Genomic DNA, 51,558 nt, shown 5'->3' with positions numbered 1-51,558 from the left:
CGACGGCAGCATCTGTTCGAGGCTGCGGATTCCGGTTTCGATCTCGGCCAGGTCGTCCCACGGCGTTTCACCGGGGTAGAGCGCCCGGTACAGGCTGCGCAGGCTGGCATCGAGGTTGCGCAGACGACCGATCTTCTCATCGATGGACAGGTCGGGGTTGTCGATGATTTCGGGCGGCAACATGGCGCTCACCTTTGCATGCACGTGTCGTGCCGGCCTCGGCCGGCAGGCATTTTCTCAGTAGCCGCCGATGATCGGCAGGATCTCGCCGGTGATGTAGCTGGAGCAGTGCGACGAGGCGAGGAACACATAGGCGGGGGCGATTTCCTCGGGCTGGGCCGGACGCTTCATCGCAGTCTTTGCGCCGAACTGCGCCACGTCCTGCGCCTGCTTGTCGGACGGGTTCAGCGGCGTCCACACCGGTCCGGGCGCGATGGCGTTGACGCGGATGCCGCGATCGACAAGGTTGGCGGCAAGCGCCCTGGTGAAGGCATGGATGCCGCCCTTGGTCATCGAATAGTCGACCAGCTCCTTGCTGCCCCTGATGCCGGTCACCGAGCCGGTGTTCAGGATGACGGCGCCTGGCCCCATATGCGCGAGCGCTGCCTTGGCCATGTGGAAATAGCCGTAGAGATTGACCTTGAGCGTGGTGTCGAAATGCGCCTCGGTGAGGTCGGCGATATCGGCCGAATGCACCTGGAAGGCGGCATTGTTGACGAGGATGTCGAGCTTGCCGAATTGCTTGACTGTCCTCGCCACCGCCTTGCGGCATGCGGCGGGCGAACTGACATCGCCGCGAAGCAGGATGCAGCTGCGGCCTTCCGCTTCGACGGCGAGCTTTGTCTGCTTCGCATCGACGTCTTCGCTGAGATAGCCGATGGCGATGTCGGCGCCCTCCCGCGCAAACAGCACCGCAACCGCTCGACCTATGCCTGAATCGCCGCCGGTGATCAGCGCGACCTTGCCGGCGAGCTTTTGTGAGCCGAGATAATAGGGCGCGTCATACATCGGCGCCGGCTCGACCGCGGTTTCGTGGCCGGGTTTCGGCAGATGCTGCTTCGGGAAGGGCGGCGCAGGATAACGTCTGGCGCCGGCCTGCATCGCCTTGGCGGGCCTGGCTTTGCGCGGCGCCTTGCGCCCGTCGTCCTTGTCTATCTTTGCCTGTATTGCCCGTTGCCTGCCTGCGGCGGCGGCTGGCTGCAAGGAAGCCACCGGTTAACCCTCCGCCTTGAATATCTTGGCCATCTGCTCGAGCTTTTGACGGTCCCGGCCATGCAGCCTGACAAGTTCTGCGGCCTGGAGCGGCGACAGATCGCTGGTTTCCACGAGGTGTCTGACGAGTTCGTCATCGGTTGGGAGAGGTGGGGTCGTCGATTTCATGGTCGCGCCTGCGGTTGCTCTTGAGGGGTCCCGCGGCTCTGCCGGTTTGTTCGGCAGAGCTGCAGGACGGTTGATCATGCGGCCAAGGCCTGGCGGTTGGCCTTGCTGTCTGCCAGCATGGTCAAATCCTTGTCGGTGGTCTCTTCCTCGGCCAGGGTGGCAGCGAAAAGCTCGGCCGCCTCCGGCATCTTCATGATTTCAGCCCAGCGGCGCAGCGTGCCGTAGCGGGTGATTTCATAATGTTCGACCGCCTGGGCAGCCGAGATCAGGCCGGCATCGCCGGCAGCCGTACCCTTGAAGTCCGCGAGAATTTCCTCGCCCTCTTCAAGAATGCCGTCGATGGCGGGGCAGGTCTTGCCCTTGGCCGGCTTGTCCATCAGTGCGAAGACCTGCTGCAGGCGCTCGACATGGCCTTCGGTCTGGTCGCGGTGTTTCTCGAACGCCGCCTTCAATTCCATGGAACTGGCGCCGCGGGCCATCTTGGGCAGCGCCTTCAGGATTTTGCGCTCCGCATAGTAGATGTCGCGAAGGGTGTCGTGGAAGAGGTCTTCAAGGCCCTTTTCTTTGGTCGGCATGGTTGGCTCCTTTGGTTGAGATCCCTCGGGGCCAGAACGACTGATGGCGCTTACAGTTCCAGAGGATCGAGGAGATCCGGACATCGCCGCCGCTGCTGCATCGGCAACAGCGTGCGCGCCAGTTATCTCGGCCAGCCCCCGTTATCTCGCCAGCCCCTGTGATCTCGGCCAGCCCCTGTTATCTCGGTCAGCCCCTGTTATCTCGGTAAGCCAGGGCAACCATAGTGGCGCGAGAAGGTTGAGTGAGTGGCCTGGAGGCAAACACGCCTGAAAGGCCAGGAGAAATCAAAAAATGAAAAAGCTCATTCTGGCGCTTGGCGCCACGCTGTTCCTTGCCGGCACGGCTTTCGCAGGAACTGCTGAAGGCGTGATCAAGGAATACAACAAGGAGACCAAGGTCATCATGCTGGAGGACGGCAAGAGCTTCACGGTCGGCGCCGACGTTGCCGTTCCCGCTGAGCTTGCGGTCGGCAAGAAGGTGGTGGTCACCATGGACGGCGACGACATCACAAAGGTCACGCAGGTGACGCTGTCGCCGCCGATGTGATCTGGTTCTCCAGCATGTAATCTGGTTCTCCAGATCGAGCCCCGCTGCCTTGAGGTGGCGGGGCTTTTTGCAATCATGAATACATCAAGGAGACGAAGTCAGCACTCTGGAGGGCGGCAAGAGCTTGCTGCCAGAGGTGGCCACTGCGGCCAATGCACGCCGAGTCCAGAAGGTCGATTATTGGGATGCCCGCGAAGGCTACATGCGAGGGCATTGTGCAGCGGAGTGTTCTGAAGAGCTTGTCCCTTCCGGGTGAGTGCGCGCTATTGACCAAGTATCTGTCACCGTCCCGTTCCGAACACGCCGACGGATTACAAGACGCCGTCGCTGATCCACGTTGGTGCGCTGTAAGCGCTTTATGGGCGCCCCCGTTGCCTGGCTGGCAGACGTTGTCGACATTTGCGGTTGATGTCGGGGTCCGCCATCAGCGAGAAGCGGGTTTCAGCGGTCTCATCTCAGAGCCATGATCCACGGCTATTCAAGTCAGTCGATTTCTGCTTTTCTTGGTCTATGGGGGAATACAGGCTACCTATACAGATAACCTACGACACAAAGGGCACGACACCTTTGGTCGACGTAATTGCGGCTCTGCAAGCTGCGGACATTGCCATCCAAGACGCAATTTCTTTACTTCCGAGCCTGATCGACGGTGTTCATATCGAGCGCAGTCAAATAAATGTTCGCTCTTTGTCCCAAGAAAGCCCCCTTCGGGAGCTATTCATGGTGGCGCTGATCGTCGCTTTCCAAGACGATTTGAAGACAGAGATTCCGCCCATGCTTGAGGACCTCTTTAAGGTTGATATTCCGGATTCGTACGACTCGCTTGTCACAGTCGTGACGATGATCGTCCTGTTTTACGGCGCTTCATTTTTGAAGGACGCCGCATTGAAGGCCGTGGAAAATGGTTCCCTTGAGCGCAAGTTCCAAAACATGGTCGCCCAGCTCTCCTCGAACACGGGAAAAACCGAGGATGAAATTCGCAAAATTCTGGACGCCAAGTACGGCAGGCATGGTCCCGTCAAGCGCTTGGTAAAGGCTGTCCAGGGGTTCTTTATTCCCAGCCAGCGCGAGGGTGGGGCACCGATCTTGTTTGATCGTGAACGGATTGAGCCAGAAGTAATCAGGGAAATTCCTTACTCCGAGGAGTTTAGCGCAAAGGAGGATTTTGAACGCTATGAGAGCCACAGCGACGTAACCATAGAAATCCACGCTCAGGACAAGGACAAGATCAACACCGGTTGGGCTGCCGTGCCAAAAGGGATTTCGGACGCACGTTTGCGTATGAAACTTGTTGAACCGGTTACAGCCCAAGACATTTGGACCAAGGACACTATCAAGGGCGACATTACCGTCGTCTCCAAGCTGACGGCCAATGGTTATGTGGCCGCCGAAATCCACCTCACCCGGGTTCATGGCTTGGACTGACCGCCCATTCCGGCCCGCGCGGTACAACCTTATGTCGAATCCGCTGAAGTCCAAAAGCTGGAGTTGACAACGCGACAGGGCTGCCCTACATGTCCATCATCGATATTTGCTTGCTGAGCTTTGGTTACCGCGCGTTTGGCACCGCGCCCTGAACGAACCTTTTCTTTCAAAAATCGCTATCACCATCCGCAGCGATTCGGCGTTGTGGTCCACTTTTTGCTATGAAAGGGTTCATCATGACCACTGGCACCGTTAAATGGTTTAATTCCACCAAAGGCTTCGGCTTCATCCAGCCCGACAATGGCGGCGCGGATGCGTTCGTTCACATCTCTGCCGTCGAGCGCGCCGGAATGCGCGAACTCGTCGAGGGCCAGAAGATCGGCTTCGAGATGGAGCGCGACAACAAGTCCGGCAAGATGTCTGCCTGCAATCTGCAGGCCGCCTAAGCCATACAGTATCTGTCTCTCCGTTGACCACGGATGTACTGGCACTGTGAGAGCATGATAACGATCAAGGTCAGGCAGTCCGCCTGACCTTTTTTATTGCCGCGCACCCTATGCGGCCTCCCAATCGGAAAACCCATTGTTTCAGACACACAGCAAATCTCGCCAACAGGCCGAGATTGCCTTCAGCCGTGCGCAATCGCAATTTTTCGCACGCAACACCCCCCTCGATGCGGTGGACGTGCTCGTTCGCTCGCGCGCGGAAAAGACGCTCCGGCTTCGTCAAGCGCGCCTTGCAAAGGAACTGCACGATCGTGCAGGGGCGACCGCGATCGCTCCTGGCCCAGCGATCCGAGACCAACGGACGGCAGCTGTTACGAGACAGGTCTGACGCGGACGCCCCTTCATCCGCGCGCCATCAGGCGGCTGCTCAAACCCAGGGTGAACATTGTCCAGGGGCAAGCCACCCAAAGGAACCTCGATGTCAGAAGACACGAATGAAATCAACGCGATCAATACCGCCTGGCAAATAGCGATTCAGGAGGTCTTGCGCATGGTCATCCGTGACATGTATCGCGCGGACGGGGAGGTTGCCTTCATGGCGCATATCAAGCGCATCGAAGAGGCGGCTGTCGACAGCATCTACACCGACCTGAGGCTGCGCGGCACGGACGACTGGACGAATATGCTGGTCAAGGAAAAGGCCAGCAATTTCGTGACCACCTTGCTCACATCGTTCACATTCGACCGGGCCTGATCTGGCAACCGGGCCTGATCTGGCAACCGGGCCTGATCTGGCGACCGGGCCTGATCTGGCGACCGGGCCTGATCTGGCGACCGGGCCTGATCTGGCGACCGGGCTTGATCTGGCGACCGGGCTTGATCTGGCTGCGACGACCCCAACCGTCGGGCGTTCGACAGCGAGGTTTGTCGCGAGGCCCACCGATATCAGTGCCTGAGCGTTTCTTTCCGCGCAGTGCGAGAAAACCCTCCGGCAGGCCTTCGCCCAGGGAACTTATCGGGACGACAGGCGTTGTAGTCGCGAGCATGGCCTCCCCCCTCCGGTCATGCTCACACCAGGCCTGCCGGATGTGCCCCATCCGGCAGGCCTTTTCCATGGAACCTGTGATGATCTCGGCTATTGAGCTTACGAGCGGGCGCTTGTCCGTTGTGCAGGCTGCCGATGACGTGGCGCCTGCTTTCTTCGCCAGCCAACAGGGCCGCACCTCCCCGACAGGCAGAATTCAATGAAGACCACCAGCAATCACCTGAGTGACGCTGAAGCCATCCGTGACGACCTCAGGCTGCTCAGGAAACGGATCGCCGATCTGCATGATCGCAGAAGTTTCGACGACGTCGACATTCTATTGTCGGTGGCGGAATCGCATGCCGACCAGCGCCTGGCTACCCTGCGTCGTACCGGCGGATAGGGTGAGGTTCGCTTGCCGCAGCTTGCACCAACGCCTCTATGAGGGCGTCGGGATAGGCCTTGTCGGGACATAGTTCGGCGATCAGGCCTCGTGCCAGCGCATCAAGGTCGGACCGGTCGGTCGGCAAGGGGGATATGCGGCGCAACGCGCCCAGGGCTATTTCGAAATCCAGTGCCGAGATGTTCGAGGAGCTGTTCATAGCTTCCTCCCGTAAGTGGGGCGGAAGCCTGATCTTCGCTCGCAGCCGACGATGCCCGTTCCAGTTATCGTCGATGTCTCGACTATACACCCTCATAACGGGAACAGCCACAGCTGCGCGGTTGCATCCGGAAATTGAGCAGCTTTGCCGTCGTCTTCGTCAGCGACTATCTTTGACGGTATTTGAGGGGGCTGACGTGCCAATGTGCGCGCATAAAGAGCATCGCTATCGCCGCCGCTTGGGCGCAAAGCGCATGCGGAAATTCCGTCGGGCTTCATCGTCATGAATCGTCTGGCACTGGTCCGCGGCGACCAGATTGGCCTCGGGCACGATGCGATCGAAGGCCTCTTCCATGCTGCGGATGCGATAGTGACGGTGGCCGTTGTCGCTGGGCAGTATCGTCTTGACGGTGAAGCTGTTGGGCGTGCCCAGCGGCACGCCGGCACGGGACCTGAGACTGACCGTCTCGTCGACGCTGAATGCGGCGGGCTGGCTCTGTTCAGGCATCTGTCCTGACCATCTACCCGCGCGGGCGCTGCGTGATGATGGCGTCAAGTTTGCGGCGCGATGGGCCATAGCGCCTGATCATCGCCGCGGCTTCGCCGCGCATCAGATCATATTTGCGCGCAAATTCCTCGATCTCATACTCCTGCCTCGAGACGAGCTTGCGGTCCTCAGCGGTTTTCTTCGGATCGTCCGGCATGTCGGCCTCCTGTATAAGAGCCTGTATTAGAGAGTGATGAAACGCGCATGCGGGCGAATCGATCCCTCGGCCGGCAGCTATGTGCCGTGCTAGCCAAGCGGCCCGATCGGGAGATCGGGCCGCCAGCATCTCACCCTCGGCATCTCGCCCCTCGGCATTTCAAGGTTTTGCCGCCGCGTCGTAGACAAGACAGCGGCGGCTCACCGGTTCAGACTATGGGGGCCAGACTATGCGGGCCAGACTACGGGGGGCCAGACTACGGCGCGATCAGACCACCGGAGGGATGCGGGTGGCGTAGCGCCGGCGTTCTTCTTCGATGTCCTTGGGCGAGTACGGGTCGGCCGTTTCGTCGAAGGCCGTCCAGCCGCCATCGGCATAGGCTGCCCGGCGCTCGCTGACATCGACTGGATTGGCGTTGTGCAGGATGGACCTTGCGGTGTCTTCTTCAGCGCCTTCGGTGACGCGTGCGGTCACCAGCGTGCCACCCCGTCGCACGCCTTCGGCGTAGACATGGGCGTCTTCGGCGGGGACGCCGGAATCGGTCAATGCCCCGATGAGACCGCCAGTCGCACCGCCTGCGAGTGCACCGGCCGCAGCACCTGCGGCGGTCGCCGCCAGCCAGCCGGCTGCCACCACCGGGCCAACCCCGGGGATTGCCATGACGCCGAGGCCGGCGAGCAGGCCGCCTGTGCCGCCAACAAGGGCGCCGATGCCCGCGCCGGTGCCGGCAGCGTCTGCCGTATCCGACGAACGGGCGTCATATGAGCCGTCGACATTGCTCGCCACGACACTGATGTCGTCATGCGAAATGCCGGCTCGGTGCAGCTCTTCGACCGCTGCCTGTGCGTCGGAATAATGGTCGAACAATCCTGTCACACTTACCATGGTGATCTTCCTTCTACGTCCTGAAATGGGGTGAAAATGTTGGGCCCGGATTACTGGGCGACGACGTTGCCCTGGTAGTCGAGCGAAACGGCTGTTTCCTTGCCGTCCTTGGTCGCCTTGCCCTGCCAGATGCCGCTCTCGGCCTTGACCAGCGCCGTCACGTTCTGAAAGCCCGCCTCTTCGATCTTGGCCTTGGCTTGCGCTTCGGTGAAGCTGTTGGCGCCGGCTACCGGAGCTGTCGGATTGACAGTATCAGGCGTGGCGATGGCCGGCGTCTGAGGGTCTGTCGACGGCTGGGTCTGCGCCTGGGCATGGAAAGCCGTGGCAGCCAGAATGGCCGCGCTAAGTATAAGATTTTTCATTATTTTCTCCTGACTTGCGACAATAAAACCGTTGGCAGGACGATTGGTTCCCAAAAAGTGCCGGCACAATTTCGGCGCGCCGGCTCAGTCGGCCGCCTGGCATCCATGGCCGCTCGGACATATCAGCGGGGCGGCTCGGCGGGGCGGCCGGGATGTGGCCAATGCCGGCTCAGCCGGCGGGCGGCAGTGCCCACGCCAATTTCATATGTTGCGGCCAGACTTCATTTCGCGAGCCCCCGTTTCATTTCGTGAGCCCCAACTTCATTTCGAGAACCAAGGGAACCGCACCGGCGTCGCGGCATTGAGGGTGATGTGCGCACCCGCACCCCCTCTCCAAGGAATGAGCAATGGCCAAGTCAACGAACCGCGGCAAGATTGCCACGATCCATGACCAGAAACTCCAGCGCGGCGAAGGCGGCGAGCTGCACCAGCTGGCCGAAGGCGCAACCCCTGTGCTCACCACCGCCCAGGGTGGCCCGGTCTCAGATGACCAGAACTCGCTGAAGATCGGCGCACGCGGACCGACCGCGCTGGAAGATTTCCATCTGCGCGAGAAGATCTTCCATTTCGACCATGAGCGCATTCCCGAGCGCGTGGTGCATGCCCGCGGCTATGGCGCGCATGGCTATTTCGAGACCTACAAGTCGCTGGCAAAATACACCCGCGCCGACATCTTCCAGCGTGCCGGGGAGAAGACCCCGGCCTTTGTCCGCTTCTCCACCGTCGCCGGCAGCAAGGGCTCGGTCGACCTGGCGCGCGACGTCCGCGGCTTTGCCGTCAAGCTCTACACCCAGGAGGGCAACTGGGACATCGTCGGCAACAACATCCCGGTGTTCTTCATCCAGGATGCGATCAAGTTTCCCGACATCATCCATGCGGTGAAGCCCGAGCCGGACAGCGGCTTTCCACAGGCGCAATCGGCCCACGACAATTTCTGGGACTTCATTTCGCTGACGCCCGAGAGCATGCACATGATCATGTGGGTGATGTCCGACCGGGCGATCCCGCGTTCGTTCAGGTTCATGGAGGGTTTCGGCGTCCATACCTTCCGGATGGTCAACGCCAGGGATGAATCGACCTTCGTCAAGTTCCACTGGAAGCCGAAGCTCGGCCTCCAGTCCGTGGTCTGGAACGAGGCGGTGAAGATCAACGGCGCCGATCCCGATTTCCATCGCCGCGACCTCTGGGACGCGATCAAGGCCGGCAATTTCCCGGAGTGGGAACTGCAGGTCCAGCTGTTCGACCAGGAGTTCGCCGACAGCTTCGACTTCGACGTGCTCGACGCCACCAAGCTCATTCCCGAAGAGCTGTTGCCGCCTGTCCCGGTCGGCCGCCTGGTGCTCGATCGCATGCCCGACAACTTCTTTGCCGAGACCGAGCAGGTGGCGTTCATGACGCAGAATGTGCCGCCCGGCATCGACTTCTCCAACGATCCGCTGCTGCAGGGCCGCAACTTCTCCTATCTCGACACCCAGATCAAAAGGCTGGGCAGCACCAACTTCACCCACATTCCGATCAACGCGCCCAAATGCCCGTTCCATCACTTCCAGCAGGACGGTCACATGGCCATGCGCAACCCGGTCGGCCGCGCCAACTACCAGCCGAATTCCTGGGGCGAGGGGCCGCGCGAATCCCCGCAGGCCGGGTTCCGCTCCTTTGCCGATGTCGAGGCCGGCCCCAAGCAGCGGCTACGTGCTGAAAGCTTCGCCGATCACTACAGCCAGGCCAGACAATTCTACCTGAGCCAGACCCCGCCGGAGCAGGCCCATATCGCAGCGGCGCTGACCTTCGAACTCGCCAAGGTCAAGACGCCGGTCATCCGCGAGCGCATGGTGTCGCATCTGGTCAATGTCGATCGCGGCCTGGCCAATGGCGTCGCCGCCAATCTGGGCCTGCAGTCCATGCCCAAGGCGGCCGACGCTGCAATGCCAACGCGCCAGGATCTCGAGCCGGCAGCCTCGCTCAGCATTCTCGCCAAGGGACCCGAGCGCTTCGAAGGACGAAAACTCGGCATTCTCGTCACCGACGGCACCGATGCCGCCCTGCTTTCGGCGCTCAAGGACGCGATCGCCAAGGCTGGGGCCAGCTGCGAGATCATCGCGCCGAAGGTCGGCGGGGCCAAGTTGAGCGACGGCAGCCTGGTGCCGGCGGACCAGATGATCGCCGGGGCGCCCTCGGTGCTCTATGACGCGGTCGCGCTGCTGCCGGACGAGAAGACGATGCCAGCCTTGTCGGACAATCCCGATGTTCGTGACTTTGTCTCCGATGCTTTCGCGCACTGCAAGTTCATCGGCCATGTCACGGCTGCCAAGGGGCTGGTTGAGAAGGTTTGCGGCAACGGCGCACTGGAAGATGAGGGCGTCATCCGCCTTGCCACGCCGCGGGACATGCCGGCTTTCGTCGAGGCTCTGGGCAGATTGCGGGTGTGGAAGAGAGAAGCGCGCTGACGCATGTCAGACGCAGGCGAGCGGGTCCGGTGGCCCGCTCGCCTTGGCCGGAGCCGGCGCGTATCCTCTAGAGCGTTTCCGCTTTTCTTCGAATCGCGGAATCTCTCTATCTTCTTGTTTTTGCGCAATTCCTGACGGAAAACCGCTGCACACTTTTCCTGGAATTGCTCTAGCGCAGAAGCCCGGCCGATCGCAGCGCATCCTCGATTGTCCTGGTGATCCCCTCGGCGCGGGCCGGCTTGTCGGGAGCCGCTGCTCTTTCTCGTTTTTGCGGCAGCAGGATCTCGACCTGCGGATCTGCGATTTGCCAGAATTGCGCGATGCGCTGCGTCGACGAGATGCCGGCGTCGATCATGAACGGGCCGGGGGTCCCGATGCCGTTTGCAGCCAGCGGCGTGCCGTGCCCCATGCCTTTGATGCGATACTGTTCGATCACCTCCCGTCCCGAGCCGTCTTTCCAGACGCGACGGCTGTGGCCGTCGACCATGGTCGTCGACGGCGGCGCTTCATCGTCGATGCCGTGAATGGTCCGCCATTGGCCGATGATGTCGTCGGCGTTTGATCCGACGACGATCTGGTCGGCCGAGCCGTGCCAGACGGAAAGTGTCGGCCATGGGCCCGTGTGGGGCGAGGCGGCGCGCAGCAGCTGCTGAAGCCGCGCCTCCGAGGGGCCGCCATGGCCGCGCATGCGGTCGAAGGCCGTCGGGATCGAATTGGCCGTGCCAAAGGGCAATCCGGCGATGATGGCGCCGCCGGCAAACACCTCGGGATAGGTCGCCAGCATCACCGACGTCATCGCGCCGCCGGCCGAAAGCCCGGTGATGAAGATCCGGCCGCGATCAAGCCGATGCGCCAGAACCATCGCCTCGATCATCTGGCGGATCGACAGAGCTTCGCCGCCGTTGCGCATCATGTCGCCCGGCTCGAACCAGTTGAAGCAGAGATTGGCATTGTTGGACCGCTGCTGTTCTGGAAACAGCAGCGCAAATCCCTGGCTGTCGGCAAGGGCGGACCAGCCGGCGCCATGGTCGTAGCCCGACGCGGTCTGGGTGCAGCCATGAAGCACGACGACCAGCGGCGCTGAGCCAGGCAGGTTCTCCGGAACATAGCGTCTGGCTCGCAGGGCACCGGGGTTCGAGCCGAAGTTCACCAGATCCCTGAGCGGGTCGTCATGCCGCTCCGGCGAGACCGTTTGCGCACGGCGTGCTGCCAGGCGCGAGATCGTATCAGATAGGTTTCTCATGGCGGTGTCCTGTTTCCGCAGCCCTGACCGGACCGCGCGCCCTCCACAACGCCGATGAGCGTCTATCGTTGCTGCACTGCACAATAAATCGCGCGGCGCAGTTTCCAGCCGCGCAGGCGCGACAAAGGCCTGCTGAGGCTGCCGCCTCAACAGGCCTTGGCCGGGCAGGCTGGCTGGTGCTGATCTGGGTGGCGGGCAGGGCTGTTCGCGACCTCTGTCTCCCCGAACGCGCCCCGCACGATCCGGAATCCGAAGACCTTGTGGGCCTGGCCGCTGGTGGCAGCGGCCAGACGGCTTGGCGGTTTCTCAGGGTCTGGTGTTGTCGGCGCCTGCGCCACCTTCCGCTCGCGCTGGCCACGTCCACAGGTGGAAGTCGCCAGAAGACCTGTCCTGCGCGATGCGCTGCCAGAGCCGGTCGACCGCCCGCTGGATGCGCGCTTGGGTCAGGCCGAGATGTTGTGCCGCCTGCGCCGGCGATGCCGGGTCCCAGGCAAGGCGGTCTTGCGTGTTCGACATCAGGACGTCGACGAGCGCGTCCCTGACTTTGTGCATCGGTCATCCCAAGGCTTTGGTGACAAGCACCTGGGGCCAAGGCGCAGCCTCAGACCTGGGCCGACGCCCGGCCTCGCAGCCATGTGCGGCAACAGCTCCAACACAAGTCCGATTGCTCCGGCATCGGCAAAGACCAGGCCGATGTTCTCCACGATCCCAAAACCGCCGTCGAACGGCCGAGGGCGAAACAACGGTCGTTGCCCCCGGGGGCGCCGCCAGGCGGATCATGTCTCCGGCACCATTTCAGTTTCACGGCGGCGCCAGCCGATGCTGGCAAAGGCGATGGCCGCGGCGATGCCCAGCACGATGGCGATGGCCAGCGCAGGCCAGGTGCCGAAACGCGCCATCAGCACTGAAAAGACAAACGGAGCCAGTGCCGATACGATCAACCGGATCGACGATATCTTGCCCAGCAACGCGCCATAGCCCTCGGAGCCGAACAGGGCCAGGGGCAGGGACCCCTGGACGATGCTGGTCAATCCCGACCCGAGGCCGAAAAGGATGGCGAAAGCCGCCGCACCCCAGATCCAGGGAGCCGACACCAGCAAGGTCGACAAGCCGGCGACGAGGAAAGCGGCGGAGATCACCGCCAGCACCAGCTGCGACAGCCCGCGGCCGGCCAGCATGTTGATGAAGCGGCTGAACACCTGGGCAGGGCCGAACAGCGTGCCCACCAGCACAGCACTCGCCCCAAGCCCGACGGCGCTGAGCAGCGGAACCATGTGGACGAGCAGCGCCGACAGGACGAAGCCTTCGAGCGCGAATCCCAGGCCCATGAGGGCAAACGCCCGGCGCCGATCCCAGGAGGCGACGCTTCCTGCGATCGCTGCCACGGCTCTGGCCCTGTCCTTGCCGCCGCGGCGATCGGCGTTCATCGCGCGTGCCAGCCAGCAGTGAAACGGCAGGCACGCCACCAGATGCAGGACGGCGAAGGCGAGATAGACCTGCCGCCATGTCAGATGCGCGTGCAGTTCGGTGGTGATCGGCCAGAACAGGGTCGAGGCAAAACCGGCAATCAATGTCAGATGGGTGATGCTCTTCTGGCCGCTTTGCGGCGTGATCTGCACCAGGGCGGCAAAGGCCGCGTTGTAGAGGACGAAGGCCGAGGCGATCTCCATGACGATCATGCCGGCGACGAAGGTCAGGCGATCGGGTGCGAGCCCGCACAGGACCAGCGACAAGGCCGCGACCAGCGAGCCCAGGGCCATCATCGCACCCGCGCCATGGCGATCGATGCGGCGGCCGATGGACGGCGCGGCGAGACCGCCGATCAGCAAGGCGGCGGAAAAGACTGCGAACACCCATTCCTGCGTCCAGCCGAAATCCCTGGCCATCCCGGGCGCGAGGATGCTGAAGCTGTAATAGAGCGTGCCGTAGCCGATGATCTGGGTCAGGCCGAGGCCCCAGATGACGGTGCTGCGGCGCTGTTCAGTTGAAACGGGCGGTGCCATTTTCCATCTTTCCGGGATTATCGAAATAGCTGTCAAAAAATTATGCCGCGTTGTCTTTCGTCTGCGGGGAGCGAACGTCGGCGCAGCATTCGTCGGAGAGGAAACCGAGAAGGTCGTTCATTGCGGCGTAATTGGCACGGCAGATCAGTGTTGTTGCCTGGCGCTCCTGCCCAACGAGACCAGTGGCGATCAGTCGATGCAGATGATGGGAGAGGGTCGATGCGGCGATGCCGATCCTCTCCTGCAGATGGCCGACGGCGAGCCCCTGTTCGCCGGCGCGAACGAGGGCTCGGTAAATCCGTAGTCGCGTCGGGTTGCCGAGCGCTTCGAGCTGGGTAGCTGCTGTTTCGAGTTTCATGGAAATAGCTAGCGCCCACCGCGTGGCAACGTCAATGGGTATTTCGAGAATGATAGAAATATGCCGTTCGGACGACGACCTTGCCGACGACCCCAACGGCGGGACCAGATGCTCTAGATCGCCTTGAGCTTCATGCGCGCCTCGAGCTTTTCGGCATCTTCCTTGCGTTCGCTGTAGCGGCTGGTCAGGTAGTCCGAGACATCGCGGGTGATGAGCGTGAACTTGACCAGCTCTTCCATCACGTCGACGACGCGGTCGTAGTAGGATGACGGCTTCATGCGGCCAGCCTCATCGAACTCCTGGTAGGCCTTGGCCACGGAAGACTGGTTCGGGATGGTGATCATCCGCATCCAGCGGCCGAGGATGCGCATCTGGCTGACCGCGTTGAACGACTGCGAGCCGCCCGAGACCTGCATCACCGCCAATGTGCGCCCTTGCGTCGGCCGGATCGAACCTGTGGCCAGCGGGATCCAGTCGATCTGCGATTTCATCACCCCGCTCATCGCCCCGTGTCGTTCCGGGCTGGTCCAGACCTGGCCTTCCGACCAAAGCGACAGCTCGCGCAGTTCCTTGACCTTCGGGTGATCGGTTGGCGCGCCGTCGGGCAGGGGAAGGCCGGAGGGATCGAAGATGCGGGTCTCGGCGCCGAAGTGCTCCAGCAGGCGCGCAGCTTCCTGGGTCAGGAAGCGACTGTATGAGCGTCCACGAAGCGATCCGTAGAGAAGCAGGATCCGCGGCTTGTGGGTCGACAATTCGACGGACAGCTTGCTGCGGTCAGGCAGTTCCAGCGCGTTGCTGGCGATGTTGGGCAGGTCAGGCAACGCGGTTTCCCCAGGCATCGATCAGCACCTCGCCGTCTTCCTTGTGAAACGGCCCTTTTTGCGGAAGCGGCAGGATGTCGAGCACGATCTCGGAAGGTCGGCTGAGCCGCACGCCCCAGGGCGTGACGACGAATGGCCGGTTGATCAGGATCGGATGCGCCAGCATGGCGTCCAGCAACTGGTCGTCGGTCAGATTCGGATCGTCCAGGCCCAGTTCCGCATAGGGCGTGCCCTTCTGCCTGATGGCTTCGCGCACGCTGAGGCCGGCCTTGGCGATCATGTCCTGCAGCACGGCGCGCGCGGGCGGCGTTTGCAGATAGTCGATCACAGTGGGCTCGACCCCGGCATTGCGGATGAGCGCAAGCGTGTTGCGCGACGTGCCGCAGGCGGGGTTGTGGTAGATGGTGACGTCCATCAGGCGGACCTTTCAGCTTCGTTGGAGGATTTGACGGCCACGCCGCGCTCGTACCAGCCCTTGCTGCGGTTCACGATCCAGACGACCGACAGCATCACCGGAACCTCGACAAGCACGCCGACGACGGTTGCAAGTGCTGCACCCGAGCTGAAGCCGAACAGGCTGATGGCGGCGGCGACCGCCAGCTCGAAGAAATTGGAAGCGCCGATCAGCGCCGACGGACCGGCGACGCAATGCTGCTCGCCCGAGATGCGGTTGAGCAGATAGGCCAGGCCCGAGTTCAGATAGACCTGGATCAGGATCGGCACCGCCAGAAGCGCGATGATCGCCGGCTGGGCGATGATCTGCTCGCCCTGGAAGCCGAACAGAAGCACAAGCGTCGCCAGCAGAGCCACCAGCGAGAGCGGCTGCAAGGTGTGCAGCAGTCGGTCGAGCGCGGCCTGGCCGCCTGCGGCGAGCAGCCGGCGTCTGATCAGCTGGGCGATGACGACGGGAATGACGATGTAGAGAACCACCGACAGGACCAGCGTGCCCCAGGGAACGGTGATCGCGGACAGGCCGAGCAGCAGGCCGACGATCGGCGCAAAGGCAACCACCATGATGGCATCGTTGAGCGCCACCTGCGACAGGGTGAAATGCGGTTCACCCCCGGTCAGGTTCGACCAGACGAACACCATGGCCGTGCAAGGGGCGGCTGCCAGGATGATCAGACCCGCGATGTAGGAATCGATCTGGTCGGCGGGCAGATGCGGGCGGAAGAGCCAGCCGATGAACAGCCAGCCGAGCAGCGCCATCGAGAACGGCTTGACCGCCCAGTTGATGAACAGCGTGACGCCGATGCCGCGCCAATGCCTGCCGACCTCGCCCATGGCGGCGAAATCGATCTTCAGCAGCATCGGGATGATCATCAGCCAGATCAGCACGGCGACCGCAATGTTCACCCTGGCGATCTCGGCGCCGCCGATGGCCTGGAAGACAGCTGGCAGCAGATGGCCAAGCGCGATGCCCACGACGATGCACAGCGCGACCCAGAGGGTCAGATAGCGTTCGAATGTCGACATGATTTCTGGCCGTCCCTTAACAGCAGGCGGGCGCAAGGGCCGGCTGGCAGATGGCCGGATTGCCGGCGCAGCAGTCCTCCATCAGAAACCGGATCAGGCCGCTCAGGGCCTGGTAGTCGGCCGAGTAGACGATGGAGCGCGCGTCGCGGCGGGCGGTGACCAGCCCGCCACGCTCCAGCTCCTTGAGGTGGAACGACACATTCGATGCCGTAACCCCTGCGGCCTCGGCAATGCTGCCTGCGGCCATGCCGTCCGGCCCGGCCTTGACCAAGAGCCGGACGATCTTCAGCCGCGTTTCCTGGGACATCGCCCCCAAGGCGATCAGCGCTTGACGTTCATCCATATTTCAACAATCCTAGAAATGTCAAAATGAGGAATAACCGAGATGCCGACCCCTGACAACCACGATTTTGCCGGCTCGACCGATTTCGCAGATGACGGCATTTCGATCGGCGCGCTGTTGTCCGTCCTTGCCGGGCACAAGGACAAGCCGTTGCTGTTCAGCTATGGCGGCCGCACGGTGAAGCCGGGCTACCACGTCACCGAAGTGAAGGCCGGAGCCTTTGCAGCACTTGATTGCGGCGCAAACCCCGAGGCCTGGACCGAGCTCTTCATCCAGCTCTGGGATGTCGACGAAGACGGACGGACCCATATGCCGGCGGGAAAATTCGCGGCCATCATCGGCAAGGTCGGCGCGCATGTGGCTCTTGATCCCGGGGCCAGGCTGACCTTCGAGGTCAGCGACGGCATCGCCGCGATACAGCTCCACAAGGCATCCATGCCGCTTGTCCAGGGCGGCGAGGTCCATGTCCAGCTCTCCGCCCGGGCGTCGAGCTGCAAGCCGCGCGACCGCTGGCTTGTCGAGCAGGCGAAGGCGACCACTGCCTGCTGCGGCCCCGCCAAAGGCGATGGCCAGCCCTGCTGCGGCTAGAGCGGTTGCCTCTGTGCGGCTGAGCTCAGACCTTGCCCTCTTTTTGCGCCTTTTCGAGCTTTTCGTGGGTCTTCTCGAACAGCGTCTTTTCGACAGGCTCCGGCCGGAACTGCTTGTCCATCTCCTTGACCTGTTCCATCGCCTTCTGATGCGCTTCGGCTGCACCGACGATCTTTCCTTCGTTGGGCATGGTTATTCCCCCTCTTCTCCGGTTGATGACATCGACGCGTCTAGCGAACGTTCCAGTTCGTGATGGCAAAATCCACGATCATCCATCCCATGGTCAAAACCAGCGCAGCGCCCAAAGCCGCATCGACATAGTCGCCATATTTGCCGGGCAGGATTTCATCGAGAAAAACGGCAACGAAAAAGCCGAGTATCGCCCCGAGCGCGCCCAGGGCAGCAGCGCCGCCTTGCCCCCAAAGAACATGTCCGGTCACGACCAGCAGTAAGAAAATCAGTATTCCAACGGCGCCGGCAGCGTGGTTCATTGTCTTTCGACCCGCGATCTCCCGTATAATACGGCACGAAATCTCGATTGCTGCAAGTTGTCGACAGTGTTGAGTGCGGCTAAGCTTTGCCACATGCTATCTCGTTTCAGATTCGCCTCGAGCCTTGGATTTGCGCTGGCCGTTCTCGCCTCCAGCGCGGCCGTCGCGACGGGCGCCTGTCCGCCCGTCAGCCGGGCGTCCGAACGCGGCAAGCTGCAACAGCTGCTTGCATCCAGGCGGAGAGCGAGCGGACCTTCCTGCTGGCTGGTGCCGACCGGCGGATCGAGCAGATCCCATCGAGCGCCCTCAACGCCGATGGCGCGATTTGCGGCATCTCGGTCGTTCGTGCCTATGTGCTCACCTGCATGAACGCCACTCTTGGCGAGCCTTTGCGCGCGATGCCAGCGGACAAGGCCTCAGGCAAGGCGCTGTGGGGCCGGGCCGGGCTGTCGGCCCGCGGTGCCGTGTTCATCGGCATGTTCGAAGCCTGCCGCGGCGGCGCCGCGGAGGCGTTTCTGTCGCGGTGACCTGATCCGTCGGGGTGCCCAGATCTACCCCGCCCAGCCGCCAAGATCTGCCCAGCTGCCATGCGCACGGGGCGAGCAACAAGCAGGATTTCCGCATGAGCCTCTTTGTCATCACCGGCGCGATGGCCGCCGGCAAGACCACCGTCGCCAAGGCGCTGGCGCAACGTTTCCCCCGCTCGGCCGTCGTCGGCGGCGATGTCTTCCGTCGCATGATCGTCAACGGTGCGGCCGTCATGGGGCCGACGCTCGACGCCGAAGCGCGCGCGCAACTGACGCTGCGCCAGGTGATCGCCACCGATGCCGTGCGTCGTTACCACGACGCCGGCTTCACCGTTGTCTATCAGGACATTCTCATCGGGCAGGATCTTGTCGCCGTCGTCGAGCGCCTGGCCGACCTTGATCCGCGCGTCGTGGTGCTGGCGCCGTCGGCCGAGGTGCTGGCGCAGCGCGACAGGGACCGGGCAAAAACAGGCTATTCCGATCATTTTCCGCCCGCTGTTCTCGCCGAGGCCCTTGCCCGCGAGACGCCGCGGCTCGGCCGGTGGATCGATTCATCCGCCATGGATGTCGAACAGGTGGTCGACGCCATTCTCGACGACTGACGTCTCAGCGTTGTTTGGCGAGGGGGGTGCACGGCATCGCTTGAACTCTCAATTCGCGACCGCCCCTGCTGCTGGAGTCGTCGGTGCGAATGGGCTGGCAGGAGAAGACTGGCGAAGTGAGGCGCCGGCTCGGGCTATGATTCCGCAGGCGCCCACGCGCCGCCTGCGCCATGGTAGGTTTCGCATTGGAGCTCAAAGCCCCGGGCGCAACTTTTGCAGCGGAAGCCGTAGCTGATGACGTCTTGCCACGGGCCATCAGGATCAAGGTCCAGGAAGGGGTGGCCAGGATGCGCATCGGCGAACAATGCACCTGAAAGGACGGCTTCGCGGACCGTCTTGATGACTTTGGACAGCTCGCCGGGAGACCGGATAAGCCGTTGAAGGTCATATGGCGCACAATCTGAACAGTTCATCGGTTTCGCACCTGTTTGCCGGTAGGCGGCCTATAACTTGCCGACACTGGAAATCTCGATCTGGCTCGCTTTGAAGGCGAGGGCGCTTGTCCTGTCGCCTGTGAGGCGGCCGATCTTGCGGAACTGATGAAGCTGCTGGCCCACGGCGGCTTCAAGGGCAGCTGGAGACCTGCACGGTGTGGAACGGATGCCAGTCCTTCGTCCGGTAGTTGGCCTGCATGATGCCGCCCATCCTGATGAAGTCGGAGGTGCCGCTCATGTCGCAGAGGAATTTTGACAAGTTCGTATCGATGTCGTCGGTGATGGCAGCCCAGCTCGTACCCTTGGCGGCAAGCATCTGATCCATCTCCGCCTTCGTCTGGTTCCAGACGATGTTGAAGACGGACCTTCGCCCGTTGGCGACGACCATGTCGAGTGTCTGAAACTCGTCCATGCGCTTCGGCAATGACGCGGCAAATTCCCTTGCCGCCAGCTCGGCGAAAATGCACGCGTCCATCTCGCCCGTGGGAGAGCCGCAGTCCTGGGAATGGGCAGGGGCCGCAAGGGCGAGAACGAAAGCTGCGATGAGAGCGCGCAGTCCAGTCCGGGCAATCGACACGTTTGTCCTCGTTTTCTTGGTCACGACCAGCCTCGGCATCGTGACAGCTGCCAGGCAGAGAGCAGACATTGCAACGGGTCGAAACGCGGCGGTCGCGTTGCCCGCCGGCGATCGGGCCCGCGGCTAACGAAGCCCAAATGACACACGCTTGGACACGTCATCGACCTGCAGCCTGAAGTCGATGGTATAAAAGGTCGATCGAGCGGCAACGCCATCCCTGAGCGTCAGGAAGCTGTCGCGACTGAATGAACACCCCGTTGTTTGCAGAAGCTGCGACGTCGCAGCGACCTGATCGACGGTCTTTTCGTCCAGGCGAACAAGCGCGGGGTAGATGGCAATGCACTTTTCGCCGCGGTTTTCGACCGGCAGCCATCGTGCATCGAAGAAATATGTTGCCCGCAGGCGTGTGTCGGTTCGCAGCCACCCATGTTCATCGCCCCACCGGGCACGCAAAGCGCGGTCCCAATCGTTCCGCGCGATCAGCTCCGACTTTGCTGCCTCGACGGTATGGACGATCGAATAGACGCGGGCGCCCGATAGCGGCGAGGTCAGGGCGAAATCATACTGGAAGGACCGACCCGCCACCTTGTCGGCGCCAGCAATCACCACTTTATGCAGATAGCTGGACCGGGCTTCCGGGGAAAGCTCGATGTCCTTGCGGTTGTTGAGGGCGCGGGTCCGGTCTTCGCGCTGCCAGTCGGAAAAGCGCGCAGCGATCACCTCTTCCAACTCCTCCAGGGACATGCCAGGGCGGAACACGGAACTGGGCAGCAACTGTTCGAGCGCCTGTTGGGCCGTGGCCGGCGGCGTTTCGGCCGCCGAGGCTGCGGCAGGCGCAACAAGGAGGGTCGACAGAACAAGTGCGAATGTCGACAAGACACTTCTGAACACAACATCTCCCATCCGTCCTGAGCGCAAGTCGAGGCAAAGTAGAGGGCGCCGCAGCGGTTGGGAAGACGGTGTCATACCGAGGTAACAGGTGTCGGGCATCGATGTCGCAGTTCGACTACAACGTCGCCGAAGAACACCCTCGACCCCGCTACGTCCACATCGAGCGCATCTTGCCCTTGATGTCGACCGAAACCTGCGGCCGCGTCGCCTTGTCTTTCTGGAACGACTGGCTGGTCCAGGCGGTCGCCTCGAAATGGGTAAGCAGATGCTGCGCAATGAAGCGGCTGCGGGAAGCATAGACATGCCTGTCGCCGCGCGCCGCCTGGCCGGAGGTGAAGAAACGCTGCGGCGTGATCAGGTGCAGCGAATCCTTGGCCCGGGTCATGGCGACATAAAGCAGCCGGCGTTCTTCCTCGAGCTCCTTGCGCTCGCCGGCGCTGAGGTCGATCGGCATGCAGCCGTCGACCGCGTTCAAGACGAACACCTTGGTCCACTCCTGGCCCTTGGCCGAATGGATCGTCGACAGGATGAGAAAATCCTCGTCGAGATGCGGCGGTCCGGCCTCGTCGCTGGTTGCCGAGGGCGGGTCGAGTGTCAGCTCGGTGAGGAAACGCTCGCGGCTGGGATAACCGGAGGCGATCTGTTCGAGCTGCAGCAGGTCGGCCCGCCGTGTCGTCGCATCCTCGTGCTTGCGCTCGAGATGCGGCTCGTACCACAGCCGCGCCCGCTCCATCTCGGCCGGCCAGCCGGGGCCGCGCCGGAGGTCCGAAAACAGCGCGACAAAACCGGGCCAGTCGCTTGCCGCCCGGGCCGGCGGGGAGAAGCGCGCCAGCCCCATTTCGAGGTCGAGCGACTGCTCCATGCTGTCGATGGCGTTCGACGCCGCCGACGGGCCGACGCCCGGCATCAGCTGCATCACCCGGAAGCCGGCGATGCGGTCGCGCGGGTTCTGGGCAAAACGCAGGATGGCCAGCACGTCCTTGACATGGGCGGCATCGAGAAACTTCAGCCCGCCGAACTTGACGAAGGGGATGTTGCGCCTGGTGAGCTCGACCTCGAGCGGCCCCGAATGATGCGCTGCCCGAAACAGCACCGCCTGCTCCTTCAAAAGCGTGCCGGCCTCGCGCTCCTTCAAGACCTCGTCGCAGACATAGCCGGCCTGTTCGGCTTCGTCTGCAACCGTCACGATGCGGGGCTTTTCCAGCGAGCGGCGTTCGGTCCACAGGTTCTTGGTGAAACGTTCCTCGGCCTCGCCGATGACGGCATTGGCAGCGGCGAGGATGGCGTCGGTCGAGCGATAGTTCTGGTCGAGCGTCACCACCTGGGCAGGTTCGGCAAACAGGCCGGGGAAATCGAGGATGTTGCGCACTTCGGCGGCGCGGAACGAATAGATCGACTGGGCGTCGTCGCCGACCACGGTCAGGCCGCGGCCGTCGGGCTTGATCGCCGTCAGGATCGCCGCCTGCAGCCGGTTGGTGTCCTGGTATTCGTCGACCAGGATATGGTCGAAACGCTGGGAAAGATGGGCGGCGATGTCGGGCTCGGCCGCCATCTGCGCCCAGTAGAGCAGGAGGTCGTCGTAATCGAGGATGTTCTGCGCCTGCTTGGCCTCGACATAGGCCCCGAACAGCGCCTTCAGCTCGTCGCTCCAGCCGACGCACCAGGGAAAGGCGTGGCCGAGCACCGCCTCGAGCCTGTCCTGGGAATTGACGACACGGGAATAGATGGCAAGGCAGGTCGCCTTGGTAGGAAACCGCTTCTCCGTCTCGGAAAAGCCGAGCTGGTGGCGAACCAGGTTCATCAGGTCGGCCGAATCCTCCCGGTCATGGATGGTGAAGGCCGGCTCGAGCCCGATGTCGAGCGCATAGTCGCGCAGCAATCTCGCGCCGACGGAATGGAAGGTGCCGGCCCAGCTCAGCCCTTCCATCAGGCTCGCCGCGCGCTCCTGCAGCACGTCGGCGGCGATGCGCTCGACGCGCCTGCTCATCTCGGCCGCGGCACGGCGCGAAAATGTCATCAGCAGGATGCGCCGGGGGTCGGCGCCACGGACGATGAGATGGGCAACCCGGTGGGCGAGCGTGTTGGTCTTGCCCGAGCCGGCGCCGGCAATGATCAGCAAGGGGCCCGACACCGCGCCGTCGCCATGCAAGACGGCCGCACGCTGGCCCGGGTTCAGGCGGGCGAGATAACCGGAAACTGCTGCCGAATCACGGATGGCGATGTTCATGCCGGCATGAAGCATCGTTTCCGTTTCGTTCGCAACGGCCTGCACCGGCGGGGCGAAGCCTGCGGCGCGCGCCATTGCCCTTGCGTTGGCATTTTGTGAATTGACGCCAGGAGGTATTTGTTCCTATTTTGTTCTCATGCCGATGTTATCCGAATTTCCCTCCGACAAGATCATCGTCTCCTGCGACAAATGCGGGATGCGCAAGCAATACGACCGCGACGCGATGGTGCGGGCAGGCGGCGACCGCACGCTGGCGCTTCTGCTGGACGCGATCGTCGCGCGCATCGGCTGCACGCGGACCAACACGTTCAACATCTATGACCGCTGCGGCGCCAAATATGAGGAACTGGTGCGGCTGCTGGGGATGTCGACGTCGCATCGCGCGCCGGACCGATGAGCGTCGTGGATGGGCTCCCGTATCGCCTCGGCGATCAGGGGCGCGCGCCAGGCGATGGCGAGGGCGCCGGCCTGGTCGCATCGCGGCCGCGTCGCAGTCCGGTCAGACAGGAGCAAACATGTCGCGCAGGCACCACAGAAACGACAGACTGACCGAGAGCGAGATCGAGGCGATCGTCCTGGCGGCGATCCCTTTGCGTATGGCGATCCAGAAGTGCTTCATCAGCCTGAAGCCCTTCAACGAGACCTATTCGCTGCTGCATCACCACGTCGCCGGTCTGGACGCCGTTCTGGAGAGCATTACCGGCCGAAGCCTCGATTACCGCAGTCGGGATCTCGGCCTGGTGCCGCGTCGCGATGGCTAGGTACATAGCTCGCCGGCATCGCTCTCACCGGCATCGCCCTCACTGGCAGGCTTGAGCAACGCGCCCGCATTCGGCCGGCCCGCGCTTCGCGTCATCGATGGCTATTTGAGCAGTTCCATCGAGCCACGCGGGAACTCGACGCCGGCGAATTCCGGATAGGCCTTTTGCAGCAGGAGCAGATGCTGCGCCTGCTGCAGGCGGATCAGATACCAGCTGTTGCCATCGAGCAAGGCCAGCGTCTGCGACCGGAAGCGTGTTCGAACCCCGGTCGACGGCGATCAGTTCGGTGGGGACCAGGGCGTATGGAGGTGCTTCTCCAGCCAGGTCATCTGCGACAGCTCATAACGAACAGGGCCAAGCCGCCGGCGACCTTCACCGACGAACGCTTGAGCTGGGTCGGGTCGGTAGCCGATGCGAGCGACTTCTGGTCCTCGGGCAGATCATCGATCTTGTCGAGAATGGCTTTCAGGCCCATCGGCCGTTCTCCTTTGGTTTGGGGCCGGCATCGCCGGCATGAAACCCGCCTCAATGGGCGGGTGGTGAATGCTAGAAGCGAGCGAAGCAGCAGCCGTAGAGCTCTAGGTTCGTGTTAAAATGATGTTGGATCACGCTCTTGCGAGGGTTCCTTATGGAAGAGCCGTCGCGGTATGTTGTGCTCGGGTAACCGCGCTGCGTCCGGCGCCGTTGGGGGATTGCGACATGCCGAGCCTCAAGGACATCGTTGAAGCAATGGGGGCGTCATGGCCTGCCGCCCTTGCCATTTTCATTGCTTCAGTGGCGCTACTTGGGGCTGACCACCTTGAGATGCGTTACCTTCAGGCGCTGCCAAGTTGGAGTCTCGGCGCCGCTTTCATATCTGCGATAACCTCAGGAAGCATATTGATCGTCGCACTTCTTCAGCAAACCATCGGCTTAGCGATGCGCCCGATTAGGCGCAGGCGTTACAAGGCTGCCGAAGCCGCGCACGTGGAAAGCTTGAACGATTTACCGCAGCCGGAGATGTGGCTTTTGGCATGGGCCGTAGCCAATCAGACGCAAGTTTTCGCCGGGCCGTACTTCAATCCGTACATCAAGGCCTTGATAGCGAAAGGGTTACTGCAAATCCCGGGTGGACACCATCACACCGACGAAACGCCCTTATTGATACCTGACCACATTTGGAAAGCGCTCAAGGACGACTGGAAGAACCAACCCCAACTCCAAGAATTGGTCGGCTTGAGACCATTTGACCGCTGGCAGTAGGTGGCAGCGTGGTCGCTATCTCATCGTCATGACCAACCTCGTCCTGGTCGATTAGCTCAAGCTCTTCCTCGGGCGTCCTGTCGTCGGGCACCACTCCGCCCTTCTGGAGCCGGTCAAGAGCCGACCGCCATGATAAGCTCCTGCCTGCCATCGCGAAACGATGGCCGTTATTTCCTGTGCCGTTAGAATCCGCGATATCGAGGTTCAGCATCACCTTCACCTTGTTCGCATCCGCGCCAACCCACAAGGCGAGGTTCTTCAGCGCTCGTTCCAGGCCGCTCCGCATCCCGAGCAACTCGCTCCCGCTTGGCCTCAGCGGCCCTACGCGCCCTAGGTGTCGTTTCCAAGAAGGTTGTTCAGTCTTTGGAACGGGCTGATGCCTCCAAGGGCCGAGTGTGGGCGTGCCAGGTTGTAGTTGGCTGCCCATTGGTGAATGGCCTTGGCGCGTTCGTTCGATGAGGCGTATGGCCTGGCATAGGCCCATTCGCGCAGCGAAGTCTGGATGAAGCGCTCGGCCTTGCCGTTGGTGCGCGGGGTGTAGGGCCTTGTGCGGATGTGTCGGGCACCGGCACCTTGGAGTGCCTGGGCGAACAGTTTGGAGCGATACGCCGAGCCGTTGTCGGTCATCACCCGCTCAACCCTGGCGCCCAGCCTGGCGTACCAGGCCAGTGCCCGGTTGAGGAACCCGGTGGCATCATCCCGGCCCAGGCTGGGCAGCAGTTCGACATAGGCGAGGCGCGAGGCATCGTCGATGGCGACATGCAGGTGTTCGTAGCCGATGCCTCGGGCGCGATGATGGCCTTGGTGCTGACCCGTGATCCGATGGCCAACGCCGTCGATACGGCCCAAGGTCTTGATGTCGATATGGATCAGTTCGCCCGGCCGCTGCCGTTCGTAGCGCAACACCGGGGGCCGGGGATCGAGCCAGGCCAGCCGGTTCAGTCCCAGCCGGCGCAGCACCAAGCCTACCGTCGAGCGCGCCAGGCCCAAGGACCGGGCAATTGCCGGCCCGGTCATGCGCTGGCGCCGCAACTGCTCGATCCGCGACACCTGCATGGCTGCCAGCCGATGCCGGCAGCGGTGCGGAGCCGAACTGCGATCGTGCAGAACCCGGTCGCCGGCCCGGTAGCGGTCGAGCCAGCGATAAGCCGTTCGTTCCGAAACCCCGGCCGAACCGGCAGCACGCCGCACGCTCCAGCCCTGTTCAATTCGTTGCACCAAAAGCACTCGACCTGACGGCGTCAGACGCGCATTCTTATGGACGTTCATTCGGGGAGCTCCACTGAAGGTTGGTTGGCTTCGCAACCCCAGCTTCTCAGTCCCTCCTCGAATGAACAACCTTCATAGCTTCGACACCTAGGGCTTCAGAATAAATCCGTCGTGCCACATCATAGCGGGCATCGACCTAAACAAAAGGCGTGCCAAAAAATCTGGTCTGATGGCATTGTTCAAGAGATTGAATATGAAATAGATCATATTGTTTCTCCTGTTATTGGGCTATTGGATCACCGGTCAATGACGTCAAAGACAAAATCGGAGCGCTTACGAAGGCTTGTATCGCATGGATATTTTGCACCAGAACTTCCGCCGTGCTTTGTTTCAGAGGATTTGGCAAGATATCGCCACTCAGTCTTGGCAGGCATCGAGGCTCTCCCTCCGGTACGTGGCGCTCCCGCCTTCCAGCGGTTCATATCTGAGCCTAGTTGGTTCTATTTCCCAAGGTTCGGGAAGGATGATCGTAGGCATGCTGTCCCGAATCCAATCTCTCACCTGCTCTTGGCCAAGGTAGTCGCTGACAACTACATTGATCTCAGAAAGAAGGCGAAGAACTCAGGCATATCTGCATCGGCGCCGGTGTTCGATTGGAACGGTCCCAGGGCAATGATGCGGCCAAGTGTTGATTTGCGCGACGACTTCAGAATTGATCTAGCGTCGCGGCGTGAGGAGTTCGTTGCTGCTGATATTAGAGCATTCTTTCACTCAATATATACTCATGCAATTCCATGGGCGATATATGGAAAATCTTGGGCAAAATCCAATCGAGGTTTTGCTCATTATGGCAACTTGATGGATCTGCTTTGTAGAAACAGCCAGGATGGCCAGACTATTGGCCTGCCGGTAGGGCCGGACACTTCCAGGCTCATCGCCGAGGTGGTTGCTTCGGCTGTCGACGTGCAGCTTCGAGTAAGACTGCAGGTCGCGGGCCGAGATGCCTCTCGTTACGTGGATGACTACACCATCAGCAGTGTCAATGGCCAATCCGGTGAAGCGCTGATCGCTGCACTTCGACAGTCTGCGGCGGAGTTCGAGCTTGAACTGAATAATGAGAAATCGATAGTTTATTCTACATCAGTCCGACAAAGTACGGGCTGGAAGCAGGCCGTACTAGCGCACGTCCCGCGTGGGAAAGCTCCGGAATATTCCGATATCCAACACTTCTTATATGAGGTTGGTCGCGTCTGTGATGCCCACCCTGATATAAACGTTGAGAAATATGCTTTCCAGAATGCCAGAAATGCTTTTGTCCGAGCGGAAAACTGGAAAAAAATTCAAAGCAATTTGATTAACTGCTACCGTCGAAATTCTAGCTTGGTTTCATTTCTTGTAGAAATATTAATCCTTAGGCAAGCGGAGCGGGGCGATGTCGACTTAGGATACGTCAAGGATTTCATTGAGCACAGGCTGCCCGTGCTTGCGCAAGCGAATCGTACTGGAGAAATCATCTGGTTGCTTTTTCTGTCGATCAGGCTCGGGATCATTCTTGGGGTCGCCTATCTGGAGCCGCTCTTCGAAGTAAAAAGCTCGATGGTCGCAATATTGATTGCGTACGCCAGTTCTAGAGGGCTTGTTTCGGGTAAAATAGAATTTAAGTTTTGGAACCAGTCATTGGATAGTGGCGGTCTCAGAGGGCCGATGTGGTTGTATGCATACGAAAGTGTTGTTCGGGGCATCAATCCGGAACGAAGCTCTGGGTTCATAGAGCAGGATAAGTATTTCTCTTTGCTAAGTTCAAAAAAAGTTAGGTTCTTGGCGGTCGACAACGGATTCAATTCTGTTTCAACAACCCTGAGAAACCTTAGAGACGATAACGATCGGATGAGGCGCTTGCGTGAAGACTTCTTCGACGATTTCGACTTGGGGCTCGACGAGTTCGATGATCCAGAGGTTGAGCCACAGGATGGCGGCTACTGAAGTGGACGGCCCTCTGCCCGACGAAAACTGTGGAGATCTGATACTCAGCCTGCGTTCAGAACACGCCAGCACTCGTGCCGGCATTGCTTTGGGCGGCTTCGGTGCGCTCATCGCTGTGGACGGCAAACTCCTGCCCGCGACTGCCCTTGCCGGCATTTGGGCCCGCTGCCATGTGCACAAGCGGCAGCTTGCGTTCGCCGGCGCCAATCTTGCCAACCAGCTCGATCTCGACGAGGCGCCCGGCCGTGGCGTGCTCGTCGCCGAGGGCGATTGCCGCATTGGCAAGGTAGCGTTCTTCTTCGCATATCATGGCAAAGGCCTCTCGGTTGATCAGGGGCGACGAGGCCTACGCCGCCTGGCGCGCCAGGATCCGGTCGGCGAAGCGGCGGAAGAATCGGAGATGGAGGCGCATCGCCTTGGCCTTGCGGAGCGCCTGGGCGTAGTTGTGCCGGCGCCATGTCGGCATGGCGCGGATGCGGAGGATGAAGGCTTTGATGTCTTCGAGCGCCTCGTCGACCGTCTCGGCCGGATGGATCATCGCCTGACACAGCGCGGGATCGCGGCTGATCTGGTCGGTGACCTTCTTGCGGGCGAAATGCGCGGCGCGCGCCTCTTCGATGCCGGAGCGGCGGATGGTTTCGAAGGCGGCGAGCATGGCCGGGCTCTGGCCGGCATAACCGCATTGTTCGGCAAAGGCCTTGCTGGCATTCATCGCTTGCTCCATCCCATGGGGTGATGGAGAGAGTTTCCATTATGGAAATAGTCTTGTCAATCGTTGATCTCCAAAATGGAAATCAACGTGAGATCACCAGCGGCGGATGCCGCGAATCGGCTGATGGAAAGGCCAGGGCAGGGGCGCCTAGCTGACGGCAATGCCATAGGCAATCTCGGCGCGCAGCCGCCGCCCGCCCGGCGCTTCCACCGCCAGTATACCGCGTAGGAACAGTTTCATCACCTTGCACAAATTTTCGTCCCTCGGGTCGAGGGCGGTGGGCGACCTGATATCATCCGTCGTTGCGCCCTGGGCGGTCATGGTCTTGTAAAGCTCTTCCCAATCGGCGTCCGTGGACGCTTCGGTCGGCTGCGGGTTTTCCCGCGCCGCACCGATCGCCTGGAACACATCGGCGGCAATGGCATCGAAAGCCAGGAGATAGTGCTGGTCCGGTCTGCCCAGGGCTGCGCCGCCACTGACGACGAAGCTGGCGCAGGTCGCCGGGGTCTCCCTGGCATCGACAAGTTCGAGCAGGTCGAGCTGCGACTTGATGGCAGGATAGAGGCTGTCATCAGGCGCCTGATAGATCGATTGCGCGTGCTTGCGGCGAACGGCCACGACCGCCTGCAGGGTCTCGTCTCTGGCCTCGGCGGCTGTCGCGCTCCTCGCTGCGATCGCCTCCATCCCACTTTTCAGCGCGACATACGCCTCCGGCAACTCCTGCTTGATCGTGTCATACATGCGGTAGCCCTGGCTTCGAAGGTCGGAGAACACATCTTCGGCGGAGGGGCGGCCAGCCGGTTGTTTCAGGAAATATTCGCCCGATACAGCGTCGAAACCGCCCGACAGGACCTCGACCAGAAGCAAGGATCCCAAAGCAGCAACAGCAACGGTGACGGTCTTCCACCAGGACATTGACAGCTCAGCCCCCCAAATCGACCAGCCCGATCCAATCACCTTTCGCCTGAAGTCACGATCGGGGAAAAGGGGAATATTTTCCTCTGATGTTCTTGACTCCGTCTCAAGGAAAATGTTCCTATCCGCTGAGAAAGAGGAGCCGGGATGGCGATCAGACATCAGATCAAGGCGCGCTACCGGTCCCGCAATGACGAGATCGTCGCCGGGCTGCGCGATGCGGCAGGTGCCGTTGCGCCGCTTGATCCGAAGATGGTGGTCAAACGCAAGGCAGCGGAGATCTCTACCGCGATGGCTCTGTTGCACGGCGGCGACTGGCGGGTGCAGATCGATCACCGGGAAGGGCTGGTGCTGATCGTTCGCCGTCGTCATCGAGGAAACCCTTGACCACGGCAACCGCCTTGCCGAGGTCGTCCTTGTCGACGCCGAAAGCCAGAAGGGCGGCGCGCAGCTTGCTCTCCGGCGAGGCGACCGCAGCCTGGGGATCGCGGTAAAGCTCGATCGGGCTCGAAAGCTCGAGTGCTGTCGCAAACTGCGCCAGCCAGACGCCGTCGATGTTTTCGGGCCGCGCCAGCTTCTTGCTGATGGTGCCGCCGGCGACCTTCATGCGCTCGGCCAGCCGCTTCCTGTCCAGCCCAGGAACGGTCGCCATCCATTCTTCGATATAGAGCCGCGGCGCCTCGAAATCGGTCATGGCCGGACTGTAGCTTTCCAGAACGGAAAGCGCAAAATTTCCAAAACGGAAATTATCGCTTGACGAATGATTTCCATTATGGAAATCATCTGCCCATGTTCAGATCCATCACAGACTGGCGCCCCACGGCGTCGCAACAGGCCGACACGGCGGCGCCCGGCCTGTCGAGCCACGGGCTGGCTTTTGCATCGGCCGACAACGGCCCGGGCAACGTCGTGCCGATCCGGCACGAGGTGACGCCATGAGCGACATGCCCTGGATCAGGTTTTTCGCCTCCGACTGGCTGGCCGGCACACGCGGCATGAGCGCTTCGGAAACCGGCATCTACATCACGCTGGTGGCCTCAATGTATGAGCGCGGCGCCCCGGTGCCGGAAGACCATGTCCGCCTCGCCAGACTGTGCGGCGCCTCGGGGGCAGCCTTCAAGGCGGCACTCGAAAACCTCGTCGGTGACGGCAAGATCCGCCGCATCGACGGCGGGCTGTGGAACGGCCGTGTCGACAGGGAATGCGCCATCCGCGCGGAAAAATCGCTGGCCGGCAAACAGGCGGCCGCGGCGCGCTGGCAAAAAGGCAAGCAAAATCAACCGGCAGCCGATGCCGGTGCCGTGCCGCCGCATGGCGCTGGCACTGCCAGCCAGACGCCAGAGTCCAGACGACAAGAACCTGACGGTTCTTGCCGCAAGCGCGGCAGCCGGCTGCCCCAGAGCTTCAGCCCCAATTTCGACGACGCGGCCAAGGCGGGGCTTTCGCCCGGGGAGGCGGCACGCGAGGCGGAAAAGTTCCGCGACTACTGGATTTCGCAGGCCGGACAGAGGGGCGTCAAGCTCGACTGGCCGGCGACCTGGCGCAACTGGTGCCGCAACGCCGCCGAGCGCCGTCCGCGCTCGCCGCCGCCGCGCAAACGCACCTTCGTCGACGTCGCCATGGACCGATTTGCAGGAGCTTCCCATGCAGCAGAAACCCTATTTGGCACTCACCGCAATGTTGAATTCTTTCCCCCAGACGGCGGGCAATGACGACCTGACGATGCAGACCTATGAGGTGGTGCTGGCCGATGTCACCCCGCAGGCGGTGATCGAGGCGGCACAACGGTTCACCACGGGCGCCGTCCATGGCCAGAACCGGACTTTTGCGCCGTCGGTCGCCGAATTCGTCCACGAGGCGCGCCGCATCGCCAGCGTCTTGCCGCATCGCGGCAAAAAAGCCCTGCCGGCGCCATCCCGGCTGCTGCGGCGGGAGCCGGGGCCGGACGAACGCGCCCGCATGTGCCTCAAGCTGCCCTTGCTGCAGGCCGCCATCCGCAACGGCCGCGCCGACCTGTTGGCCGAGGCCGAGCGCAACGGGCTCGCGCAACTGGTGGCTTTGGCCGAGCGCTGGCAGGTGCCGGTGTCTGAAAAAATCTGGTCGCAGGTGAGGGGCGCACGATGAAACAGCAGCACGCCACCCCGATCGCCTGGGACCTGGATCTGGCCAGCCGCATGCGCGAAACCGGCATGACCTATGCCCAGATCGGCCTGGTGTTCGGCCTGTCGCCCGACACCATGCATTGCCGGCTCGACCCCGAATACCGCGCCAAACGCCAGTGGCAGAAAAGTGCCGCGCGCCAGCTCCTGCCACTTCCGCCTGGCCAACGCGCCAACAGGGTCTCGACTGCCGACCTCGCGGCACGGCTGGCCGAAATTCCCAAGGACACCCGCGACCTCACCGCCTTCATCTGCGGCGACCCGATCCCCGGCCGCATCCGGCCCGACGCGGCGGCAAGTGCTGCCCCCGGGATTACGCTCGCCCGCGTCTCGATCCTCGGCGACAGGTCGCGTGGCGACAGGATCGCTGGAAACGGGATCGCTGGTGAGAGCATTCCGGGGGAAAAAACCCCGGGAGGCCGGCCATGAACCATTTCCACGCCAAGGCGGAATTTATCGACGGCGCCTGGCGCGCGCTTGTCCGCTACTGCCACAAGGCCGATTACCTCCAGGTCCTGTCGGGCGCGCGGCCGGCGGCTTATGCCTCGCGCGAAAAAGCGCTGATCGCCGCCTACCAGGCCCAGGAAAAACACCTCAACGGCACCATCCGCGCCTTCGGCGACAAGGCTTTGGCCGCCCGGGCCGACGCCGAAAAGCTGTTCCGGCCGGGCAAGAAGCCTGTCGTGGTGGAACGCGCCTGAGCAGGGCGGGCATCGGCAGGGCAATGGCGCGCATGGGCACGGCCACTTTGGGCACGGCGGCCATGGCGCGCAAAAGCAAGACAGGCAAGGCGAGCGAGGCAGATATGAGCAAGTCGGGCATCGGCAAGATGGGCAAGGCCAAGGCGGGCAAGAAGCCGGCGAGACAGCCCGGGCCGTCAGGCCCTGTGGTGACGGTCGAGGTCGAAAACCCCGACTGGCGGCCGGCGCGTGACGGCGAAAGGGCGTTTCCGCGCCTCATCGCAGCGCAGAAAAACATCAGGGAAAGTGCCGTCGAGACCTTGTTTGCCCGCGGCTTCCTGGCGCGCGCGCAGAAGGAGGCGGCCGACCGCTTCCGCGCCTGTTGGGAAAAGGCCGGCGGCACGGTGCGCAGCCTCGACCATACACTCGACCGCGTCGACGGCGGCCGCGGCGACCCACTCGCCGCCCGCATCGCCGCCGCCCACGAACTCAAACGCTGCCGCCAACTCATCGGCCACCGCGGCTACCAGGTGCTGCAGCTCGTCTGCGCCGAGGGCCGGGCGCTGGCCGAGATCACCCCGCACAAACGCGAACGCCTGACCATGGCCGACAATCTGCGGGCCGACCTCGATGACATCGCGGCGATGTGGGGGATCCAGACGGCGAGAAGGCGGGTGGGGGGTGAGGGGGTGTCCGTTGGCTCGGATGTACCTTAGCGCGACCAGCAGAACCTTTACGGAACCTTCATGACCTCAGACTAACCATGATCGTGAACTAGGAGAATCATCCTATGGCTGAGACATCAATTGAATGGACTGACGCCACCTGGAACCCGGTTGCCGGCTGTACAATCCTGACTGCCGGCTGCACCAACTGCTACGCCATGCGAATGGCAGCGCGCCTCGAGGCGATGGGCGTTGAAAAATATGCTGGCCTGACGCGTAAGACCGGTGGCCGGGCGAAGTGGACCGGCAAGATTTACCTTGATCGAAAGGCTCTATCGATCCCGGCTTCGTGGTTGAAGCCGCGCCAGGTTTTTGTGAATTCGATGTCCGACCTGTTTCATTCAGACGTGCCGCCAGAGTTCATCGCCGAGGTGTGGCAAGTGATGGCGGAAACGCCGCGCCACACGTATCAAATCCTGACGAAGCGGCCTGACCGGATGCTTGAGATCGTGCCTGGTCTTCCGAAGCTTCCCAATGTCTGGCTCGGAACAAGCGTCGAGGACAGCCGCGTGCTTTACCGGATCGACGAACTCCGCAACGTTCCAGCGGTCGTACGCTTCATATCGTTCGAGCCGCTGATTGGTTCAGTAGCCGGCGCAAACCTCAAGGACATTCACTGGGCGATCGTTGGCGGCGAGAGCGGTCCGCAAGCTCGGTACATGAATCCGTCATGGGTCGATGAGATTTTCGACCTTTGCACCGACTATGACGGCGCATTCTTCTTCAAGCAGTGGGGTGGCAAGAACAAGAAGGCCACCGGACGTACCTATCGTGAACGCACGTGGGACGAACGGCCCGTGGCAAGTATGTGACCACCAAATCGCTTTGCCAAATCCGTTGCTGCCGTTGACGGATTCGACACCGCAAAAAACAGTGAAAAACGCTGCGGCTTTCGAATTGGCGGCAGGGGAAACGGGTCCATAACCAGTGGGAAAATCGTTTCTAACCTTTGCCTGACGTACTGTTCCAAACCGGCGACGTCTGCATTGCGTTGCCGACTCTCTGTCGGTTCCAGTCCACCAAGCAAATCATTGACCGGTGGGATCGGGCTATAGAGTTCACGTTCCCACTCATCGGTACCAAGCATCCGTGTCAGAGACCGGCGCTTCGACTCATCAACTGCAGTAATGTTTCGTGCTGCTTGGCGGTACAGGCCGGACAACGGAAACAGATACCAGACATCGATCGCTCTGGTGGCCGCAATGGCCCGTAGCGTCTCCCACTCGACCTCCATCCCGTAAGGGTCGAGGAACATCACCGCTCGGGTCCTTTTCCAACCGTTCCACTTGATTTCACCTTGAATGAGACGATTGGCATCGCCGTTGAGGATAGAAATCTCGCGGTGTGGGTTTGCCTCTTTCAGCGCTTCAAGCGCAGCGCAGTGCGCAGGATCGGCATCCATGAACACCAATCTGTCAAACGCTGGTTTGATATCTAGTGCGATGCGCGCGGAGCCCCGCCTGCTCTCTACTGCTGCTGGCGTAGGTGCATCGAACAGGTCGCCATCGCTAGCTTCGACACGGACGGTCCGGGAGCCGGTGCCAGCAAATGCGTCAATGTACCAAAGGTTGTCGAACTTTCCCCGCAGGGCACTCATGTAGGCTTGGAGATACTTTCCGACCAACTCAAGCTTGATCTCAGTGTGCTGCCCGCCGAATTCATGGTCGTCAGCAGCCATGTGCTTTACCTGCCACCCCAAGCCCTCCCCAAGGCTACTTCTCGGCTGCACGTATCATCGCTGCCGGGGATAATTATGCAAGAGCGGTAAAGCGTCCCGATCGTGGGTCAGCTCGTCTACGCCGACCGCAGGCCGTGGCCGAGATCACCCCGCAACCGCGAGCGCTTGGCTATGGCGAACAACCTGCGTGTCGACCTCGACGACATAAGGGGGAGCTTTGGCCGGCACTCGCTGGTCTTTGATCGGCTGGTATGGCGACAAGGGCACGACAATGCGGTCTCTCAGGCTGCGCGACGAAGGCAGGGAATGCGAACGCAGCGAGTTAGCCCTGGCAGCAGATGTGCTGCATGGCCCTATCCCCGCCGATTCGCAATCATGGCGCCATCCATGGCTGCACCAAAATCCCCCGAGCGAAAGCTTCATCGTCACCTGAGCTCACCAAATGGTAAGGCACTCCGAGTTCCCGGGCATGCCTTTCTGCGAGCGAAATGACTAGGGATTGGTACTCCGCAATCTGGCTAGCTGTTCTGTCAGGGCGAGCCCTGCCCGTATCCCGATTCCTGCGAGCGAGGATGCCTTCAGGATCATCGGAAATAGCTATCACAACGTAAGGATCGATCGTACGGAACACTTCCAATGGAATTTCAGCGTAGCCGTCGTCAGTGTCAACAATGTTATGCGCGTCGAAAATGATTGGGCGGCTTTCCACGGCGCGCAGCTTCCCAAAAGCTTCGACTAGCAGCGCCTGATTGTCGAGAACTTGACCCGTTCTTAGTTCTTCGCGGTCCACGGGTCGAGCCACCAGTTCGGCTTTCGCTTGTCGTAATAGATAGCTTGCCTGAACATGAACGAAGCTGACATTTGCGGCAAATCGTCCAATCACGTACGATTTTCCAACACCTGACACGCCGACCACCAATGCGACTCTCGTCATCGCCTCGTAACTTTCTCTAGCTTGTGCCTCTCCCATGGACGACGGTGCGACGAAATCACCCGCTACACTGTCCACGAGAAGTTTGCATGTGACCGTTTTGATTTCTCTCGCATTCGCATAGAGTTCGGAGAAGTCAGGAGTGGCACATGCAGTTCGTTTTTCCTACGCCCCGAGGGGCGTACGACGCCGCTATCGAATGCCTGAAGACAAGGCTCGCGGACGAGTTTCCCGGACGATCTTCCGTCCCGCGTCGGCGCTTCGTCATGACTGAACGCCTCGCCGACAAAGTACTGTCTGAGCAGAAATCAACGACAATCCGATACGACCGCGATAGCGTCGAGTATCCTGCCGGGCCTGTCCTGCCACTTTTCGCCGCTGCTGAGCGAGCGCCGCAAGACGAGTATCGTTGCCTTGCCGGTCTTCGTGTCCTCAGCGTGCGTTACTCCACATTTGAGGGTCTCACCGAAGCTGATGCTCGGTCCGACGGATTTTCTTCCCTAGACGAATTGCTCGCTACGCTGCAGCAGTTCTACGGCCGCATTCTGCCTGAAGACATGGTCTGCATCTACGAGTTCGCCCTAGAGCCAACGGCCACGAACCCAAAGCCACTGGCCCGGAACATCGCGCTGGATGCCGCTTCCGTCTAAAACTTGAAGCCCAGCTTTAGGAGCGGTTTCAGCTTCGCGTAAGCTGATTCGGGAATCTTGTTGATCGACTGTGGCCAAGAGGGTAGGACGCCGTAGCCTAGCAAGTCGTTCAATGGCACGGTTGGCTCCAAGTGTCCGATCAGCAAGAAGTCGATGACCTTGAGCGGGCGCGATCCCGCCACCCACTGGGCGAGTTCCGTATCCGAGAACACCGACCGTTTCGCAGTCCACTTTCGTACCTCGTTCACATCGAGGGTCCAACGAACGGACTCCACAATGCCCACGCTTGTCATTGATTGGGAGCCGTAGGAAGGGGACTTGGTCATATAGAAGAAAAGCAAATCCCCAGCCTGCAAGGCATTCGTAGGCGCGTGGCAGATATAGACTTTCTTGATGGTGTTGCCAGGTTTGCCGCCTGGCACCCCGGTATTTGCGACCGCCGGAGCGGTCACCTCGGGGAACAATTTTCGATGATAGTCCGGCTGGATAGGCACGACGAACTTTCCAACAGAAGCGTCGTCTGAAAACCTTGGGTAGTTCTTCTTTGCGGTCTTGAGCTTGTCTGTTCCGGCCGACAGCGGTCCGATTCCCATAGGCTTTTCGTAGACTAGCTCATCTTTTGCGAGCGTTTTGGTTCTCTCGAACCCGTATTCTTCAAGCAAGCGGATTAGAGCTTCCTGCTTGGGAAACACGGTGACATAGGTCAGGTCGTAGCCATTCCGTTGGCAATGCCATAGTACCTGCTTCAGCAACTGCTCACCGAGCTTTTGGCCCCTGTAGCCCTCGGCCACCTTAAAAGTGCAGATCTTCAAAATCTTGGCAGCAGCGTAGTGCGTGCCGGCATCGGCGTGGGTCTCGTCTTTTCGAATGACGATCCCGGCTAGCTTGCCGCCATCCTTGATGACCCAGCAGTCGCGGTGCTCTTGCTTGCACTTCGGCACCCATACCTCATGGAACCCGACATAGTCGGCGGCCAGATCGTCGAAAATCTCATCCTTGAAGTCGATGTTGTACGCTTTTACGTACTCGACGGAGGGCAGGAAAACCTCGTCCGGTTCATACGCCTGCTTGAGCCACGCGACGGCGTCAGCGACTGTCATGACTTGTTCGCTGAGACCTGCAGCCTTCGCACGCCGATGAATGCCGTCGTCCTCGGTGACGAACAGTTCCACGACACCGTCCGCGACCGCGTGCAGCATTTTCGCGTCGCAAACGTCATTTGGCTTCGGCAGTTTGCCGTAGAGCTTTGCGAGTTCGCATTCGGGAGGAACGTGAACACCATTCAACTGAGCGAACTTCTTGACCTTAGAAAGAGTGATCTTCCTACGATCTTTGTCGGGATCGCGTTCGATATCTTCCAGAGAGGCTTCGTGTACGAATACGGATACTCCGTGCTCCTGGCATTTGCGCAGCAGGTCGGCGAACTGAGCCTTGATCTCTTTCGAATCTTCGAGCTGTATGATGACATTGGTGTCGATGAGCAGCTTCATCTCTCGGAACCCCGGATCAGCTGACGAAAGGCGTCGTCGGCATAGGCGAATGACTGTGGCGGCGTAAAGCCGAGACGATCCTTGAGTAAGGATAGGGGTACGGGGTTCGGGACGGCGACGGGATCCTGTAGCTTGATCACGAAGCCGGACGTCCTCTCAGCATAGTACGCATCGAAGTCATCACGTGTAATGAAGGCCACATCACTATAGTTTGCCCATATGCGCTCGACTGCGAGTTCTTCCACGGTAGAGATCGTGGCGTACCCGATCACCGCTTGGATCGGAGCCGACGCATATATGTACATGACCGCGCCGGTGACCGTACCATAAGGAAAACGACGCCTCAGCTCGACTTTCTTCTGACCGCTTACAATTTTGATAGCGTACTCTGGCTTAATACTCAAAACGAAGTCGTGGCGGAACAGGTCCAGGTTGCTCATTCTTTGACAATCACAATTGTTCTCCTAATCGGCATTATCTCGCACAAACCAAAATGTGAACTGCTGTCTCTCCAAAATCGGCGGCGGAGGTCGCGAGCTACACGCTTCCAATGTGTTGCTGTTCGCGAGACCGCACGTAATCCCATGTCAACAGGCGTCATACGCGCCTCCACTGCACCTTCAGAACGGGCGATATCTGGCCTGTCCGACACAAGTTAGATGAACCTCCTGTGAGGTCCAATTCGCTCGGGGAACCACCGACCTGTTGGCGACATGGGGTCATGCTGCGAGCTCAATCCACGCGCCAACGCAAGGGCCACCGAGCCGGCGCCATACTACCGGCCTCCTGTGCTCGCCTGCTTCGCTGCCGCCTTCTCCACATGCTTCAGGAAACTGCGGCCCATGAAGCTGGAGAATGCAATGGCGAGCACCGCGGCCTGAACCGCGACCATCATGCCGATGGCGACGGCGATCATGCCTGTGGGCATGCCGGCGAAGGCGTCGGTCAAAAGGATCGAGACAAGCCCAAGGCCTGTGCCGACGGCGGTGCAGGCGCCGACCAGCCGCCAGTATTCCCCTGTTGTCGGCAGGCGTTTGGTGCGGAAGAAGAAGTGGTAGGCGGTCGACTGGGTGATGGCGAAGGCGATCGGAATGCCGAAGATGTCCTCGATGGTCTTGGCATATCCAGGCAATGCCTGGACAAGCACGGAGGCAACAAAGGGTGCTGCCGCGGTCAGCGCTCCGAACATCAGGATGTAACGCCACAGGCTGGTTTGCATTGCGTTTTCCCTCCCCAAAATCCTCGCCTGCGCCTTCGTGCCGACGCACAAACCAATTGCATCAAGAGGCTACCGAGCGCTGTGTGCCGATGGAGTCCGAGCTCTTCCCATTTTCGCAGGCGCCTGCGGCTACTTCTTCTTGGGCCTTACCACTCTCGGGCTGATGTTGTCGTAGACCTGTTGTGCCGGGAATGCGCCAGCTGGAGCCTGCTGGCCCGGCAACACCTTGCCGACCTGGATCAGGAGATCTTGCCCCGGTTTGACGATGTCGTACGTGACGCCCGGGTTGTAGGTGGTGAATGCCGTGTTGCCATACACATTCGTCTGCATGGTGCCGGGCGTCCGTCCGTAGTCTCGGCTGGTGGCATCCTGGCTGCCAAGGATGACAAAATGGGTGTTGCCGCTCTGGAGCGTGACTTCCGCGGCTTTGAGCAAGCTGTAGTCCTGGACGGCAGTCGGGTCGGTAAAGCCGTTGCCGCGCGCTGAGATGCGATAAGTATCGTTGGTGATCGGCATCGCGACCACCCCGCCGGACGCACCCATTTCTTGATATGGCGTTTGGCAGCCTGCCAAAAGTGCGGCAGCCAGTACTGCTAAAAGTCGTAGCTTCATCGTCCCCCCAATCGGAACACCGTCGCAGGCCCTTGTCTTGCGTGCTGGTGTCCGCCCCCACAATCTACTGAAGCCCAACCTGCCATTGACTGCAACTGTTCTCGCAACCAGACCATCGGCAGGTCGGGCGAGGAGCATAAAAATGAGCGAAGTTACTCTGGTGCGCGAGCACAGATTTCACGCCGTCTGGCCGCTTCGTCGCGACGTCTGCAGCCGCGCTGCCGCGTCTCGCTGCCGTCGACATCAGTGATAGACGATGCGCGTTTCAGTGATGACGACGCGCAGCACCCGGTAGGCGTAGAAGAAGGCGGCGATGCCGAATGTCACGATGATCAGCACCAGCCAGATGATGACGTGGCCGATGGACGATCCCAGGTTGAACCTGCAGTCGAGGTGACCGATCTCGTTGCCGGACTGATCCAGCACCTTGGTCCGGTTCAGCACCGCCCGATTGAGGTAATAGGGGAAAACGACAAGGGCCAGCCCCAGCGTGACGACGGTCAGAAAGATCCAGATGATCACATGGCCGATCGAATCGCCGATGCTGAAGTCCGATCGAAGCCGCACCGCGCGCGAACCTGTTACATTCATCAAAATCTCCCCCTGATCTCAGTCTATCATCGCTAGGCATGGCGTTTGTGCAAGAGGGTGTTCTTTGATCCGTCAGTCCTGACAGTCATTTTGCCTGCACTTTCTTTTCGTTTTCCACGCAAGCGTCGTGATTGGCCAGGAAGTACTCGATGTGGACCACAGTGCGGCCATCCTCGAGGCCGTATGCCGAGACGGAGATTTCCCTGATGCCGCGGGCCTGGGCTTCGGCCGGCACGCTTGTCCAGTGGTGATCATATTCGCGGTCCTCGCGGATCAGTGTTTCCAGCCAGGTCTCGTCTTCCGGGATTTTTGCGCCGTTCACGATGCCGTCGACCCGCTGCTGCGGGCGGCCATATCTCAGGGCGAGCTCGGCGGCAAACAGGTCGGTCGTTGCCCGGATCGACTGGCCCATCAGGTCGGCGTCCTCGGGCCGGCTGGCGGCCATGAGCCAGCATATGCCGGTGTCGGGGAATGCCTTGACGGCATAGGCGGCGATGCGTGAATCGGGAAAACGCACATTGCGGCAGATGAAGATGCCGGGCGGCTGGTCGTCATTGACACAGCCATGAAGTGCTGGATCCGCCGCCATCTCGATGCCATAGGCAACTTCCGCCTGGGCAGGCGTCGCAAGCCCGCACAGAATGCCGGCGAGCCAGCCCGGCCATCGTTTGTCGTGTCCCATCCAGCCCTCCCCAAGGCGCGCCGCATCATCACTGTCGGGGATGTTTGCGCAAGAGGGCCCGCTGAACGAAGCGGGCCTCCTGCCTGATGCCGTCAGCCGTTACCAGTGGCGATACCAGACCCAGACACGCCGCCTGTAGCAGCGGGTGACGCGGCGGCCGCGGTACCAGTGGCGGCGGCAGTAGCGGCGCCAGACGCGGCGGCGGCGCCGGCGCGGCCGCCGGTGCCAATTGCGGTGGTTGACGGGCGTGGCCTCATCCCGGCCGTCCTCGGGCGCGGGCGGGCCGTCAAGTTCGTCGAGGATGCCGCCGCGTGCCGTCGGGCGCAGCGGAAAGGCCTCGATCGGCTGGGCGATGGTGGCGACGGCCGCAGCACCGGCCACGGCGAGCATGCTGGTCAAGAATGATCGACGGTCCATTGGAACCTCCTGAAAAGTCGACATGACATGTCGGTCAACCAGCTGTCGGGTGGATGGTTCCCTGGGCGAGGCGGGGCGCGCGAGGGGCTGCGTGGCAACATTTGCGGCGATCTGGGTCCGGTTGGCGGACCGCACGATGCCGGCGGCGCGGTCGGCGGGCACGAGGTGCCGCCGGCACGACGCCGTGGCTCAAGCCGCAGGCCGAGGCTGCCGCATTGGTTTTGCGCAAGCGTGCGCGTCAATTCCTGCAAGCCGCCGCATGTGGGAGCGGGCCAAAGCGGTTATGGTCGTCAAACGGGGCGTTTTGCTGCTTTCGGAGCCGACCGGCCGGCCGTCGTGACAAAAACCGCGGGAGCGTTCGAAGTGAGCCTGAGCAATCACGATGTGGTGGAACTGACGGCCTGGCGCAGGTTGTTGCATCAGCAGCCCGAGATCTCCAACGCGGAACAAAACACTGCCGCAGCCGTGGTGGCATTCCTGCGCGACACCGATCCCGACAGAGTGTTGACCGGTTTGGGCGGGCATGGCGTGGCGCTCGTCTATAACGGTGCCGGCCCGGGGCCGACTGTGCTGTTTCGCTGCGAGCTCGATGCGCTGCCGATCGAGGAGCTGTCCGGTGTGGCGCATGCCTCGCTTGTGCCGGGCACCTCGCATATGTGCGGCCATGACGGCCATATGGCGATCCTGGCCGGGCTCGGCCGGCGCTTGGGGCGCAAACGCCCGGCGCGCGGCCGCGTCGTCTTGATGTTCCAGCCGGCCGAAGAAACCGGCGACGGGGCGGCCGCCGTCGTCGCCGATCCACGTTATCAGGAGCTTGCGCCGGACTACGCCTTTTCGCTGCACAATCTGCCCGGCGTGCCGCTCGGCGACGTCAGGCTCAAGGCCGGCACCGTCAACTGCGCCTCGCGCGGCATGCGGGTGCGGCTCAAGGGCAAGACCGCGCACTCCTCCATGCCCGAGACCGGCACCTCGCCGCGCCTCGCCGTGGCCGAACTGATCACCGCCTTTCCCGGCCTGGGCCGAGCGACATTTGCCGATGACGGCTTTCGCATGGTCACGGTCACTCATGCGACGATGGGCGAGGCGGTGTTCGGCATCGCGCCGGGACAGGCCGAGGTCTGGGCGTGCCTGCGGACCCGGCAGGACGATGCCATGGCGAGCCTGTGCCAGGCCGCCGAACAGCTGGTGGCGGAAACGGCAGGGGCGTCTGGCCTCGACCACGCCGTCAGCTACCACGAGATCTTCGTCGCCAGCGTCAATGCCGAGGACGCCGTCGACCATCTCAGACAGGCGCTTGATAAGGAAGGCATAAGCCACAGCGAAGAGGCCCTGCCGATGCGGGCCTCGGAAGATTTCGGCCTGTTCGGCCGCTCGGCCAGCTCGGCGATGTTTTTCCTCGGCGCCGGTGAGGCGCACCCGTCGCTGCACAATCCCGACTATGACTTTCCCGACGACCTGATCCCGATCGGGGTGCGTGTCTTTGCCCGCGTCGCTGATACTCTGCTTGGCTAGGGCATCCAGCGCCTTTCCCAGTGTAAAAACAAAGAGATAGAGAGGATTTGCGATTCAAAGAATGAGCGGAAGGTGAGGGATGTCGGGGGGAGAAAGAGCCCGCGTTCTGAACCGTCTGTGCACTGCCGCGAGGTCACGGCATGGATCCCAGGGTCTCCGCGACGGAGCTGCGCTCCTGCTTCGCCCTAGGATGACGAAAGTGTGGGGGGCGTCGCAGACTTGGGTGGTGACCAGGGGCGTCCGGAGCCGCCTCTCGATTTCGTCATCCTCGGGCTTGACCCGAGGATCCATGCCGTGAGGGTGACGATTGTGCGGTGGGTGGAAGAAAGAGCACGCGTCCTGCGCCGCTTGAGCCCGGTGACAAGGGTCACGGCATGGATCCCAGGGTCTCCGCAACGGAGCTGCGCTCCTGCTTCGCCCTAGGATGACGAAGGGAGGGGGCGGCCGGCCAAAACGATGCGTGGGCCGGCCTGATTTCCGCGTTGTCCTTGTGCCGGTTGGCGGACCCCTTATGCAGTCTGGCAGGCTTTCAGGTCGCTTGCGGACGGACCGGTTACCGGCTGGGGAAGGTGATGGCGCGCATCTTCTGAAGTTGATCCGGCGCAGACCAATGGCTTGCACTTCAAGTCGGAACTCCATTGAACTGTGAACCGAGTTAGATCAGCTGTTCAACGAAACGCGTGATGGGCCGGCAACCCGGCTGAAAGGTCTTCCAGCAATGGCCAACGACAATCGCTCTCCGCGCCTCGCTGTACTGATCGATGCAGATAATGCGTCCGCCAAGATCGTAGACGGTCTTTTCGATGAGATCGCAAAGATTGGGGAGGCCAGCGTCCGGCGCATCTATGGCGATTTCGCCAGCCCGCGATCGAAAGCGTGGATCGATGTCCTGGCACGGCACGCCATCATCCCGCAGCAACAGTTCGCTTACACAACCGGCAAGAACGCCTCCGACATCACTCTGGTCATCGATGCGATGGATCTGTTGCATAGCGGCCGTTTCGACGGCTTCTGCCTGGTCTCGTCCGACAGCGATTTTACCCGGCTGGCGGCGCGTATCCGCGAGCAGGGGGTCGATGTCTTCGGCTTCGGGGAGCAGAAGACACCGGAGAGTTTCCGCCAGGCCTGTCGACGCTTTACCTACACCGAGAACCTGCTGCCCGATGCGCCGGCCAATGCGGAGGCGGCAGAAAGCAAATCCAAGCCGCTGCAGCCGCCGAGTGCGGCCGCGCCGATCATCCGCCGGGTTCTCGACCAGGTCGAGACGGAAGATGGCTGGGCATCGCTGTCGGCGGTCGGCAAGCAGTTGGCGAACCTGTCCTCCGACTTCGATCCCCGCAATTTCGGCTTCCGCAAGCTCAGCGATCTCGTCCGCGGAACCAATGTCTTCGAGATCGAACATCCGGAAGGGCGGGGCATGCGCATCCGCAAGAAGCCGGTGCCAGCGAAGCCCAAGCAGAAGTCGTGACCAGCTTCCCATTGAGGGCCGCTTGCCGGCTCCAGCGCGTTCACATCCGTTTCGATTTGAGCCTGTCAGGCACTCACTTGCCGGGAAGCGGCAGCGGTGTCTCGCTCAAGGTCCTGAGGTAGGCGATGAGATCTGCACGCTGATTGTCGTCCGCCAGTCCCGGGAACGACATGTCTGTTCCAGGCAAGGTGAGGGCGGGGTTGGCGATGAAAGAATTGAGATCCTCGAAGCTCCAGACGCCGCCGGCCTGCTTCAGGCTTGACGAATACTGGACATCGCCCTGCGACCCCTTCTGCCGTCCGACGATGCCCCACAGATTGGCGCGTTTCGGAACCTTGAGCCCAGGCGCCGAGAGATGACAGGCCGCGCAGGTCTTGGCGAAAACGTCCTTGCCCGATTGCGCATCTGCCGACGCAAGCCGCGGCGAAATCGGCTGGACTGTCGGCCCTGCCGCGCCATGACCGTGCAGATAGGCGACGACGTCGTCGTGGCCGGCGAGCTTGGCCAGATGGATGGGCGGACTTCCATTCGACGTCAGGGCGTTGACGTCGGACCCGGCCTCCACAAGGTAAGTCACGCAGGCAAGGCAGCCGGTCTCGGCAGCCACATGCAGCGGGGTCTGCCCTTTCGCCAGCTGGTTTGGATCGGCGCCATGGCCGAGCAACAGTTTGACGATGTCGGCAAAGCCGGCCTTGTTGGCGGCGTAGAGCGGCGTTCGCTGCCAGCTGACGGGCAGGTTGACGTCCGCCCCACGCTTGATCAGAAGGTCCGCCAGCGCGGCATTTCCGGTTTCGCAGGCGATGTAGAGCGCCGTCACACCGTCGATTTCGTCGATGGCTGCACCCTTGTCCAGGGCCGAAGTCACCGCCGCGGCGTCGCCGTTTCTGACAAGATCGCCCAGCTCGTTCGCCTGGGCCGGCAGCGCCAGGAGCCAAAGCAGCGACAACGCCCCGATTAGCGACCGGGCCGCTATCGCCGACCGGGCTCCTGTCACCGACAGGCGTGCCTGCTTGATCATTGCATCCTCGCGGGCTGAGGAATTTCAGGGCGTGCTCATATTAGGCCAAGGGCCAACCGGCGACAACGCCCGGGCCGGCGGACGAGGGTCCGGATGGCTGGAATTCGGATGCCTGGAAAATGACCGTTCCGGAGCCGCAAGCCGAGCGGCCATGTGCCCGATGCCGTCAGCTACCAGTGTCGATACCAGACACGCCGCCGGTAGCAGCGGGTGATGCGCCGGCCAGTGGCGGCGGCAGGCGCGGCGGCGCCGGCCTGGGGCACCATGGCAGCAGCGGCGCGACCGGCCCATTGCAGGCCGTTGGGCGGTTCCGCCCAGACGAGAGGATCAGCGCGACAGGCTGCGCTTAGCAGATTTCAATGGCGCAGCCGTTCGATCCTGATATCAATACGGCATAGTCGTTTGACGGAGCGATCTTGCAGCGATGACGAGCGCGCAGGGCGACAGGTTCGGTTTCGCGTCTGCCGATGATGCGCCGGTCCCTTACATGCAACGCATCCGCGATTATTATCTGGCGCTTGGTTATGGCGAGCCATACAGGTGGGCACACTATGCCACCGTGCCGTTTCAACCGCTGCAAAAACCGCTGAAGCACTGTCGCCTGACCATCGTCACAACGGCAGCGCCCTATCAGCCCGGCAAGGGCGATCAGGGACCTGGCGCAGCCTACAACGCTGCGGCGAAGTTCTACACCGTCTATTCCGGCGATAGCTCCCAGGACCACGATCTGCGCATTTCGCACGTCGCCATTGACCGGAAGCACACCACGGCCGAGGATTCCGGCACTTACTTTCCGCTCCCGGAAATGCGTCGCGCGGCGGAGCGCTGCCGCACCGGGCCGGTGGCGCCGCGTTTCCACGGGCTTCCAACCAATCGCAGCCATCGCACGACACTGGAAGTCGACTGTGCGGAAATCGTAACGCGCTGCCGCGGCGATGCCGTCGACGCGGCCATCCTGGTCGCCAATTGCCCTGTTTGCCATCAAAGCGTCAGCCTTGCCGCCCGCGCGCTGGAAGCCAACGGCATAGCCACTGTCGTGATGGGCTGCGCCAAGGACATTGTCGAGTTTGTCGGCGTGCCGCGGTTTTTGTTTTCGGATTTTCCGCTTGGCAATGCCGCGGGGCGGCCCAATGATCCGGCTTCTCAAGCCGCAACGCTGCAGCTTGCCCTTGACGTGCTCGAGCGGGCGCCCGCTGCCCGTACGACCGTGCAATCGCCGCTGGTATGGGGCGCAAGCCCCGACTGGAAGCTCGACTATCAGAATGCGGACCGCATCTCCGCCGAGGAGATTGCGCGCCGTCGCGCCGAGTTCGACAAAGGCAAGGCCCTGGCCAGGACGCTGCGCGAAAACGCCAAGCCCGACACTGCTGCCGTGCCCACGCATGATCCGCTGTCCTGACCAAGCCGCCTCGAACGCCTGGCCCGCCCCGGAAGCCCGCGCAGCCGCGTGAGGCGGGTTCGTCGTCACCAACGGGCAACTACCGGTGGGCGAGCATTGTCTCGCCGGGCGAGCTGATCGACTGGCTTATTTCTCTCACCATCTTCCACCTGAGCGCCAGCGCATAGTCGCGCGGGGTGGACAGTGGCATGACGAAGGCGTTCGGACCGCCAATCACGCTGTCGGCGAAATACCGGGTGAGATCGCGCGGAATGCCGCGTACCACCTCCGGCAGAGCGATTGCGTTGATCGTACAGCCATTGGCGATCGCCCGCAGTCGGCTTTCTTCAACCGGCACGCCGTCATTGTTGGTGCCATTGGCCGAGATGTCGATGATCTTGCGGGCGGCATGTCCAGGGTAGCTCTCAAGGAGCAGAACGCCCAGGTCGATCGCGAACGAAATGGATGTCGCACAGTATGTATGACATCCATAACCCCTGTCGCCCTCGTTGCGGATGCCAGATGCGACAGCTTGCGCGTCCGCGCCGCCGCAGACGCTTGTCCACGGCACCACCAGGCGCATTTGTCCCTGGCTCGACCATTCGACATAGGTGATGGCGATGCAGCCGCTACGGCTGCGGGCAATGGTCGCAAGAACCTCGGGTGAGGAGATTGCCGCGGCATGGCCGTCGCGCTGCAGGCTGGCCGTGGTCGGATCGATGGATGCCGAGACATCGACTGCGAACACGATCGCTGTGTCGACATCGGCGGCATGTGCGGGTGGAGCCCAAAGCAGCGTCATGACTGCGAGCATCGCCAGCGGCCGGGCCACGGCGTTGACGGCCGCAACTGGAACCGCGACGACGGCCGCCGGTCGAAACCCGTCAACGCCCATCTTGCCCCCCAATCCCTCGGGTGACCAGGTCGGATGCTACGCCACATCCTTGACGTCTGACAGGTGACCGAAGGATCTAGCGCAAGCGGATAGCGGGCAAGCGGATAGCAGGCGGCGCGTAACGAACACATGGCACTCCTCCATGCCCGAGACCGGCATCTCGCCGCGTCTCGCCGTGGCCGAGCTGATCACCGCATTCCCCGGCCTGGGCAGAGCGACTTTTGCCGATGACGGCTTTCGCATGGTCACCGTCACCCATGCGACGATGGGCGAGGCGGTGTTCGGCATCGCGCCGGGACAGGCCGAGGTCTGGGCGTGCCTGCGGACCCGACAGGACGATGCCATGGCGAGCCTGTGCCAGGCCGCCGAACAGCTGGTGGCGGAAACGGCAGGGGCGTCCGGCCTCGACCACGCCGTCAGCTACCACGAGATCTTCGTCGCCAGCGTCAATGCCGAAGATGCGGTCGACCATCTCAGGCAGGCGTTGGACGCGGAAGGCATAAGCCACAGCGAAGAGGCCCTGCCGAAACGGGCCTCGGAAGATTTCTGGCTGTTCGGCCGCTCGGCCAGCTCGGCGATGTTTTTCCTCGGCGCCGGTGAGGCGCACCCGTCGCTGCACAATCCCGATTATGATTTTCCCGACGACCTGATCCCGATCGGGGTGCGGGTCTTTGCCCGCGTTGCTGATACTCTGCTCGGCTGGGGCAGCCAGCGCCTTTTCCTGCGTCGAAACAAAGGGATGGCGGGGTTTTGCGATTCAAGGCATGAGCGGAAGGTGAGGAATGTGGGGCGGGTGGAGGAAAGAACACGCGTTCTGAAACGTCTGTACGCTGCCGCGAGGTCACGGCATGAATCCCCAGGTCTCCGCGACGGAGCTGCGCTCCTGCTTCGCCCTGGGATGACGAAGGACGGGGGCGGCCGAGCGGCAGGCGTCGCCCCCGCCAAAGAAGAGCGACGACGGCCTGGCTGCGATCAGTGTTCGATCGAGAGGTCCTTGCCGTCCCACCTCAAGAGGAAGACCTCGCGGCGCGGTGTGGCGTTGCCGTCTTCGCCGCCGACGATGAGCAGGCCTTCTGGTAGCGGGAACGAGGCGCCGTATGCGAGCCCGGTCGGCAGTTTTCCGACCTCCTGCCAATTGCTGCCGCCAGACGCCTTGTCGACAGCGGCCTTGTCGCCAGCGGCTTTGTCGCCGGAAGCCTTGCCGCCAGTAGCCTTGTCGCCGGAAGCCTTGTCGCCGGACGTCTGGCCGACATAGGCGTAGACTTCGTCGCGCCAGCCTTTTTTGAGGCCGTCATGGGCGAACCACTTGCCTGAAGCGGCATTGGCCTGGGCGCCGACGAAGTTGGCGCCGCCGGCGACGAGCATGGCCCCGCCGGCCTGCCCGGCAAAGGCCCCGGCAACACCTTCCTGGCGTTCGTCCGCCTGAGGTTTGGGCAGGTCGGCCAGCGCAAGCCAGGCGGCGGCGGGGCCGTCGATCGTGACCTTCTTGACCTCAGGCGTGCGCAGGCCCGGCTTGATCTCGCCGCTGATCAGGGTGAACGCGTCGTCGCCCTCGGCCACCACGGCTGCGTCGCAATTGGGCAGGGACGGGCTGTCGCCGAGGCTGCTCCAGCTGTTCGCACTGGGATCATAGGCCAGTAGCTTGGCGTTCCAGCGGTAGTCCCGGGGCTCCATGCTCATGTAGCTCTCGACAAGCTTCCTGAAACCCTCCGGGTTCGTCTCCTTGTCGGTGGCGGCGACGTCGGCGAGGTATTTGTCGAACAGCTCCTTGTTGTAGCCGCCGACAAGGGCAATGCGGCCGTCGGTCAGCGCCAACGCCCTGGCGCCCGACAGTCCGACAGGGGTGGTGGTGTCGAGCTTGCTCCAGCCGTCGGCGACAGTGTCATAGGCATAGACAGTGTCGAAGATGACAGGCGACTTGGCCTCGGCTGTTGCCTTGCCATTGCCGGAGAAGACGAAAATTCTTGAGCCCGAGACGGCGGCTGCAGCGCCATTTGTGGCAGGACCCGAAAAGGCGGCGCGCTTGGCCCAGCCCGCGGCGGGGTTGCCCAGATCGAGCGCGTAGAGGTCGGTGCCGGCCGAGCCGAGCCCGACATAGACCGTATCGCCGACGCGGGCAGCGATGCCGCTCTTGATGCCGACCGGCAGGTCCGGCCAGGCCTCGGCGGCGATCGCCGCCCCCTGAGACAGGGACGTGGACAGGGAGATTGCGGCGGCGGTCATGAGAGCTCTCAACAGGGATTTGCTAGGAATGGGCGATCTGCGGGGCAGGGGCGAATTTTCGGGCATGTGGGCACTCCTCTCCTTGGTGTTGCGTGCAGGCGTGGCCGACGCGGTGCGCCGACAAGCAGGGCTGGTGTCGACGGCGGCGGCTTCGGCTGAAGCGGCGCAGCGTCGCCGGCCGGTCGGGGCTCAACGGTGAGACTGCGGCGGGTCGGGGCGAACGGTGAGGCTTCGGCTGGTCAGCTGTGGACGACCGAGCCTTGGCCGGCGCGTCGCGGCGAATGGACTTCGGTCCTCCCGGCATCTGCGCTATCCCTCAGCTGGAAATAAGCAACAAGTGGGCAATCCAATATCCCGTTGACAGATATCCTACAAGTGGGTAATCAACTCACCGGTAGCTGTTTTTCGGAACGCCCAGAGGCAACCGGAGACGAAAATGAGCCTGAAATCGATCAAGCCCCTGAAGCGCGCGCCGCTTTTGCATGTGTCCGTGCAGGAGAGCCTGCGTGCCTATATCGACGACAACGGCCTTGCCGCCGGCGCACCTCTGCCGCCGGAAGGCGAGCTTGCCACCCAGCTCGGCGTCAGCCGCAACTCGGTGCGCGAGGGCATCAAGGCGCTGGAGTCGCTCGGTGTGCTCGAGTCGAGGCGCGGCATCGGCGTCTTCGTCAAGGCGTTCTCCTTCGAGCCGCTGCTCGAGAACCTGGCTTATGGGCTGGGTGATGCGCTGAAGCAGATCGAGGAGGTCATCACCATCCGGCGCACGCTGGAGGTCGGCCTCATCGACAGGACGCTGGAGCTGATCGGCAAGGACGACATCGCCGAACTGCGCGAGACGCTCGACAAGATGAAGGCGCTGGCCGAACGCGGCGAGAGCTTTCCCGACGAGGACCGCCACTTCCACTATCTGCTGTTCCGCTGCCAGGACAATGAGGTGCTGTCGCGGCTGATCGAGGTGTTCTGGCTCGCCTTCTACAAGGCCTCCGACTTCGTCAATCTCGACAATGCCGACCCGGTCCAGACCTGGCGCGACCATGCGGCCATCGTCGACGCGGTCGAGGCCGGCGATCTCGCCGCCGCCAGGGACCGGCTCGCCAACCATTATGCCGGCATCACCAAAGTGATCGCCGACAACAAGACACATCAGTCAAACGGGAGGAGTACATGAACTACAGGACAATGATTTCGGCGCTTGCTCTGTCGGCGGCGCTGTTCGCAGGTGCTGCCACGATGGCCGCGCCGGCCAATGCCGCAGGCGCCACCATTTCGGGCGGCTTCGATGTCGGCCCCGGCGGCTTCCAGGGCAATTTCAACCCGCTGGCCGCCACCGGCGGTTTCACCTGGCTGGTCACCTATTTCGAGCCGCTGGTGATCTATGACGACAAGCTCGCCAAAATCATCGGCGCGCTGGCCGACAGCTACGAGGTCAGC

68 protein-coding genes and 1 pseudogene (2 of these 69 running past the window's edge) are annotated in these 51,558 nt (G+C 62.0%); 28 read left to right on the top strand and 41 right to left on the bottom strand.

Annotated features, from left to right (window positions below; genetic code table 11):
* From H5P29_RS22970 to H5P29_RS22955, 4 genes are all read right to left on the bottom strand, one after another.
* Positions 1-183 carry the 5' portion of a hypothetical protein gene (locus H5P29_RS22970; RefSeq protein WP_154385158.1) on the bottom strand. 42 nt of this gene lie to the left of the window's left edge, so only the first 183 of its 225 coding nucleotides appear in the window; the start codon lies at positions 181-183; the stop codon falls past the left edge of the window.
* A gap of 54 nt (positions 184-237) precedes the next feature.
* Positions 238-1,212: an SDR family oxidoreductase gene (locus tag H5P29_RS22965; RefSeq protein ID WP_371818583.1), complete on the bottom strand. Its 975-nt coding sequence runs from the start codon at positions 1,210-1,212 to the stop codon at positions 238-240.
* 3 nt (positions 1,213-1,215) lie between these two features.
* Positions 1,216-1,380: a hypothetical protein gene (locus tag H5P29_RS22960; RefSeq protein ID WP_185910175.1), complete on the bottom strand. Its 165-nt coding sequence runs from the start codon at positions 1,378-1,380 to the stop codon at positions 1,216-1,218.
* A gap of 74 nt (positions 1,381-1,454) precedes the next feature.
* Positions 1,455-1,955 carry a ferritin-like domain-containing protein gene (locus H5P29_RS22955; protein WP_154385159.1) on the bottom strand — a complete coding sequence of 167 codons (501 nt, stop codon included), beginning with the start codon at positions 1,953-1,955 and terminating at the stop codon, positions 1,455-1,457.
* Between the two features lie 292 nt (positions 1,956-2,247).
* On the opposite strand from H5P29_RS22955, the gene H5P29_RS22950 reads away from it, so the two are divergent.
* The 6 genes from H5P29_RS22950 (at position 2,248) to H5P29_RS22930 (ending at position 5,800) form a co-directional block, all read left to right on the top strand.
* Positions 2,248-2,502, top strand: a complete 255-nt coding sequence (locus H5P29_RS22950; protein WP_115732756.1) for a DUF1344 domain-containing protein — start codon at positions 2,248-2,250, stop codon at positions 2,500-2,502.
* Positions 2,503-3,222: 720 nt separating this feature from the next.
* Positions 3,223-3,927, top strand: coding sequence for a hypothetical protein (locus H5P29_RS22945; protein ID WP_195763178.1), 705 nt, complete (start codon positions 3,223-3,225; stop codon positions 3,925-3,927).
* A gap of 236 nt (positions 3,928-4,163) precedes the next feature.
* The gene (locus H5P29_RS22940; RefSeq protein WP_067966826.1) at positions 4,164-4,373 is read left to right on the top strand and encodes a cold-shock protein; all 210 of its coding nucleotides are present in this window, start codon (positions 4,164-4,166) and stop codon (positions 4,371-4,373) included.
* Positions 4,374-4,509: 136 nt separating this feature from the next.
* Positions 4,510-4,761 (top strand): hypothetical protein, encoded by a 252-nt coding sequence (locus H5P29_RS32640; protein WP_246670760.1) that lies wholly within the window; start codon positions 4,510-4,512, stop codon positions 4,759-4,761.
* 90 nt (positions 4,762-4,851) lie between these two features.
* A complete protein-coding gene (locus H5P29_RS32360; RefSeq protein ID WP_210252519.1) occupies positions 4,852-5,127 on the top strand; it encodes a hypothetical protein in 276 nt (91 codons plus the stop codon).
* A gap of 490 nt (positions 5,128-5,617) precedes the next feature.
* Positions 5,618-5,800, top strand: a complete 183-nt coding sequence (locus H5P29_RS22930; protein WP_154385161.1) for a hypothetical protein — start codon at positions 5,618-5,620, stop codon at positions 5,798-5,800.
* Here H5P29_RS22930 and H5P29_RS22925 read toward each other — a convergent pair.
* The 5 genes from H5P29_RS22925 to H5P29_RS22905 all read right to left on the bottom strand — a co-directional run bounded on the left by H5P29_RS22925 (position 5,775) and on the right by H5P29_RS22905 (position 7,949).
* Positions 5,775-5,999 (bottom strand): hypothetical protein, encoded by a 225-nt coding sequence (locus H5P29_RS22925; protein WP_154385162.1) that lies wholly within the window; start codon positions 5,997-5,999, stop codon positions 5,775-5,777. The genes H5P29_RS22930 and H5P29_RS22925 overlap by 26 nt on opposite strands.
* 225 nt (positions 6,000-6,224) lie before the next feature.
* Positions 6,225-6,506 carry a hypothetical protein gene (locus H5P29_RS22920; protein WP_115732749.1) on the bottom strand — a complete coding sequence of 94 codons (282 nt, stop codon included), beginning with the start codon at positions 6,504-6,506 and terminating at the stop codon, positions 6,225-6,227.
* A gap of 13 nt (positions 6,507-6,519) precedes the next feature.
* Entirely contained in the window at positions 6,520-6,702 is a 183-nt protein-coding gene (locus H5P29_RS22915) for a DUF3606 domain-containing protein (RefSeq protein ID WP_115732748.1), read from the bottom strand.
* 267 nt (positions 6,703-6,969) lie between these two features.
* Positions 6,970-7,587 carry a general stress protein gene (locus H5P29_RS22910; RefSeq protein ID WP_115732747.1) on the bottom strand — a complete coding sequence of 206 codons (618 nt, stop codon included), beginning with the start codon at positions 7,585-7,587 and terminating at the stop codon, positions 6,970-6,972.
* Positions 7,588-7,637: 50 nt separating this feature from the next.
* A complete protein-coding gene (locus H5P29_RS22905; protein ID WP_154385163.1) occupies positions 7,638-7,949 on the bottom strand; it encodes a PepSY domain-containing protein in 312 nt (103 codons plus the stop codon).
* Between the two features lie 347 nt (positions 7,950-8,296).
* Here H5P29_RS22905 and H5P29_RS22900 point away from each other — a divergent pair, with 347 nt between their 5' ends.
* Positions 8,297-10,396 carry a catalase gene (locus H5P29_RS22900; RefSeq protein WP_154385164.1) on the top strand — a complete coding sequence of 700 codons (2,100 nt, stop codon included), beginning with the start codon at positions 8,297-8,299 and terminating at the stop codon, positions 10,394-10,396.
* A gap of 169 nt (positions 10,397-10,565) precedes the next feature.
* Here the strand turns inward: H5P29_RS22900 and H5P29_RS22895 are convergent, their stop codons facing one another.
* The 8 genes from H5P29_RS22895 to H5P29_RS22860 form a co-directional block, all read right to left on the bottom strand.
* Complete coding sequence (locus H5P29_RS22895) at positions 10,566-11,639, bottom strand: PHB depolymerase family esterase (RefSeq protein WP_154385165.1); 1,074 nt, start codon at positions 11,637-11,639, stop codon at positions 10,566-10,568.
* A 306-nt stretch (positions 11,640-11,945) separates the two neighbouring features.
* Entirely contained in the window at positions 11,946-12,191 is a 246-nt protein-coding gene (locus H5P29_RS22890) for a hypothetical protein (RefSeq protein ID WP_154385166.1), read from the bottom strand.
* Between the two features lie 224 nt (positions 12,192-12,415).
* Complete coding sequence (gene arsK / locus H5P29_RS22885; RefSeq protein ID WP_154385167.1) at positions 12,416-13,642, bottom strand: arsenite efflux MFS transporter ArsK; 1,227 nt, start codon at positions 13,640-13,642, stop codon at positions 12,416-12,418.
* A gap of 40 nt (positions 13,643-13,682) precedes the next feature.
* Positions 13,683-14,000, bottom strand: coding sequence for a helix-turn-helix transcriptional regulator (locus tag H5P29_RS22880; RefSeq protein ID WP_154385168.1), 318 nt, complete (start codon positions 13,998-14,000; stop codon positions 13,683-13,685).
* Positions 14,001-14,113: 113 nt separating this feature from the next.
* On the bottom strand, positions 14,114-14,839 hold the full coding sequence (arsH, locus tag H5P29_RS22875; RefSeq protein WP_154385169.1) for an arsenical resistance protein ArsH: 726 nt from the start codon (positions 14,837-14,839) through the stop codon (positions 14,114-14,116).
* Positions 14,814-15,236, bottom strand: a complete 423-nt coding sequence (gene arsC, locus H5P29_RS22870) for an arsenate reductase (glutaredoxin) (protein ID WP_154385170.1) — start codon at positions 15,234-15,236, stop codon at positions 14,814-14,816. The genes arsH and arsC overlap by 26 nt, the downstream gene beginning before the upstream one ends.
* Positions 15,236-16,297 (bottom strand): ACR3 family arsenite efflux transporter, encoded by a 1,062-nt coding sequence (arsB, locus tag H5P29_RS22865; RefSeq protein ID WP_154385171.1) that lies wholly within the window; start codon positions 16,295-16,297, stop codon positions 15,236-15,238. The genes arsC and arsB overlap by 1 nt, the downstream gene beginning before the upstream one ends.
* Before the next feature lie 16 nt (positions 16,298-16,313).
* Positions 16,314-16,640, bottom strand: coding sequence for a helix-turn-helix transcriptional regulator (locus tag H5P29_RS22860; protein ID WP_154385172.1), 327 nt, complete (start codon positions 16,638-16,640; stop codon positions 16,314-16,316).
* 42 nt (positions 16,641-16,682) lie between these two features.
* Here H5P29_RS22860 and H5P29_RS22855 point away from each other — a divergent pair, with 42 nt between their 5' ends.
* On the top strand, positions 16,683-17,228 hold the full coding sequence (locus H5P29_RS22855) for a DUF6428 family protein (protein WP_154385173.1): 546 nt from the start codon (positions 16,683-16,685) through the stop codon (positions 17,226-17,228).
* A 25-nt stretch (positions 17,229-17,253) separates the two neighbouring features.
* On the opposite strand, the gene H5P29_RS22850 is transcribed toward H5P29_RS22855, so the two are convergent.
* Positions 17,254-17,418 (bottom strand): hypothetical protein, encoded by a 165-nt coding sequence (locus tag H5P29_RS22850; protein WP_154385174.1) that lies wholly within the window; start codon positions 17,416-17,418, stop codon positions 17,254-17,256.
* 40 nt (positions 17,419-17,458) lie between these two features.
* Positions 17,459-17,719 carry a hypothetical protein gene (locus H5P29_RS22845; protein ID WP_067963846.1) on the bottom strand — a complete coding sequence of 87 codons (261 nt, stop codon included), beginning with the start codon at positions 17,717-17,719 and terminating at the stop codon, positions 17,459-17,461.
* Positions 17,720-18,084: 365 nt separating this feature from the next.
* On the opposite strand from H5P29_RS22845, the gene H5P29_RS22840 reads away from it, so the two are divergent.
* Both H5P29_RS22840 and H5P29_RS22835 read left to right on the top strand, forming a co-directional pair.
* Positions 18,085-18,246, top strand: coding sequence for a hypothetical protein (locus tag H5P29_RS22840; protein ID WP_154385175.1), 162 nt, complete (start codon positions 18,085-18,087; stop codon positions 18,244-18,246).
* Between the two features lie 95 nt (positions 18,247-18,341).
* Positions 18,342-18,848 (top strand): AAA family ATPase, encoded by a 507-nt coding sequence (locus H5P29_RS22835; protein ID WP_154385176.1) that lies wholly within the window; start codon positions 18,342-18,344, stop codon positions 18,846-18,848.
* 564 nt (positions 18,849-19,412) lie between these two features.
* Here H5P29_RS22835 and H5P29_RS22830 read toward each other — a convergent pair.
* The 3 genes from H5P29_RS22830 to H5P29_RS22820 all read right to left on the bottom strand — a co-directional run bounded on the left by H5P29_RS22830 (position 19,413) and on the right by H5P29_RS22820 (position 22,977).
* A complete protein-coding gene (locus H5P29_RS22830) occupies positions 19,413-19,883 on the bottom strand; it encodes a hypothetical protein (protein WP_154385177.1) in 471 nt (156 codons plus the stop codon).
* Between the two features lie 99 nt (positions 19,884-19,982).
* On the bottom strand, positions 19,983-20,735 hold the full coding sequence (locus H5P29_RS22825) for a hypothetical protein (protein ID WP_154385178.1): 753 nt from the start codon (positions 20,733-20,735) through the stop codon (positions 19,983-19,985).
* Between the two features lie 163 nt (positions 20,736-20,898).
* The gene (locus H5P29_RS22820) at positions 20,899-22,977 is read right to left on the bottom strand and encodes an ATP-dependent helicase (RefSeq protein WP_154385206.1); all 2,079 of its coding nucleotides are present in this window, start codon (positions 22,975-22,977) and stop codon (positions 20,899-20,901) included.
* Positions 22,978-23,119: 142 nt separating this feature from the next.
* On the opposite strand from H5P29_RS22820, the gene H5P29_RS22815 reads away from it, so the two are divergent.
* Both H5P29_RS22815 and H5P29_RS22810 read left to right on the top strand, forming a co-directional pair.
* Positions 23,120-23,374: a hypothetical protein gene (locus H5P29_RS22815; protein ID WP_154385179.1), complete on the top strand. Its 255-nt coding sequence runs from the start codon at positions 23,120-23,122 to the stop codon at positions 23,372-23,374.
* A 118-nt stretch (positions 23,375-23,492) separates the two neighbouring features.
* On the top strand, positions 23,493-23,738 hold the full coding sequence (locus H5P29_RS22810; protein WP_154385180.1) for a hypothetical protein: 246 nt from the start codon (positions 23,493-23,495) through the stop codon (positions 23,736-23,738).
* Between the two features lie 101 nt (positions 23,739-23,839).
* Here H5P29_RS22810 and H5P29_RS32830 read toward each other — a convergent pair whose 3' ends face one another.
* Both H5P29_RS32830 and H5P29_RS22805 read right to left on the bottom strand, forming a co-directional pair.
* Positions 23,840-23,968: a hypothetical protein gene (locus tag H5P29_RS32830; RefSeq protein WP_256438498.1), complete on the bottom strand. Its 129-nt coding sequence runs from the start codon at positions 23,966-23,968 to the stop codon at positions 23,840-23,842.
* A 95-nt stretch (positions 23,969-24,063) separates the two neighbouring features.
* A complete protein-coding gene (locus tag H5P29_RS22805) occupies positions 24,064-24,213 on the bottom strand; it encodes a hypothetical protein (protein WP_154385181.1) in 150 nt (49 codons plus the stop codon).
* Positions 24,214-24,437: 224 nt separating this feature from the next.
* Here H5P29_RS22805 and H5P29_RS22800 point away from each other — a divergent pair, with 224 nt between their 5' ends.
* Positions 24,438-24,980 carry a super-infection exclusion protein B gene (locus H5P29_RS22800; protein ID WP_154385182.1) on the top strand — a complete coding sequence of 181 codons (543 nt, stop codon included), beginning with the start codon at positions 24,438-24,440 and terminating at the stop codon, positions 24,978-24,980.
* Between the two features lie 330 nt (positions 24,981-25,310).
* Here the strand turns inward: H5P29_RS22800 and H5P29_RS22795 are convergent, their stop codons facing one another.
* Positions 25,311-26,249: an IS481 family transposase gene (locus H5P29_RS22795; RefSeq protein ID WP_067955524.1), complete on the bottom strand. Its 939-nt coding sequence runs from the start codon at positions 26,247-26,249 to the stop codon at positions 25,311-25,313.
* A 111-nt stretch (positions 26,250-26,360) separates the two neighbouring features.
* Between H5P29_RS22795 and H5P29_RS22790 the strand changes: the two genes are divergently transcribed.
* A complete protein-coding gene (locus H5P29_RS22790) occupies positions 26,361-28,172 on the top strand; it encodes an RNA-directed DNA polymerase (protein ID WP_210252540.1) in 1,812 nt (603 codons plus the stop codon).
* Positions 28,173-28,227: 55 nt separating this feature from the next.
* Here H5P29_RS22790 and H5P29_RS22785 read toward each other — a convergent pair whose 3' ends face one another.
* The 4 genes from H5P29_RS22785 to H5P29_RS22770 form a co-directional block, all read right to left on the bottom strand.
* Positions 28,228-28,482 carry a hypothetical protein gene (locus tag H5P29_RS22785; protein ID WP_154387266.1) on the bottom strand — a complete coding sequence of 85 codons (255 nt, stop codon included), beginning with the start codon at positions 28,480-28,482 and terminating at the stop codon, positions 28,228-28,230.
* Between the two features lie 36 nt (positions 28,483-28,518).
* Positions 28,519-28,884: a hypothetical protein gene (locus H5P29_RS22780; protein ID WP_154387267.1), complete on the bottom strand. Its 366-nt coding sequence runs from the start codon at positions 28,882-28,884 to the stop codon at positions 28,519-28,521.
* A 147-nt stretch (positions 28,885-29,031) separates the two neighbouring features.
* Positions 29,032-30,171: a hypothetical protein gene (locus tag H5P29_RS22775; RefSeq protein WP_154387268.1), complete on the bottom strand. Its 1,140-nt coding sequence runs from the start codon at positions 30,169-30,171 to the stop codon at positions 29,032-29,034.
* A complete protein-coding gene (locus tag H5P29_RS22770; protein ID WP_154387269.1) occupies positions 30,083-30,493 on the bottom strand; it encodes a hypothetical protein in 411 nt (136 codons plus the stop codon). Before H5P29_RS22770 ends, H5P29_RS22775 begins: the two co-directional genes overlap by 89 nt.
* Positions 30,494-30,588: 95 nt before the next feature.
* Here H5P29_RS22770 and H5P29_RS22765 point away from each other — a divergent pair, with 95 nt between their 5' ends.
* The 7 genes from H5P29_RS22765 (at position 30,589) to H5P29_RS22735 (ending at position 34,175) form a co-directional block, all read left to right on the top strand.
* Entirely contained in the window at positions 30,589-30,738 is a 150-nt protein-coding gene (locus H5P29_RS22765) for a hypothetical protein (protein ID WP_154387270.1), read from the top strand.
* On the top strand, positions 30,735-31,511 hold the full coding sequence (locus tag H5P29_RS22760; protein ID WP_154387271.1) for a YdaU family protein: 777 nt from the start codon (positions 30,735-30,737) through the stop codon (positions 31,509-31,511). The genes H5P29_RS22765 and H5P29_RS22760 overlap by 4 nt, the downstream gene beginning before the upstream one ends.
* Positions 31,444-31,923, top strand: coding sequence for a hypothetical protein (locus tag H5P29_RS22755; protein ID WP_154387272.1), 480 nt, complete (start codon positions 31,444-31,446; stop codon positions 31,921-31,923). The genes H5P29_RS22760 and H5P29_RS22755 overlap by 68 nt, the downstream gene beginning before the upstream one ends.
* Positions 31,920-32,387, top strand: coding sequence for a hypothetical protein (locus H5P29_RS22750; RefSeq protein WP_154387273.1), 468 nt, complete (start codon positions 31,920-31,922; stop codon positions 32,385-32,387). The genes H5P29_RS22755 and H5P29_RS22750 overlap by 4 nt, the downstream gene beginning before the upstream one ends.
* The gene (locus tag H5P29_RS22745; RefSeq protein WP_154387274.1) at positions 32,384-32,659 is read left to right on the top strand and encodes a hypothetical protein; all 276 of its coding nucleotides are present in this window, start codon (positions 32,384-32,386) and stop codon (positions 32,657-32,659) included. Before H5P29_RS22750 ends, H5P29_RS22745 begins: the two co-directional genes overlap by 4 nt.
* A gap of 62 nt (positions 32,660-32,721) precedes the next feature.
* Positions 32,722-33,354 carry a hypothetical protein gene (locus tag H5P29_RS22740; protein ID WP_154387275.1) on the top strand — a complete coding sequence of 211 codons (633 nt, stop codon included), beginning with the start codon at positions 32,722-32,724 and terminating at the stop codon, positions 33,352-33,354.
* Between the two features lie 74 nt (positions 33,355-33,428).
* Positions 33,429-34,175, top strand: coding sequence for a DUF5131 family protein (locus H5P29_RS22735; RefSeq protein ID WP_154387276.1), 747 nt, complete (start codon positions 33,429-33,431; stop codon positions 34,173-34,175).
* Here H5P29_RS22735 and H5P29_RS22730 read toward each other — a convergent pair.
* Together H5P29_RS22730 and H5P29_RS22725 are read right to left on the bottom strand one after the other, a co-directional pair.
* Positions 34,130-35,041, bottom strand: a complete 912-nt coding sequence (locus tag H5P29_RS22730; RefSeq protein WP_154387277.1) for a three-Cys-motif partner protein TcmP — start codon at positions 35,039-35,041, stop codon at positions 34,130-34,132. The genes H5P29_RS22735 and H5P29_RS22730 overlap by 46 nt on opposite strands.
* A 373-nt stretch (positions 35,042-35,414) precedes the next feature.
* Positions 35,415-36,050: an AAA family ATPase gene (locus H5P29_RS22725; protein WP_154387278.1), complete on the bottom strand. Its 636-nt coding sequence runs from the start codon at positions 36,048-36,050 to the stop codon at positions 35,415-35,417.
* Between the two features lie 71 nt (positions 36,051-36,121).
* On the opposite strand from H5P29_RS22725, the gene H5P29_RS22720 reads away from it, so the two are divergent.
* A complete protein-coding gene (locus H5P29_RS22720; protein ID WP_154387279.1) occupies positions 36,122-36,622 on the top strand; it encodes an ASCH domain-containing protein in 501 nt (166 codons plus the stop codon).
* Here H5P29_RS22720 and H5P29_RS22715 read toward each other — a convergent pair.
* The 7 genes from H5P29_RS22715 to H5P29_RS22685 form a co-directional block, all read right to left on the bottom strand.
* A complete protein-coding gene (locus tag H5P29_RS22715; protein WP_154387280.1) occupies positions 36,619-38,112 on the bottom strand; it encodes a GNAT family N-acetyltransferase in 1,494 nt (497 codons plus the stop codon). The two genes, H5P29_RS22720 and H5P29_RS22715, sit on opposite strands and share 4 nt — an antisense overlap.
* Positions 38,109-38,552 (bottom strand): hypothetical protein, encoded by a 444-nt coding sequence (locus tag H5P29_RS22710; protein WP_154387281.1) that lies wholly within the window; start codon positions 38,550-38,552, stop codon positions 38,109-38,111. Before H5P29_RS22710 ends, H5P29_RS22715 begins: the two co-directional genes overlap by 4 nt.
* Before the next feature lie 335 nt (positions 38,553-38,887).
* Complete coding sequence (locus H5P29_RS22705; protein ID WP_154387282.1) at positions 38,888-39,331, bottom strand: ABZJ_00895 family protein; 444 nt, start codon at positions 39,329-39,331, stop codon at positions 38,888-38,890.
* 129 nt (positions 39,332-39,460) lie between these two features.
* The gene (locus H5P29_RS22700) at positions 39,461-39,943 is read right to left on the bottom strand and encodes a hypothetical protein (RefSeq protein ID WP_154387283.1); all 483 of its coding nucleotides are present in this window, start codon (positions 39,941-39,943) and stop codon (positions 39,461-39,463) included.
* A 243-nt stretch (positions 39,944-40,186) separates the two neighbouring features.
* Positions 40,187-40,534 carry a DUF6693 family protein gene (locus tag H5P29_RS22695; RefSeq protein WP_210252541.1) on the bottom strand — a complete coding sequence of 116 codons (348 nt, stop codon included), beginning with the start codon at positions 40,532-40,534 and terminating at the stop codon, positions 40,187-40,189.
* Positions 40,535-40,619: 85 nt separating this feature from the next.
* Entirely contained in the window at positions 40,620-41,216 is a 597-nt protein-coding gene (locus H5P29_RS22690; RefSeq protein ID WP_154387284.1) for a hypothetical protein, read from the bottom strand.
* A 99-nt stretch (positions 41,217-41,315) separates the two neighbouring features.
* Positions 41,316-41,633 (bottom strand): protamine-2 (modular protein), encoded by a 318-nt coding sequence (locus tag H5P29_RS22685; protein WP_154387285.1) that lies wholly within the window; start codon positions 41,631-41,633, stop codon positions 41,316-41,318.
* A gap of 363 nt (positions 41,634-41,996) precedes the next feature.
* On the opposite strand from H5P29_RS22685, the gene H5P29_RS22680 reads away from it, so the two are divergent.
* Both H5P29_RS22680 and H5P29_RS22675 read left to right on the top strand, forming a co-directional pair.
* Positions 41,997-43,145 carry an amidohydrolase gene (locus H5P29_RS22680; RefSeq protein ID WP_185910174.1) on the top strand — a complete coding sequence of 383 codons (1,149 nt, stop codon included), beginning with the start codon at positions 41,997-41,999 and terminating at the stop codon, positions 43,143-43,145.
* A 718-nt stretch (positions 43,146-43,863) separates the two neighbouring features.
* Entirely contained in the window at positions 43,864-44,613 is a 750-nt protein-coding gene (locus H5P29_RS22675; RefSeq protein WP_154387287.1) for an NYN domain-containing protein, read from the top strand.
* Positions 44,614-44,686: 73 nt separating this feature from the next.
* Here the strand turns inward: H5P29_RS22675 and H5P29_RS22670 are convergent, their stop codons facing one another.
* Positions 44,687-45,631 carry an ankyrin repeat domain-containing protein gene (locus tag H5P29_RS22670; RefSeq protein ID WP_154387288.1) on the bottom strand — a complete coding sequence of 315 codons (945 nt, stop codon included), beginning with the start codon at positions 45,629-45,631 and terminating at the stop codon, positions 44,687-44,689.
* A gap of 424 nt (positions 45,632-46,055) precedes the next feature.
* Here H5P29_RS22670 and H5P29_RS22665 point away from each other — a divergent pair, with 424 nt between their 5' ends.
* Complete coding sequence (locus H5P29_RS22665) at positions 46,056-47,030, top strand: glycine reductase (protein ID WP_154387289.1); 975 nt, start codon at positions 46,056-46,058, stop codon at positions 47,028-47,030.
* A 79-nt stretch (positions 47,031-47,109) separates the two neighbouring features.
* Here the strand turns inward: H5P29_RS22665 and H5P29_RS22660 are convergent, their stop codons facing one another.
* The gene (locus H5P29_RS22660) at positions 47,110-47,904 is read right to left on the bottom strand and encodes a DUF1194 domain-containing protein (RefSeq protein WP_154387290.1); all 795 of its coding nucleotides are present in this window, start codon (positions 47,902-47,904) and stop codon (positions 47,110-47,112) included.
* A gap of 142 nt (positions 47,905-48,046) precedes the next feature.
* On the opposite strand from H5P29_RS22660, the pseudogene H5P29_RS32980 reads away from it, so the two are divergent.
* Positions 48,047-48,529, top strand: a pseudogene (locus H5P29_RS32980) (amidohydrolase); the annotation flags it as partial.
* A 347-nt stretch (positions 48,530-48,876) separates the two neighbouring features.
* Here H5P29_RS32980 and H5P29_RS22650 read toward each other — a convergent pair.
* Positions 48,877-50,127, bottom strand: a complete 1,251-nt coding sequence (locus H5P29_RS22650) for a YjhT family mutarotase (protein WP_246670914.1) — start codon at positions 50,125-50,127, stop codon at positions 48,877-48,879.
* Between the two features lie 436 nt (positions 50,128-50,563).
* Between H5P29_RS22650 and H5P29_RS22645 the strand changes: the two genes are divergently transcribed.
* Entirely contained in the window at positions 50,564-51,295 is a 732-nt protein-coding gene (locus tag H5P29_RS22645) for a FadR/GntR family transcriptional regulator (RefSeq protein WP_154387292.1), read from the top strand.
* Positions 51,292-51,558 carry the 5' portion of an ABC transporter substrate-binding protein gene (locus H5P29_RS22640; protein WP_154387293.1) on the top strand. Its footprint extends 1,320 nt past the window's final position, so 267 of the gene's 1,587 nt are visible here — the first part of the coding sequence; its start codon is at positions 51,292-51,294; its stop codon lies off the right edge, out of view. Before H5P29_RS22645 ends, H5P29_RS22640 begins: the two co-directional genes overlap by 4 nt.

This window comes from Aminobacter sp. MDW-2 (assembly GCF_014250155.1).
Taxonomy (GTDB): domain Bacteria; phylum Pseudomonadota; class Alphaproteobacteria; order Rhizobiales; family Rhizobiaceae; genus Aminobacter; species Aminobacter ciceronei.
This window is presented reverse-complemented; position numbering and strand designations above follow the sequence as displayed.

Excerpts from the sequence above, each read along its gene's own strand:
- H5P29_RS22960 (WP_185910175.1), bottom strand. The coding sequence starts at position 1,380 with ATGAAATCGACGACCCCACCTCTCCCAACCGATGACGAACTCGTCAGA.
- H5P29_RS22955 (WP_154385159.1), bottom strand. The coding sequence starts at position 1,955 with ATGCCGACCAAAGAAAAGGGCCTTGAAGACCTCTTCCACGACACCCTT.
- H5P29_RS22950 (WP_115732756.1), top strand. The coding sequence starts at position 2,248 with ATGAAAAAGCTCATTCTGGCGCTTGGCGCCACGCTGTTCCTTGCCGGC.
- H5P29_RS22945 (WP_195763178.1), top strand. The coding sequence starts at position 3,223 with ATGGTGGCGCTGATCGTCGCTTTCCAAGACGATTTGAAGACAGAGATT.
- H5P29_RS22940 (WP_067966826.1), top strand. The coding sequence starts at position 4,164 with ATGACCACTGGCACCGTTAAATGGTTTAATTCCACCAAAGGCTTCGGC.
- H5P29_RS32360 (WP_210252519.1), top strand. The coding sequence starts at position 4,852 with ATGTCAGAAGACACGAATGAAATCAACGCGATCAATACCGCCTGGCAA.
- H5P29_RS22930 (WP_154385161.1), top strand. The coding sequence starts at position 5,618 with ATGAAGACCACCAGCAATCACCTGAGTGACGCTGAAGCCATCCGTGAC.
- H5P29_RS22925 (WP_154385162.1), bottom strand. The coding sequence starts at position 5,999 with ATGAACAGCTCCTCGAACATCTCGGCACTGGATTTCGAAATAGCCCTG.
- H5P29_RS22920 (WP_115732749.1), bottom strand. The coding sequence starts at position 6,506 with ATGCCTGAACAGAGCCAGCCCGCCGCATTCAGCGTCGACGAGACGGTC.
- H5P29_RS22915 (WP_115732748.1), bottom strand. The coding sequence starts at position 6,702 with ATGCCGGACGATCCGAAGAAAACCGCTGAGGACCGCAAGCTCGTCTCG.
- H5P29_RS22910 (WP_115732747.1), bottom strand. The coding sequence starts at position 7,587 with ATGGTAAGTGTGACAGGATTGTTCGACCATTATTCCGACGCACAGGCA.
- H5P29_RS22905 (WP_154385163.1), bottom strand. The coding sequence starts at position 7,949 with ATGAAAAATCTTATACTTAGCGCGGCCATTCTGGCTGCCACGGCTTTC.
- H5P29_RS22900 (WP_154385164.1), top strand. The coding sequence starts at position 8,297 with ATGGCCAAGTCAACGAACCGCGGCAAGATTGCCACGATCCATGACCAG.
- H5P29_RS22895 (WP_154385165.1), bottom strand. The coding sequence starts at position 11,639 with ATGAGAAACCTATCTGATACGATCTCGCGCCTGGCAGCACGCCGTGCG.
- H5P29_RS22890 (WP_154385166.1), bottom strand. The coding sequence starts at position 12,191 with ATGCACAAAGTCAGGGACGCGCTCGTCGACGTCCTGATGTCGAACACG.
- arsK (WP_154385167.1), bottom strand. The coding sequence starts at position 13,642 with ATGGCACCGCCCGTTTCAACTGAACAGCGCCGCAGCACCGTCATCTGG.
- H5P29_RS22880 (WP_154385168.1), bottom strand. The coding sequence starts at position 14,000 with ATGAAACTCGAAACAGCAGCTACCCAGCTCGAAGCGCTCGGCAACCCG.
- arsH (WP_154385169.1), bottom strand. The coding sequence starts at position 14,839 with ATGCCTGGGGAAACCGCGTTGCCTGACCTGCCCAACATCGCCAGCAAC.
- arsC (WP_154385170.1), bottom strand. The coding sequence starts at position 15,236 with ATGGACGTCACCATCTACCACAACCCCGCCTGCGGCACGTCGCGCAAC.
- arsB (WP_154385171.1), bottom strand. The coding sequence starts at position 16,297 with ATGTCGACATTCGAACGCTATCTGACCCTCTGGGTCGCGCTGTGCATC.
- H5P29_RS22860 (WP_154385172.1), bottom strand. The coding sequence starts at position 16,640 with ATGGATGAACGTCAAGCGCTGATCGCCTTGGGGGCGATGTCCCAGGAA.
- H5P29_RS22855 (WP_154385173.1), top strand. The coding sequence starts at position 16,683 with ATGCCGACCCCTGACAACCACGATTTTGCCGGCTCGACCGATTTCGCA.
- H5P29_RS22850 (WP_154385174.1), bottom strand. The coding sequence starts at position 17,418 with ATGCCCAACGAAGGAAAGATCGTCGGTGCAGCCGAAGCGCATCAGAAG.
- H5P29_RS22845 (WP_067963846.1), bottom strand. The coding sequence starts at position 17,719 with ATGAACCACGCTGCCGGCGCCGTTGGAATACTGATTTTCTTACTGCTG.
- H5P29_RS22840 (WP_154385175.1), top strand. The coding sequence starts at position 18,085 with ATGAACGCCACTCTTGGCGAGCCTTTGCGCGCGATGCCAGCGGACAAG.
- H5P29_RS22835 (WP_154385176.1), top strand. The coding sequence starts at position 18,342 with ATGAGCCTCTTTGTCATCACCGGCGCGATGGCCGCCGGCAAGACCACC.
- H5P29_RS22820 (WP_154385206.1), bottom strand. The coding sequence starts at position 22,977 with ATGAACATCGCCATCCGTGATTCGGCAGCAGTTTCCGGTTATCTCGCC.
- H5P29_RS22815 (WP_154385179.1), top strand. The coding sequence starts at position 23,120 with ATGTTATCCGAATTTCCCTCCGACAAGATCATCGTCTCCTGCGACAAA.
- H5P29_RS22810 (WP_154385180.1), top strand. The coding sequence starts at position 23,493 with ATGTCGCGCAGGCACCACAGAAACGACAGACTGACCGAGAGCGAGATC.
- H5P29_RS22805 (WP_154385181.1), bottom strand. The coding sequence starts at position 24,213 with ATGGGCCTGAAAGCCATTCTCGACAAGATCGATGATCTGCCCGAGGAC.
- H5P29_RS22800 (WP_154385182.1), top strand. The coding sequence starts at position 24,438 with ATGCCGAGCCTCAAGGACATCGTTGAAGCAATGGGGGCGTCATGGCCT.
- H5P29_RS22795 (WP_067955524.1), bottom strand. The coding sequence starts at position 26,249 with ATGAACGTCCATAAGAATGCGCGTCTGACGCCGTCAGGTCGAGTGCTT.
- H5P29_RS22785 (WP_154387266.1), bottom strand. The coding sequence starts at position 28,482 with ATGATATGCGAAGAAGAACGCTACCTTGCCAATGCGGCAATCGCCCTC.
- H5P29_RS22780 (WP_154387267.1), bottom strand. The coding sequence starts at position 28,884 with ATGAATGCCAGCAAGGCCTTTGCCGAACAATGCGGTTATGCCGGCCAG.
- H5P29_RS22775 (WP_154387268.1), bottom strand. The coding sequence starts at position 30,171 with ATGACGACGGCGAACGATCAGCACCAGCCCTTCCCGGTGATCGATCTG.
- H5P29_RS22770 (WP_154387269.1), bottom strand. The coding sequence starts at position 30,493 with ATGACCGATTTCGAGGCGCCGCGGCTCTATATCGAAGAATGGATGGCG.
- H5P29_RS22765 (WP_154387270.1), top strand. The coding sequence starts at position 30,589 with ATGTTCAGATCCATCACAGACTGGCGCCCCACGGCGTCGCAACAGGCC.
- H5P29_RS22760 (WP_154387271.1), top strand. The coding sequence starts at position 30,735 with ATGAGCGACATGCCCTGGATCAGGTTTTTCGCCTCCGACTGGCTGGCC.
- H5P29_RS22755 (WP_154387272.1), top strand. The coding sequence starts at position 31,444 with ATGCAGCAGAAACCCTATTTGGCACTCACCGCAATGTTGAATTCTTTC.
- H5P29_RS22750 (WP_154387273.1), top strand. The coding sequence starts at position 31,920 with ATGAAACAGCAGCACGCCACCCCGATCGCCTGGGACCTGGATCTGGCC.
- H5P29_RS22745 (WP_154387274.1), top strand. The coding sequence starts at position 32,384 with ATGAACCATTTCCACGCCAAGGCGGAATTTATCGACGGCGCCTGGCGC.
- H5P29_RS22740 (WP_154387275.1), top strand. The coding sequence starts at position 32,722 with ATGGCGCGCAAAAGCAAGACAGGCAAGGCGAGCGAGGCAGATATGAGC.
- H5P29_RS22735 (WP_154387276.1), top strand. The coding sequence starts at position 33,429 with ATGGCTGAGACATCAATTGAATGGACTGACGCCACCTGGAACCCGGTT.
- H5P29_RS22730 (WP_154387277.1), bottom strand. The coding sequence starts at position 35,041 with ATGGCTGCTGACGACCATGAATTCGGCGGGCAGCACACTGAGATCAAG.
- H5P29_RS22720 (WP_154387279.1), top strand. The coding sequence starts at position 36,122 with ATGCAGTTCGTTTTTCCTACGCCCCGAGGGGCGTACGACGCCGCTATC.
- H5P29_RS22715 (WP_154387280.1), bottom strand. The coding sequence starts at position 38,112 with ATGAAGCTGCTCATCGACACCAATGTCATCATACAGCTCGAAGATTCG.
- H5P29_RS22710 (WP_154387281.1), bottom strand. The coding sequence starts at position 38,552 with ATGAGCAACCTGGACCTGTTCCGCCACGACTTCGTTTTGAGTATTAAG.
- H5P29_RS22705 (WP_154387282.1), bottom strand. The coding sequence starts at position 39,331 with ATGCAAACCAGCCTGTGGCGTTACATCCTGATGTTCGGAGCGCTGACC.
- H5P29_RS22700 (WP_154387283.1), bottom strand. The coding sequence starts at position 39,943 with ATGAAGCTACGACTTTTAGCAGTACTGGCTGCCGCACTTTTGGCAGGC.
- H5P29_RS22695 (WP_210252541.1), bottom strand. The coding sequence starts at position 40,534 with ATGAATGTAACAGGTTCGCGCGCGGTGCGGCTTCGATCGGACTTCAGC.
- H5P29_RS22690 (WP_154387284.1), bottom strand. The coding sequence starts at position 41,216 with ATGGGACACGACAAACGATGGCCGGGCTGGCTCGCCGGCATTCTGTGC.
- H5P29_RS22685 (WP_154387285.1), bottom strand. The coding sequence starts at position 41,633 with ATGGACCGTCGATCATTCTTGACCAGCATGCTCGCCGTGGCCGGTGCT.
- H5P29_RS22675 (WP_154387287.1), top strand. The coding sequence starts at position 43,864 with ATGGCCAACGACAATCGCTCTCCGCGCCTCGCTGTACTGATCGATGCA.
- H5P29_RS22670 (WP_154387288.1), bottom strand. The coding sequence starts at position 45,631 with ATGATCAAGCAGGCACGCCTGTCGGTGACAGGAGCCCGGTCGGCGATA.
- H5P29_RS22665 (WP_154387289.1), top strand. The coding sequence starts at position 46,056 with ATGACGAGCGCGCAGGGCGACAGGTTCGGTTTCGCGTCTGCCGATGAT.
- H5P29_RS22660 (WP_154387290.1), bottom strand. The coding sequence starts at position 47,904 with ATGGGCGTTGACGGGTTTCGACCGGCGGCCGTCGTCGCGGTTCCAGTT.
- H5P29_RS22650 (WP_246670914.1), bottom strand. The coding sequence starts at position 50,127 with ATGACCGCCGCCGCAATCTCCCTGTCCACGTCCCTGTCTCAGGGGGCG.
- H5P29_RS22645 (WP_154387292.1), top strand. The coding sequence starts at position 50,564 with ATGAGCCTGAAATCGATCAAGCCCCTGAAGCGCGCGCCGCTTTTGCAT.